The sequence below is a fragment of the Halovivax asiaticus JCM 14624 genome (assembly GCF_000337515.1).
Taxonomy (GTDB): Archaea; Halobacteriota; Halobacteria; order Halobacteriales; family Natrialbaceae; genus Halovivax; species Halovivax asiaticus.
Genome location: NZ_AOIQ01000009.1, coordinates 55,067 through 110,776, shown reverse-complemented (window position 1 = coordinate 110,776; position 55,710 = coordinate 55,067). Strand labels below are relative to the sequence as shown.

Genomic DNA, 55,710 nt, shown 5'->3' with positions numbered 1-55,710 from the left:
CGGTCGAGGAGCCGATCGCCCGACGTGGCGACCATGACCGGATCGACGACGACCGGGAACGACGCGTCAGCGGCCCGATCGGCGACGAGCGAGACGAGGTCGGCGCTGGCGAGCATTCCCGTCTTCGCGGCGCCGACATCGAAGTCGCCGACGACGGCGTCGATCTGGGCGGCGACCTCGGAACGTGGAAGGACGTGCGAGGAGTCCACGCCGCGCGTGTGCTGGGCCGTCACGGCCGTGATCGCCGACGTGCCGAAGACGTCGTGAGCCGCGAACGTCGACAGATCCGCCTGGATTCCCGCCCCGCCGCCGGAGTCGCTACCGGCGATGGTGAGGGCGACTGGCCGAGCGTCGGGTTGTGGCGGTCGCATACGGAGGGCTACCGGCTGGTGGTACAAATCCGTGGTGGATTCGGCCGCCGGCCAGGAGGCTCGCTATCGACGATAGCCGTGGTCCGCGTGAGCCGATGCACGTCCTGGCCGGTCTTGCATATCACGATGGTGGTTTTTGGCAACGTTCGGTGTAGGTCCGATCGATGTGTGACGACGAGAACCCGGACCGACTGACGCGTGACGAGGCGAACTGCCGGATCGAGCACGTCGGCCGCCGGGCGTTCCTGAGCGCTGGTGCTGTCGCATTTGCGACCCTCGATTGGGGTCGGGTCGGCGGCTCGATCCGTGGCCGAGCACAGGTGTCGTCGTCCGATTCCGGACCCGACGACGTGCTCGCCGGGTCGACGCGACGTGGTAGCCGAGACTACGAAGTTCAACGAGTCGTCGCCGACGAGTCGGGTACCATCCGATTTGCGGTGCCGAACGCCTGGGACGACGTCCTGGGAACACCGGTCGAAGGCGATCCATTCCTCGTCGCCTCGCCGGACCTGGATGGGTACGCTACCTCCTGGGAGGTCCCCGGCATCGAGGTCTCCGTCCGCAGCCAGTCCGTGGACAGACCAGGAGATGAACTGGACGAGCTGACACAGTACGGTGGGGCTTGCGAGGACGGTGGTCGACAGCACACGCGAGTGCCGGGATACGAGTTCCTGACGCAGGGATGGTTTCAGTGTGGGAGCGAGGGAACGACGTTCCTGACGATGGCCGGGAATCCGACGCCGAATGCGGCTGTCGACGCCCAGACTGGCCCAGACGCCGAGCCGGAAGTCCGGAGTGGGAACGCCGCGAATTCGACTCGTGGAATCGTCATCGGGGCGCAGGGAGTGAGCGAACGGGATCTCGGTGTAATCGCTGGGGCGATTCACTCCCTCGTGACTCACCGAGCGGACGACCGGACGACCATGGAAGCGCCTCGGGTGACGAAATCGTCGTCGAAAGGAGTGGACGGTCGATTAGCTCCAGGGGAGTCGATTGCAGCGGAGATTCCACCGGGGAGCCCGGGCCACCGCTATGTGATCGACGACGTGGCAGTCGGTGATCGGGTGCGCGTCGACGGCAGTCGAACTGGCGGGCAGGGTCTCCAGGGGTTCTACTTGTTCGAAGCAGGCGAGCGTGTCGGCTTTCCGACGGCGATCGACGCGGCGATGGTTAGCCCATACGGGATGAACGCTCTGACCGGCGAGGCCGGACCGTTCACCCTCACCGGGACGGTTCGGACTGCCGAATCGGAACTCGTCCTGATGAACATCCCAGGTCCGTTTCCGGAGGGAAATGGACCGTATGAACTTACAATCGAACGGATGGCTCGCTAAGCACCGGCGGCAGCGGGCCCGGTGACAGTCGCCACGCAGTTGGTACTGTTACCTTACTACCGGTAAATTAATACTTCAGTACTATCCATAAATTGTATGATCGAAACAACCTTTCTGTCTACCCAGTACGTCAGTTTGGGGAGTTTTGTCGGCCAACTCATCTTCGTTGTGAACGTCGTCATGGCGATGTGGACGTTCGTCGACGCGTTCAGTTGGGAGCAGGATGGCCGGCACCCGATGATGTGGACCGTCGTCGTCTTCCTCCTCTCGATCGCTGGACTCTTCCTCTATCTGATGCTCGGCAGGTCACCCTCCTTTCAGGCGGCTGACGGAAGACAGTCGAAAACCTGACCGAAATTGGCTCCGCGGGACGATCTGCGTCGGTACCGGGTATCGACCAATTCGTGGCCGCTCACTCACCAGCGACGGCCTGTTCCTCCGTTTCCTGTCGCCTCACACTCACGAGCGCACGGCTTCGACGGCGTCCATCGCGCGATCGACCTTCTCGACGTCGGCGTTGTAGCCCATGTGGCCGATGCGGAGGATGTCGTCCGCCAGCTCGCCGAGTCCGGTCGCCAGCACGACGTCTTCTTCCGCAGCGACACGCTGCTGTACGCGTTCGGCCTCGCCTGGAAGCGAGAAGGCGGTGACCGTGGGAGATGCCCGTTCGGCGTCGGGATACGGCTCGAGGCCGAGTTCGGCGCCACGTTCTCGGCAGCGCTCGGCGGCCGCCTCGTGGCGTGCGTAGACGGCCTCGACCCCCTCGTCGAGTACCAGGTCCACCGCCGCGTCGAGGCCGGCCACGTTCGCGTCGAGGTGCGTGTAGGGGAAGCCGTCGGAGACGTCGCGCCACGGGAGGAAGTTCGTGTACAGTGAGGTGGGCTCACGCGCCTCCATGCGTTCCCACGCACGATCGCTGATCGCGGCGGTCGTCAGCCCCGGCGGCGCGGAGAAGCACTTCTGGGACCCGCCGAGACAGATGTCGATCCGCTCGGTCGGAACGGGCGTTCCGCCGAGCGAGGAGACGGCGTCGACCACCGAGAGCACGTCGTACTCGTCGAGGCGGTCGAGGACCGGTTCGAGGTCGTTGAGCGTCCCGGTCGGCGTCTCGCAGTGGACCATCGTCGCCAGTTCGAACGGTTCGCCGGCCGCCGCGGCGTCCTCCAGCGTCGCTTCGACCGCGTCGAGGTCGTACCCGTCGTCGAACGGTCCGCCGACGAGCTCGGGGTCGCCGTCGTACGACCCGACGAAGTCGGCGAAGCCGTCTCCGTAGCGCCCGTTCGAGACGCAGAGGACGCGATCTCCCGGGTCGACCAGCGACGCGATCGCTGCCTCGAGCCCGAGGATCCCCTCGCCGCCGAGGACCACCACGTCGTGGTCAGTGTCGTACACGCGGGCCAGCTTGGCACAGAGGTCACGGTACCGGTCGCGAAACGCCGGATCGAGGTCCGGATTCGGCTGCGGCTCGGCCATCGCTTCCCTGACGGACGGCGGCACGGCGGTCGGCCCTGGCGTAAACAGCATACCTGGTTCTGGGTCGCGCTCCAAGTAGCCGGTTTCGGTCGCGCCAGCTGGTGGACTGGCCCTCGTTCCGGCTTCGGGTCCACCTGCTCGGGGTCGCGATCGAGCGTCCCACCGTGGCTGAGCACAATGCTCATATAGGTGGACGGAATTGTTTGGGCCGTGCGATCAGTCACTCACGGCCCGTCGACGCCTGTCGTGAGTGACAGCCTCGTCGATCGGTCGTCAGCGACGGCCCCCGAGGCGACCTCGTTCTTCAAATTTGGGAAATTTGGCAAAACATCCCTGTAGCGTGCTCTGGGCGGGCGTGGCGCCCCCGTCCCGGGTGCATCCGGATTCGACACGCAGCGACCGAATCCACGGGATGTGGATTCTCGATACCGACCTGCCGGGTCGGTAGCGTCCGCACGGTACTGAGGACGGTCCGCGGCCCGGCTCCACGGGGCAGGTTGCCCCGTCCCACACCGACCAGATGACACACGACATCGACTTCACCGGCGTCTACCCGGCGATGTGTACGCCGTTCGACGCCGCCGACCGCATCGACTTCGAAACGCTCCGCGCCGACGCTCGCCGCCTCGAAGCGGCCGGCGTCGCCGGCCTCGTTCCTGTCGGCTCGACGGGCGAGTCCGCGACGCTCACCCACGACGAACACGTCCGGGTAATCGAGGCTGTCGTCGACGCCGTCGACGTGCCCGTGATCGCCGGCAGCGGCTCGAACAGCACGCACGAAGCGCTCGCCCTCTCCGAACGCGCCGCCGACGCGGGCGCCGACGCGCTCTTGCTCATCTCGCCGTACTACAACAGGCCCGAACAGCGAGGACTCGCCGTGCACTACCGGACGATCGCAGACGCCGTGGACCTTCCGCAGATCGTCTACAACGTCCCGTCGCGGACCGGCCGGACGATCGAACCCGACACCGTCGTCGAGCTGGCGAGCCATTCGAATATTGCCGGTTACAAGGCCGCCGAGGGCGACCTGAACGCGATCGGCGAGATCGTGGAGCGTACCCGAGACGATGACTTCGCCGTCCTCTCCGGCGACGACGCGCTCACGCTACCGATCTGCTCGGTCGGGGGGACCGGCGCGATCAGCGTCGCCGCGAACGTCGAACCGGAGCGAACGGCCGCGATGGTCGACGCCGCGCTCGACGGCGACTACGAGCGCGCCCGCGCACTTCACCACGACCTCGGCCCGCTCTTTCGCGCGCTCTTTTGCGAAACGAACCCGATTCCGGTCACGGAGGCGCTGGCGATCCGCGAGGACGCGCCGCCGAACCTGCGTTCGCCGCTGACGCGTCTCTCTCCGGAAAACCGCCATCACCTGGAATCGGTGCTCGACGCGTACGATGCGTTCCCGGGCGACGAGCCACCTGCGGAGGTGAACGCGTCGTGACGGACCGCTCATCGTCGCTCGATTCGGCGGGGCCGCTTCGGCTCGGCGTCACCGGCGCGACCGGCCGCATGGGGCGGGTAGTCCTCGCCACGGCGGTCGAACGGCCGGATTGCGACGTTGTCTTCGCCGTCAATCGGTCGCCGGCGTCCGACGCCGTCGAGGGAGTCGAGATCGAGCCCGCCGTCGCGTTCGACGCGCTGATCGCCGACCGGGAGCCCCACGCGGTTGTCGATTTCACGGGGGCGGGGGCCGCCGTCGACTACGCCGTCACCTGCGCGGAGGAAGGAGTGCCGTTCGTCACGGGAACCACCGGTATGGACGAGACGCAGCTCGACCGACTCTGCGAAGCGAGCGAGTCGGTTCCGGTCCTGCACGCCTCGAACTTCTCGCGCGGCGTCGCCGTCCTCGACGAACTGCTCGCCGAGGCGGTTCGACGGCTCCCCGACTACGACATCGAACTCGTCGAGACGCACCACAGCGGGAAGCGCGATGCCCCAAGCGGTACCACCACCCGCTTGCTGGCGACGCTCGAATCGGCTCACCCCGGCGAGGATGAGATTCCTGACCGGGTCCACGGCCGGGAGGGAGACGCGCCACGCGAACCAGGCGAGATCGGCGTCCATTCCGTCCGTGCGGGCGCCATCGCCGGCGAGCACGAGATTCTGTTGGCCGGCAATCACGAGGAGATCCGGCTGTGCCACCGTGCGGGCGATCGCGGCGTCTTCGCCGCCGGTGCCCTTGACGCGGCCGCCTGGCTCGCCGGTCGCGACCCCGGCTGGTACGACTTTCGCGAGGTGATCGACGCATGACGGGGGCCCTCGAAGCCGACGTCGAGACTCTCTGGACGCGACACGAGATCGGGGACATCGACGCCGAGACGATCACCGAGGACGATCTGGCCGTTCTCGTCGACTTCCTCGATGCGCTGGAGACCGGCGAGGTCCGCGCGGCCGAGAAGGAGGGAGACGAGTGGCAGGTCATCGAGTGGGTCAAGCGCGGGATCTTACTAACTTTCGCCCTCCGCGAGACGCGCGCCCGCGAGTACGGCGACGTCACCTACAACGACGTCCTCTCGCTGGCCGATACCGACACGTACCGGGCACGCGGAACGCGAAACACGCCCGACGGAACTGTCGTCCGCCGGGGTGCATGTGTCGGCGCCGACTGTATCCTGATGAGCCCGTCGTTCGTGAACGTCGGCGCGCACGTCGGCGACGGGACCCTCGTCGACTCGTGCGACACGGTCGGCTCCTGCGCCCAGATCGGCCGCGAAGTCAAGCTCGGGGCGAACACCCTCGTCGGTGGCGTACTTGAACCGGTCGAGAACGCCCCGGTCGTGATCGAGGACGGCGTCTCCCTCGGCGCCGGCTGTCGCGTAACGTCGGGCTTCGTCGTCGGCGAAGGAGCTGTCGTCGGGGAGAACACGCTCCTGACGCCCCGAATCCCCGTCTACGATCTCGTCACTGACGAGATCGTGTACGGTCACTTGCCGCCCGAACGGCGTGCGTTCACCCGCTTCGTCGAGTCTTCGGTCGGCGAGCACGACCTCTTCGAAGACGGGGCCTACAAGCCGGCCGTCGTCGCGACGGCGCTCGAGGATCGCACGCTCGAAGCGACGGAACGCGAGGAGGTGCTCCGATCGTGAGCGACCGATCCGCCGACGGTGCCGGCGGCGCGGGGGACGGCGGTTCCTGGCCGCCCGTTCGACGCCTCGCCGACTGGGACGCGTCCCGTCTCCGCTCGCTCGCCGACGCGTTCGAAACGCCGCTGTACGTCCTCGATCTCGATCGCGCCCGGGCGAACTATCGCCGCCTCGCGGCCGCGTTTCCCGACGCCGAGATCGCCTACGCGGCGAAGGCGAACGGGCTCGTCGACCTCCTCCGCGTGCTCTGTGCCGACGGAGCGACGATCGAGTGCGCCTCGGCCGGCGAAGTGTATCGCGCCCGCGAGGCGGGTATCCCCGGCGATCTGATCCGCTACACCGCCGTGAACCCGCCTGAGCGCGACCTGGAGTACGTCGTGGACGCGTGGCGGGAGGACCCGACGCTCACGATCACGGCCGGCGCTTGGGACACCGTCCGTCGCCTCGCCGAGTTGGGCTACGGCGGTCGACTCTGCTTGCGGGTCACTCCCGGTGTCGGCGCGGGCCACCACGCGGCCGTCCGGACCGGCGGCGACGCGACGTTCGGGCTCCCGGCGGACAGACTCGTCGAGACCGCTCGCGACGCTGTCGATCGAGGCCTCGACCTCGTCGGCCTCCACGCCCACGTCGGCTCGGGCGTCCTCGACGCCGACCAGCGCGCGGCTCACCGACGGTTCGTCGCACGCGTCGCCGACCTCGTGACTGAAGTCTGCGATGCGACCGGCTCCCTCGACCTCGTTTCGGTGGGTGGCGGCTTCGGCGTCCCGTACCGTTCGGACGAGACGCCACTCGCACTCGACGCGCTCGCCAACGCGACCCGTGCTGCACTCGCCGACGTCGATGCGCGCCTCTCGATCGAGCCGGGTCGCTACCTCGTCGCCGACGCCGGCGTCCTCCTGACCGAAGCGAATACCGTCAAGGAGACCCCGACCACACGGGTCGTCGGCGTCGACGCGGGGATGACGACGCTCCTTCGGCCGGCCCTGTACGACGCGTCCCACGCGGTCCGCCCGCTCGCGCCGGACGCACCCGACCGCGAGACCATCTCGCAGACGGTGTCCGGGCCGGTCTGTGAGAGCGCGGACCTCATCTGTGCGGACCGATCGTTCCCGCGCGTCGAACGCGGCGAATTGCTCGCCGTCGGGAACGCCGGCGCCTACGGCTACGAGATGACGAGTACGTACAACGCCAGGCCGCGACCGGCGACGGTCGTCGTCGATGGGTCCGATGCTCGGCTCGCTCGTCGGCGTGAGTCGCTCTCCGATCTGGCGCGCCTGGAGGTCGCTACCGGGCGGGAGGTGGTCGAATGAGTACGATCGCCGTCGATCGCGAGACGATCGCCGCCTCGCGATACCACGGGACCGGCAACGACTTCCTGCTCGTGGACGCCGACGAGCCGGTTCCGAAGCGCCGCTCGTTCGCTCGGCGTGTCTGTGACCCCGACGAGGGGTTCGGCGTCGATGGCGTCCTCTTCCTCGCACTCGAACCCGAGTTCGCCCCGCCACGCGTCGTGATGACGCTCGTCCAGCCCGACGGGAGCGTCGCCCCGATGTGTGGCAACGGCGCCCGCTGTGCCGCCGCGTGGGCGATGGAACGAACCGGCGCGGATGCCGTCATGATCGACACGCAGGCGGGAACCAGGCCCGCGGAGCGTGTTTCCGCCGACGCCGACGGCCCAGCGCAGATCGCCGTCGAGATGAACCGTCCCGCATTCGACCCTGCTTCCGTCCCCGTCTCGGCGGACGCGCCGGTCGTCGACCGCCCAGTATCCGACGTCGTCGACCTCGACGCCGACTCCCGGGTCCGCTCGCTCGATGGCGACGGGCCGCTCCGGATCACCGCCGTCGATACCGGCGTCCCACACGTCGTCGCCTTCGTCGAGGACGTCGATTCCGTCGAACTCGACCGATTCGGTCCTGCGATCCGTCACGCCGAGGCGTTCCCGCGTGGGACGAACGTGACCCTCGCGAGCCCGACGTCGACCCTCGCGGCAGGGTCGTCCGATTCGTGCGTGTTCGACCAGCGGACGTACGAGCGCGGCGTCGAGGGCGAGACCGCCGCCTGCGGCACCGGCGCGGTTGCGATCGCCGCCGTGGCCTCCCGGCTCGCGTACGCACCCCGGTCCGGCGAGTGGGAACTGCATCCGCCAGGTGGGACGCTGCGTGTCCGCTTCGACGCCCACCACCGGGCGGTCCTGGAGGGGCCAGTCGTCCACGAGACGGATCACGAGTTGCCGGTGAGCGAGTGCGAATGCCGATGAACCGTGCCTCCCTGGACGGTAGCCGGACCGGCTTCGACCCGATCGAATTCCTCGAACGCGCCGTCTCGATCGAGACGCACGAGCGCGTCGACGAACTCCGCGAGGACGTTCGATCGATCCTCGGCGCACACGGCCACGACCCGACCGTCGACGCCACCGGCACCCTCGTCGTAACTCGGGGTTCGGGAGAACCAGCGGTTGGCAACACCGATCGCGCCGTTTCACACATTGTCCTGAATACGCACCTCGATACGGTCTCACCGCACGTCCCGCCGGAGTGGGGACCCGACGGCGACCGGCTCTCCGGCCGGGGTGCCTGCGACGCGGCCGGCGCGCTCGCCGCGATGCTCGCCACGTTCCTCACGACCGAACTCACTTCCGGCCGACTGACGCTGGCGCTGACGCCGGACGAGGAGGTGTACTCCACGGGCGCACGCTCCCTCGTCGAGCGAGCCGATTCGCCACTGCGCGACGCGGATGCGGTGATCGTCGGCGAACCCACCGGACTCGACGTCTGTCCGGCGGCCCCCGGCCGCTTCGAGGGGACGATCGAACTCGGTGGTGAACACGCGCACGCGGCCCGACCCGACACGGGGAACAATGCAGTCGACGCGCTCGCCGAGGTCCTCCTCGCGCTCCGCTCGTTCGACGACCGGGACGACGTCCCTGGCGACCATCCACAACTCGGTGCCCCCACGCTCACCCCGACGGTCGTTCAGGGTGGCGAGGCGACGAACCAGGTCCCGGCGAGTGCCCGACTCACAGTGGATCGTCGGCCGGTCCCGCCTGAAACGCCCGACTCGTTCGAGGCGACGCTGTTGGATCAGTTCGATGCGGCCGTCCCATCATCGATCGACGTCTCGTTCTCCTTCACTGATCGACCCACCCCGTTCTTCGACGCCTGGTCGACCGACCCCGATCATCCGCTCGTTCTAACGCTGTCTGCCGCGAGCGGCGGTGACGTTCGCGCGTTCGGCGCGGCGACGGAAGCCTCGTACTTCGCTGGCGTGGCGCCGACCGTCGTCTTCGGGCCCGGCTCGCTCGCCGATGCTGTGGGTCCCGTTGCACACGCCGACCGAGAGTACGTTTCGATCGATGAGATCCACGAGGCGGCTACGGCACTCATATCGGCGACGACGGCATTGCTGGCGACGTGATCACGCACTTTCGGACCGATCGGCGCCCGCCACGAATCACATCGCCCCGATCTTCGGGACGTCGCCGGTATCGATCGCCGATTCGACGACCAGCAACTGCCCATCGACAGTGATGGCGACGGATTCGTGGTCGGGGGCCGGTCTGAGCCGATGGGCGTCCAGATAGGTTTTGCCGGCCTCGGTGGTTGCGTCCGTCTCGTCCTCGAACAGGATCGCCTCGGTGGCGGTCGTCTCGGCGCCGTCGACTGCGTAGCCCTCGCTCTTTGCGACCGCGCCCTCGATGTCCATGAGCCGAATGGCAGGTGCCCCGTCGAGGATTTTGAGTACGTCAGCGTCCGGGAGCGCCGCGACGAGGCGGTCAAACGAGTCGTGTGCGTCCGCGTATCGGGTCGCGTCACTGGCAGCTGCGTCGATAGTTTGTTCGAGCGTCTCGACCGGCCAGTTCGCCGAGGTCTGGACCCAGGTCGTTCGATCGAAGGCGACGGCGTTGCCGTCACCCTCGTAGACGTCTAGCTCGCCGTACTCGCCGCGGTGGGTCAACTCGTCGCTCCGGACGAGTCGCTCAAAGTGTGTCGCATCGAACGCGCCTCGGGCGACGATCGTCGTCCCATCGTCCCACCCGTAGTCCGCGCTCACGATCACTCCGAGGCTGTCCCACGTGTCGCCAGCCTGTTGCTCGCCGGTGACGTAATACTCCATCTGGTCGGCCAGTTCTGTCAGTGCCGCCGGTAACTCCGCCCGGTGGGTGCCGAGTCGAGCTGGGGTGAACGCTTCGACGTCGTAGGAATCGACGCCGACGGCCTCAGGTGGGAGGAGCCAGTCGCTCACAACCTGTCCGCTTTGCCGACTGAGCTCGTAGCGCGTTTCACTCGGGTCCTCAGCGGTGTCCGATCCACTGGGCTCGCCCCCGTCGGTTCCATCGTCATCGGTCTCGTCTTCCGCGCCGCCGTCCCCCAGCATGCCGACGCACCCAGCGACCCCCATACACCCTACAGTTACCCCTGTCTGTAACAGCGTTCGACGATCCATTTTCGTGACCTCTTATTTCAATTTAGGGGCGATAACGATTACGACCGTCGACGCTCAGTTCTGGGTCCGCCGCTTGGTGTCTCGGTTCCCAGATCTGTCCCTCACTGTCTCGACATCGGTGTGATCTCCCTCCGCTCACGGAGACCTCGGCATGGGTACCAGCGCCCATGCCCGTGCCGTTCGCCGTCACGATCGTTGTACGAACCGAGGTGCGGTGTGCTATGCTCCGATTTCCAACCGACTCAAGTGGTTATCGATTACTACCCTTGGACGCCAGTACTTGGCGTATCGATGAGAAATTATATAACATATCAACAGCTATGACTTGTATGGGGATTCATAATTTTCGGCGTGACGTCTTGACTGGTGGAGCGATCGGATTGTCGGCGATATTGGCGGGGTCTGTGAGTGCGCACGGTGGCGGTAAAGACGGTCAGTCGCACGGGGCGACCGTTCAGCTCGACGATCAACGCTCGAGTGGTGGCTCGGTAATGATCGAGACGTTGCGTACGAAGAAGGCGAGTACCCTGTACCTCCTGACGGACGAGTTCGACGTTCTCGCAGAGTGGAAACTGTCCGCGAACGTGCGTCGTGGGTCGCATTCGATCGAACTGCGGCGCTCGCTTACCGCACGTCAGGAGATCACCGCACTCCTGATCGAGCGGCCTGGTACACTGGCTGCAGGAGACGTGGCAACCGTCTCGCTCGGCGATGCTGACTCCACACTCACGGTTCGCGACCAGTCGGGAACCGGGGCGTTGGTCGACATCTCACAGCTTCGAACGGACGTCGACGCGTCGTTGTTCGTCTTCGACGCCACCGGTCGGCAGATCGGTGGGAGTGGCGTCAGGTTCGTCGGTGGCACGGAAATCGACTCGCTGACCGTTCCGCTCGAATCGCCACTCGAAGGGAGTCAGTCCGTTCGTGTCGTTCTCTACGAGTCGAACGGCGGCCCGATCGCCGAGACGACGGCGTTCCTGCGGGTCGAGGACGCCGGCCCTGCGACGCTGACGGTCGAAGAACAGACGTCTGATGGCTCGTCGATCGACGTCTCACACCTGTGGACCGCGGTCGACTCGTCCCTGTTCGTCTTCGACGAGTCTGGCGATGTCGTCGGCGGAAGCGGCGTGACGTTCGACGCCGGTGACGAGGTGACGGACCGTTCCGTCGACCTCGACGAGTCGCTCGAATCGACGCAGGAAGTGACTGTGACGCTCTACGAATCGAATGGTGGACCGATCGCGACCGAGACGGCGACCGTCGAGGTCTCGGATGGTGGGTCGGCATCGATCACGTTCGACGACCAGACGTCGGACGGCACGACCGTCGAAATTGCCTCGTTGCGTACGCCGGTCGACTCGTCGCTGTTCGTCTTCGACGAGGCGGATACCGTGATCGGTGGGAGTGGCGTGACGTTCGACGCCGGTGACGAGGTGACGGACCGTTCCGTCGACCTCGACGAGTCGCTCGACTCGACGCAGGACGTGACTGTGACGCTTTACGAATCCAACGGTGGACCGATCGCCGAAGCCACGGCGTCCGTGACTGTCGAGTAAAGGGTTGTGGAAACGCGACTACAGAAGTTCGTCCGTCGGTCGCGTCACTTCGATCTCGCCGACGTCGCCGTCGAGTCGGTAGGTCGCGTTCTCCGGGTCGGCGTTCGAATCGGCAACGTAGGCTTCGAGGTGTGATTCGGTGGCTGCATCGGTACTCGTAAAGACGAGCGTCGTCGTGATCGTCGTTTCGTCCGCGTGAACGTCGAACGACTCGCCCGCGGCGACGACCGCGTCAGATCGGGTCCCCGCCAGCACGGGCGTGACTGAGCCCGTCGCGTGTTCGGCGAAGACGATCTCGCCCGCGGGTTGTGCTGCTTGCAGCGTCCGGAATCGTTCGCGTTCCTCGACGACCCGCGGCTCGTCGCCGGCGTCGGCGGCGATGATCTGTCGAAGGCCTTCCATGGGTTCTTCGGGAAAACTCGCAGCGACGAACGCCTCGGATCCGAGCCCCCAGGCAAAGCCGCCGTCCGTGTAGCACTCGTACCCGCCGACGGACGAGTCGTGTTCGAACCCGCCCGCTTCCAGGTCGGCAGCCGCCGTCTCGGCATCGAGATCGCCACGAATCGCCACCAACCCGCCGGAGTGGACGGTCTGTGTCTCGTTGGCGCCGAACCGGGTGCCGACGAGGTAGTCGATGTCCGCGGCCGATGGCAACTCGATCGGCTGGTCGGCGATCTGGCTGCCTGGCCCGAATCCCTGGGGAGTCTCACCCACCGTCGCCGCGAGCGCGGCGGGAGCCATGCCGGTGACGGTGACCGGATTCGCATCGAGCGCGTCCGGGACGGGAATCCACCGACCGAATTCGTCGAGACCGTAGCCGTCGGTTGGCCCATCGTCTGTTTCGTCCGTTCCATCGTCGTTCGATTCGTCGTCCAGACCGAGCGAACTGAGACAGCCAGCGAGGCCACCGAGACACGCGACTCCGCCGAGAGCGAGGACCGACCGTCGATTCATACCGTAATCTTGCCGGAACGAAGACGGTAATTCTTCCGACACCGTGCCCTGAAGAGGGAGTTCTCGGTGCCAGCGGCGTCGAGCCAGAGCTATCGACAGGCGTTATCGGTTCGTGCCACCGCCGGCCGGTTCGTCGACGCGGTTCGCGACGCGCGCAAGTACGTGCTCGTGCTGGGGGCCTCGCGATTCGACGCGCGTGCTCGCGTCGAGTTCGGGAACGGCGTCGACGACGGTGAGGTAGCTCATACAGCCGAGGCGATAGTCGCCCTCCGGGTCGATTCGCACGCCGTCGATCCGCACCGTGCCGTCCGTTCCCAATTCGATGCCGGCGGCGATCAGGCCACCGTGGGTCGCATCCAGCGGGTCCGTACATCGCTCGGCCACGGCCTGGAGCGTCTCGCCCGGGAGGCGATGCACGTCGAGTTTCGAGCCGAAAGGAACGATCCCGACGACGTCACCCCTGGTGACTCGACCCGGAAGGCCGTCACGGACGGACGCCGCCGCGACGAGGCCGACGTCGGCGTCGCCGCCGACGCGATACGCAGTCGCGACGAGTTCGGCCGCCTCGGTGTGGTCGAGTGGCTCCGGCAACCGACCCAGCCGGCGGGTTAGCCCCAGGTCGGCAGCCAGGTCTCGATAGGTCGACTCGACGGACTCGGAGCGCGGTGCCTCGTCGATCGAGTGCGTGACGGCCTCGATCGAACCGCCGTGGTCGGTGGGTGACTCACCGAGTTCGACGAACTGATAGACGCCGGCTTGGCCACCCTCCGTCCGACTGACGAGGGTCCCGTCGATCCGCTCGCGGACCGCGTCGTGATCGTGTCCACCGAGGACGGCGTCCGCGTCGGTTTCGGCGGCGATCCGTTCGTCGATCGGCCCCGCGTGCGAGAGGATGACCACCCAGTCGGCGCCCCGGTCGCGGAGCCGCTTCGCCTCGATCCGGACGGCGTCGACCGGATCCGTGATCGTCACGTCGAGCTCCAGCCCGCTCAGCTCGACGGTCTCCGGGTGGACGATGCCGATCAGCCCGATTCGGTGTCCGGCGGCGGAGACGACGGTACTCGATTCGAGGCCGTCCCATCGATCGGTCTCGTCGGACCGTGTGGTGTCCTCGAGCGACGTCGGTCCATCGACGTTCGCGGCGAGGTGCGTCGCTGCCGTCGATCGAGCCCACTCGGCGGCCTCGCTGGCCCCGTGGTCGAACTCGTGGTTACCGAGCGTGTCCACGTCGAGGGAAATCTGATCGTAAAACGGGCGGGCGATTGCGCGACTGTCGTCGCTCTCGAACGCGAGCGCCCCGAGTGCGCTCGTGTCACCAGATCCCACGACGAGGGTTCGGTCATCCCTGACCCGGTCGATCGCGCCGGCGAGCCGACCGACCCGCTCCGGATCGTCGTAAATCGTCTCGAGATCCGCGAGGTGGAGGAGTCTCGGTGCCGTCATCGACGTCCAGATTTCGACGGCTGTGACAAGTGACTACCGGTCAAACTGGACTGCGGCGGCGGTCGCCCGCGTGCCGGAACCCGAACCCTTAGGCCCACACCCGCGTCACGAACTCACACATGACAGCGTGGATCGCGGAGACGTACACGAGTGACGCCGGCTGGTCGTTACTGGAAGACCTAGTCGATATCGGCAATCGGATGGCGGGGAGCGAGGGTGAACGCGAGGGCGCCGAACTGACCCGGGACGCACTCGCGGCGGTGGGAGCACGAAACGCCCGACTCGAGGCGTTCGACATCCAGGGCTGGACGCGCGGATCGAGCAGCCTGACGGCGGATGGAACTGACCAGGACTGTATCGCCCTCCCGCGGAGTCCGTCCGGCTCGGTGACCACGGAGCTCGTCGACGTCGGCTACGGCCGTCCCGTGGACTTCGCGGACGCCGATCTCGACGGAAAGGTGGCGATGGCGCGAAGCGACGTCCCCGACTCCTTCGACCGGTACATCCACCGTCGGGAGAAGTACTATCACGCCGTCGAGGCGGGCGCCGACGCCTTCCTCTACCGGAATCACGTCGAGGGTTGCCTGCCGCCGACCGGGAGCGTCGGGACGCCCGAGGACCCGATCGGCGACGTTCCGGCGCTCGGGATCAGTTCGGAAGTCGGGTCGCGGCTCGCGCGGCGATTCGCCGGCGATGGGGACGGTACGGGCGAGCCAGTCACCGTCACCGTCGACGCCGACGTCCACGACGCGACGAGTCAGAACGTCCACGCGGAACTCGGGCCCGACACCGACGAGCGCGTCCTCGTGACGAGCCACGTCGACGCCCACGACATCGCCGAGGGGGCGATGGACAACGCCGCCGGCACCGCGATGGTCGTCGAGATCGCGAAGGCCCTGGCGACGCGCGAGGACGAACTCGACACCCGGGTGGAGTTCGTCGCCTTCGGCTCCGAGGAGATCGGCCTCGTCGGGTCGGCTGTCGACGCCGAGCGGCGAGACCACGACACCGTCAAAGCGATTCTCAACAGCGACGGCGTCACCAGGGGCCGGAATCTCGCGGTCTATCCGAACGGGTTCGACGAACTGGCCGACCTGGCCGAGGACGTCTGCGAGCAATTTTCCCACCCAGCTTCGGTCGATCCCACGCCCCAGCCCCACAGCGACCACTGGCCCTACGTCCAGTGGGGCGTCCCCGGCTACATGATGATGAGCGAGACGGGCGACAGCGGCCGCGGCTGGGGCCACACCTTCGCCGACACGTTCGAGAAACTCGACCGGCGAAACCACCGCGAACAGGCGATCGTCCTCACGGAACTCGCCGTCTCGCTCGCTGACGACGAATTCTCGGTGGCCCACCACGACCCCGATACCATCGCCGACGACCTGGAAGACGCGAACCTCGCCGAGGGAATGAAGATCATCGGCGACTGGCCGTACGACACCTGATCGGCCGTTCCTCAGTCTTTTCGTTCGCACTCCCCGTCACCGTCGCCACCACCGTGGCGGCTCGCGGCGAGGGGCTCGAATCGCCGCCAACACCCTAACAACTTTACCAGTCTCGGCCCGTATTCCGGGTATGGACTCCACGGAGTCGGTCCCCTGGGCGGACGTGATCGCCGTTCGCGGCGTCCCCGGCGAGGAACTCCAGCCCTTCGTTCAGCGCGACGCCCCCGATCTGGATGGTCGTTCGCCCGCCGAGGCGGTCAAAGTCGTCTACGACGACTGGAAAGAGACCCTCGGCGACGAACGAACGCTCGACGATCAGGGCGCGGCGTACCTGATCGCGTACCTGCTCGAACACCGCGGCGTGATCCACCTCGACGACACGGACGCGTTCGGCGGCTCACTGCTCGATCGAAAGCCGGACGACGAGCGCCTCCGCGAACTGTTCCACGACGAGGAACGGACCCTCTGGTGGATCGGGGTCGAGTGCGGCGTCCACCACTCGCTCGTCTCGCGCTGGCTCTACGAGGCGGACATCCCGCTGCTCGCGCGCAACCTCAACGACGAAACGGTCAGGAAACTGCCGAAGCGACCGCGTTGAATCGGCTCGGCGACTGGTCAGTCCCACGTCATCGAGATGTACACCAGCGCGATCATGCACACGATCGCGACGAGAAAGATGGCGATCGTCGCGATCTCGGGGTAGAGTTGATCGATCAACGCCGGGGTCGCGAACGCGCCGGCGATGGCGTCTCCGGTCATTACCGGGCCGTTCGCGTTCCGATGGCAAAGCGTTGCTGATTCGACGGTGGATCGAGTCTGGCGGTTACTCGTCGAGTTCGTCGACTAGCTCCGCCGCGACGCCGGTGTAGCCGGCCGGGGTCAGCGCCAGCAGCTCTTCGCGGACGCCTTCGTCGACGTCCAAGTCGGCGAAGAGGTCGCGGAAGTCCTCGATGGTGACGCGTTTCCCGCGAGTGAGTGCTTTGACCTGTTCGTAGGCGTCGTCGCGGCCCTCCCGGCGGAGGATGGTCTGGACGGCCTCGCCGATGACTTCGGGCGTGTTCGCGAGTTCGTCGTCCATCACCTGCTCGGTCGGGGTGACCTTCGCGAGGCCGTCTTCGACCTTGGTGTAGCCGATCAGGCAGTGAGCGAAGGCGGCCCCGATGTTGCGCTTGACCGTGGAGTCCGAGAGGTCGCGCTGGAGGCGGGAGGTGGTTACGTACTCACCGAGGAACTGGAGGTCCGCGTTGGCCTTCGAGAGGTTGCCCTCCGAGTTCTCGAAGTCGATCGGGTTCACCTTGTGGGGCATCGTCGAGGAGCCCGTCTCGCCCGCGGCGGCCTCCTGGCCGAGGTACCGGTCGGAGACGTAGAGCCAGTCGTCGAGATCGAGATCGAGGACGATCTGGTTCGCGCCACGGAACGCGTCGAACAGCGCCGCGAGGTCGTCGCAGGGGTTGACCTGGGTGGTCAGGGGTTCGAAGTCGAGGCCGAGATCCGTGACGAACGCTCGGGCAAAGGCGGGCCAGTCGACGTCCGGGTAGGCGGCGTGGTGAGCGGCGTAGGTGCCAGACGCCCCGCCGAGTTTCCCGCGCAGGCGATCGGTCGCGTCCGAAATGCGGTCGATGGCGGTGTCGAGCCGGCTCGCGTAGACAGCCATCTCCTTGCCGAAGGTGGTCGGCGTGGCGGGCTGGCCGTGGGTGCGAGCGAGCATCGGTCGGTCGCGGTACTCGCGGGCCTGGTCGGCGAGGGCCTCGCGAACGTCTTCGAGGGCGGGGAGCAGGACCTCGCGCACGGCGTCGCGCACGTTCAGCCGATGGGCGAGGTTGTTGACGTCCTCGCTGGTCAGGCCGAAGTGGATCCACGGAACGGCGTCGTGTTCGTCGGGGAGCCGGAGCCGGAGGAAGTACTCGACGGCCTTGACGTCGTGGTTGGTCGCCTCGAACGGGCCGTGCCCGGTCGTCTCGATTCGCTTGACGACGGCGGCGTCCTCGGCGTCGAACTCCTCGTAGGCCGCCCGGAGGGTAACTCGAGTTTCCTCGTCTATGGAAAGCGGCGTCGCCTCGAGATCGGCGAGCGCGAGGAGGTACTCGACCTCCACGCGAACGCGTGCCTGCATCAGGCCCGCCTCGCTCGCGTAGGGTCGGAGGGGCTCGGTTCGCCCGGCGTACCGCCCGTCGAGCGGCGAGACGGCATACAGCGAATCCACAGTTGTCATACCCGTGACTCGCCCGCGAACCCGAAAAAGCGTATCGTTTGGGCGACCAGTCGGGCCGACTGGCAGCAGCGACCGATCGGATCGCAGTCGGTGCTGGGCAGGCGCCCAGTGGTGACTCGTGTCAGTCCATCCGCCGAATCAGAACCCCTTTGATTCGGGTGGCCGGAGTATCGCACATGACGCGCATCGCCGGCATGGCGGGCAATCGGGGGCGAAACCTGTTGAACATCGCAGATCGGCAACCGGGCGGCGCCGAGGTCGCGGTTATCCTCACGAACGCCGAGGACGCGCCGGTGCTGGAAGCGGCAGCCGACCGCGGAATCCCGACCGAGGTCGTTCCGCAGGCGGACGGAATGGATCGACAGGAGCACGAGGAAGCAGTCCTCGACGCGCTCGCAAACTACGACGTCGACCTCGTCTGTCTCGACGGCTACATGCGCATCCTCTCGGAGACTTTCCTCGACGTGATGCCGACGACGCTGAACGTCCACCCCTCGCTGCTGCCGGCGTTCCCCGGCATGGACGCCTGGGGTGACGCGCTCGACGCCGGCGTCTCGGTGACGGGCTGTACCGTCCACGTTGTCACCGACGCGACGGACGACGACGGCGCGGTGATCGAGGAGGAGATCGACGCCGGCCCGATCGTGACGCAGGAGCCGGTGCCGATCTACGAGGGCGACGACGAGGCGACGCTCAAAGAGCGCGTCCTCTACGAGGGCGAGTTCCGGGCGTATCCGCGTGCCATCGAGTGGTTCGCCGAGGGAGCAGTCGATATCGACGTGGAGGCTGGCGAGGTGACCGTCGAAGCCGACGCGGCCACGGTCGCGGACGCGGACCACGACGGACTCCCCGCCCGCCGCCTCGTCTCGAACGACCAGCTCGATACCCTCCGTTACGGCGAGAACCCGCACCAGGACGCGGCCGTCTACGCCGACCGGACCTGCGAGGAGGCGAGCGTGGTCCACGCCGACCAGCTGAACGAGGGCGCGAAGGCGCTGTCGTACAACAACTACAACGACGCCGACGGTGCGCTGAACCTGATCAAGGAGTTCGACGAACCTGCCGCGGCGGTCATCAAGCACACCAACCCGGCCGGCTGCGCCACGGCCGATACCCTCGCCGAAGCCTACGAGAACGCCCTCTCGACGGACCCGATGAGCGCCTTCGGCGGGATCGTCGCGCTCAACCGCGAGTGCGACGCCGCCACCGCCGAACAGATCATCGACTCCTTCAAGGAAGTCGTCGTCGCGCCGGGCTACACCGACGATGCGCTCGACGTCCTCTTCGAGAAGGACAACCTGCGCGTCCTCGACGTCGGTGAATTCGATACCGGCGACGGTGTCCACTCCGACCACTTTACCGAAAAATCCCTCGTCGGCGGCCGCCTCGTTCAGGAGCGCGACCTCCAGTCGGTCACCGTCGACGACCTCGAGGTCGTCACCGAGCGCGAGCCGACCGACGACGAGTTGGAGACGATGGTCTTCGCCTGGCAGACCCTGAAACACGTCAAGTCCAACGGTATCCTCTTCGCCGACGGCACCGAGACGGTCGGCGTCGGGATGGGACAGGTCTCCCGTGTCGACGCCGTCCGCCTCGCCGCGATGAAGGCCGACGAACACGCCGAGGGCAAGGACGCTGAGGGCGCCGTGATGGCCTCGGACGCCTTCTTCCCGTTCCCGGACGGGATCGAGGAGGCCGCGAAGGCGGGCATCGAGGCTGTCGTGCAACCCGGCGGATCGGTCAACGACGACGACGTGATCGCGGCCGCCGACGAGCACGGGATGGCGATGGCCTTTACAGGGCAACGGTCGTTCAAGCACGATTAGCGCGGTTCGGAACGAGCGAAGCGAGTGAGAACCGCGGGAATGGCGAGCGGCGAAGCCGCGAGCAGCCCGATTCGGAGCGTGCGAGGCCGAACGAAGTGAGGCCTCGGAAGCGCGAACGGGGAACGCATGTGACCCGCGAGCAGCGAGGGTCGGAGGCCGAGACCCTCGGAGAAGCGAGCGGGGAGGGATGGCGAGGCCGAGTGATAGCGAGGCCCGGGTAGTGAACGGCGACCAACGGGAGCCGTGAACAGCGACCCGCGAGCCGCGCAGTTCCTCACCGCTCGAGTCCAGTGTCGAGATAGTCGAGCGCTAGGAGCCAGGCGTCGGCGGATGCCCGCGCGTTCGCCTCGATCGTTCCGCCGAGCCGGTGGTCTGCCGTGGGCTCCTCGCCGTCGAATCGGTACGGAGTCCGGATGGCGTGTCCGGCGTCGGCGTAGACGCGATTTTCGTACGGCCACGGGTGATCGTGTGAGTCGAGGCGCTCGATCGCGACGCCTGCGAGTTCGTCGGCGGGCCAGATGGCGTCCGCACCGCCAGTCACGAAGGGACGTCGATCACGTACACGACGAGCAGTTCGAGGCACGATTCTGCGCGATGTCGAGGGCCGTCTCGGGATTGGCGACGGGCACGAGCAGGCGGTCCGCGGTCATCGTCTCACCTGTCTGCTCAACCACACGCCCGTCGGCGGGCCAGTGGCCCAAAAATTTCTACGCGAATCTCATTGCTAATCAGTGAAAACGTCTTGGCAGGCCTGAGACAGTGTTCCGATTCTTGGGCGAGTTTCAGTTTTCAGCCTGTTCATATCTTGTGCTCGTTTCCAGGCGTTCTAAACCTTCTCTTAATTTTGAACTATTTGTGACAGGTAAACCCGGTATCCCGCTTCACTCCCCAAAACTAATTTTTGTAAATGCCATTACAAAATATCAATTTGGGAGGTTTTTTTGTAGTGGCTAAACGTGTGAACGAGCTATGTCAACCCGAATCGAACCAGGGGTGGTTGCAATCTGTGGAAGTTTGCGTGACAGTAGTCGGACACGGGTCGCGCTGAAGGAGGCGCTAGCAGCGTCCGAAGAAGCCGGTGCAACGACCGAACTTGTTGACCTTCGGAACTACGAGTTGCCGAGTCTGAACGCCGTGGATACTAACGTGCCGGACGCGAAAAATCTACGAGAGACCGTTGACCAGGCCGATAGCATCCTGCTCGGTACCCCAAATTACCACGGGTCCTATTCGGGAGCATTGAAAAACGCACTCGATTACTGCGGTCGAGGTGAGTTCGCGGGAACAACTGTCGGCCTACTAGAGGTCGCTGCTGGGGAGTTCCCCGGGTCAGCCCTCATTCACCTCCGGACGGTCAGCCGGACATTACGCGCGTGGGCGCTACCAACAGAGGTCGCAATTCCTGATTCATCCTCACTTGTGGACGAGAATCGAATCAAAGATTCGAGCATCGCCGAGCGGACGCACCGACTCGGGCGCGAACTCGCATTGTACGCTGGTGTAGCGGAATATCCGGAGAGGATCCCACGGACTGCCGTAGCAACTGACTGTACAACCAACCACTGACCCAAAACATATGAAAGCGATTCAGCTCCAAGAAACCGATGGTATCGAGGCACTGGCCTACGACGATGTCCCCCGTCCCGAACCAGAACGGGACGAACTCCTCATTCGGGTACACGCGGCTGGAATCAACCCCATCGACTGGCTCACATGCCGCGGGCAGCTCCCACACTTGCTCGACAGCGAGGTACCGTGGACTCCCGGCTGGGACGTGTCGGGCGTTGTCGAATCGGTTGGGAACAACGTAACCGAGTTTGCTCCTGGCGATGTCGTCTGCGGAATGGCACGTCTTCCCGGTTCCGGGGGTGCATTCGCCGAATTCATCACGGTGACGAGCGACGAAATCACGGCCAAGCCTGGGTCGCTCTCTCATCTCGAAGCTGCGGGCGTCCCCATGGCAGGACAGACTGCCTTCCACGCACTCTACGAGGAAGGGAACCTCGATTCCGGACAACACGTTCTCATCCACGCAGCGGCTGGTGGCGTCGGTCATATGGCCGTCCAGTTCGCGGCGAATACGGGAGCTTACGTAATCGGAACTGCCTCCGGCCGCAACGAGGCGTTCCTCCACGAACTGGGGGTCGACGAATTCATCAACTACCGAGAAGAACGATTCGAAGACGTACTGGACGACGTTGATCTCGTCCTCGATGCTGTTGGTGGTGATGTCCTCGAACGGTCGGTCGAGGTCGTCCAGCCCGGGGGCGTCGTCGTTACGCTCCCGGAGCCGCCCTTGGAGAAGGCGGTCGAACGATACCACGACGAGTACAATGTTGCCGTCCGCTTTTTCGACGTCATTATGGATTCGGATCCGGTGGCGCTTCGGCAGGTCGCCGCCCACGTCGAATCCGGAGTCGTTGCACCCCTGGTCAGTGATACGTATCCACTATTCGAGGTACAGAACGCGCTTGACAGGAACGCAGACGGTCACGTTCGTGGCAAGCTCGTGGTCGATATCACGGAGGGAACCGATGATTGACGACGGATTCCAGGTTGGTAGTATTGACCACGTCGAGCTGTCGGTACCCGACCGCTATGAGTTGGCAGACTGGCACAACGAGGCGCTGGGATTCGAGATCGTCGAGGAGTTCGAACACTGGGCAGACCTGGGTTCGTATCCACTGATGATGTCCAGCGACGACGGCAACACGATGCTCGCCCTGTTCAAAGGAGGTCCTTCGAACGGGAATGGCGGATTTCAACGCATAGCCTTCGAAACGTCAGGGGAGAACTTCCTGCGGTTCCGGGAGCGCTTGGCGGAGATTCCAAATATCGACGCGGGCGCCACGAAACGTGACTGACTTCGGAAGTGCGTATTCGGTATTCTTCCCGATCCGTTTGGTCACTCTTTCGAGGTCACCACCAAACTAGGGGGGAACACCCCTTTCCGATGTGTGAAATTGGCCGGCGTAAAGCCGAGAATCAAGGAACCGATCGAGTGGGGAAATATGAGTTCACCTACCCAAGTGACGTCTGCTACTTGTTAAGACCCGTTAGGAATTAAGCGATTATGCCTGGCGGTGACACATTCAGATTTATCTGTCTCGTATAGTAGTTAGGTATTTTGCAGGCGGGAACAGTATGTGTGTATGCCATGTGCCCGCCGCGCCGCCCTTTCTGCGAGTGCAGTCCCCCTGCTAGGTGGTTGTTCGGTACTATCAAGTGAAGATACTGCTGGTGAGTCACGACTTGCCAACATCCTCGTCACCAACAACCTAGAATCATCCCACACGTTCGCCTGTCGTATCGAGTGGGAGGGCGAACGGATTCTCGATCGTACGTACACAGTCCCTGCCGAACAACCTGATCAAACCAGGAAGCCCGGTGTGTCAGTAGAACGTGTCTGGCCGGACGAACCGGGCCAGTTTACTGTCTCCTGCAAGCTCAACGACGAAGCGTGGACCACGCTGAACCCGGCAGATCGCGACTACCCGGATTGTTACTCCCCCTATGGCTATATCATGTCTGCATCGACTGTCCGCTGGTTCGTTGGCCTCAACCAGGATTTCTGTCAAACCGCTCAGCGCGATTACGATAGCTGGTCGCGATGGAACGAGTCGAGGACCGAGTGAACGTGCCAACCCATAATCCGATTATGTCCTGTCCCCGCCGCGCTGCCCTCTCCGCGAGCACAATAGCGCTGCTAAGCGGTTGTTCTGTCCTGTCGAGCGACGACGAGACTGCCGACTCTCGGCTTGCGAATATTGGTATTGCTAACGGTGAAGGGGCTGCTCATACAGTTGCTATCCGCCTCGACTGGGAGGGCGAACGGATTCTCGATCGCACGTACGATATCCCGCCGGATCGACCTGACCAGGACAGGCAGCCCGGTGTGGCAGTAGAGCGTGTCTGGCCGGACGAACCGGCCCAATTCACCATTTCGGGGAAGCTAAACGACGAAGAGTGGATCACGCTCAATCCCGCAGACCGCGACTATCCGGACTGCTATACGGCCGAGGGAACGATCCGCTCAGCGTCCGTGATACGCTGGTTTACTGGCACTTCACCGTCGTTCTGTAAGAACGCCCAGAGCGATTACGAAAACTGGGCACGATGGAACGAGTCGAGGACCGAGTGAAACCGGCCCAGACAATATTCGCGTAGACGCTGTTCCTGCCGCGCTGCCCACTCCTCGCGTAGTCATACTGTGAAACCGTCGGTCCGCTCCATCGACCGTGGTTGTACTGAGTATTCCGCTTTCGCTCGTTCGCCGTCGACACTCTCGCGAAGGCTGCCTTCGAGGCCCCTTCGCATCGACTGGTGAGGACCCGGCGCTGAACCGTCGGCGATTCTGAGCAGGCGACCGGCCGGTGTGCCGTGACTTCGGGTCGGAGACGCGAAAGTGTACTTATCCGGGAGCGTGTATCTTGAGGCGACAACCGATGAATACGCTCCGAGACTTCGTCGACGCGGCGGCCGGTACTATCGATTCTCCCGATTGCTTGTCCTGGGTATCGACCACGCCGGGTGCCGGAGACGGCGTCTTTCTTGTCGACGAGGGTGATTCGGTTCGATTCTACACGCTGGAACGTGGGCACCGGTACTTCGACGTCGAAACGACGTCGGTCGACGCGGCGATCCGCTACCTGCTCGCGTCGACGCCGGGCGTGTTGACCGAGCACCTGCCGTCGTCGGCGTCGGCGGCGGAGGCGCGGGACCTGGTTTCCCATCGCGCGACGCTGGACAGCGCCAGGGTGGCGTGGGAACTCGGAGACGAGTCGTTGATCGTCCCCGATCCCCCTGGTCCGACGGCTCGCGACGCGATCGCGAACGCACTCGACATCGAGGTGGCGGCGATCACTCCCGTCGATGGCCCCGCCGAACAGGTCGTGTGTCGCTGTCCGGCCGACACCGAGCCGACGACGATGGCGGTGCAGTTGCGCGATGCGTTCGTCCTCCCAGTCGCCGTCCTCGTCGATGGAGACGAGACGCGACGGGTCACGGCGCCGGACGTTCGGTAGCCACGACGCTCGCTCGGCTGGTGCGCTCGACGGGTACTTCGATTCGACCTACGGAGAAGAAACCTGCTGCGATTGGTGCGCTGTGCGTGTTGCGTCAGTCGTCGCAGGGGATCGCGCGCGATGAGGGTGCGTCGGTCATCGAGAGGACTTCGTCGAAGAAGTCGAGGGTGTCTTCGGGGCCGGGGTTGGCTTCGGGGTGGTACTGGCGAGTGATGACGTCACAGTCGACGCCGGTGAGGCCTTCCGGCGTCTCGTCGTTGACGTTGCGCTGGGCGACTTCGAGGCGCGGGCCGGGGTCGTCGACCGTGTAGCCGTGGTTTTGCGTGGTCATGACGACGCGGCCCGACTCGAGGTCGATGACGGGCTGGTTGACGCCGCGGTGGCCGAACGCCATCTTCTCGGTCGTGCCGCCTAGGGCGAGGGAGACGATCTGCTGGCCGAGACAGATGCCGGCGACGGGGTACTCGTCGACGAGGTCCTGCACGAGCGAGACGGCTTCGCCGTAGTTTTCCGGATCGCCGGGACCGTTCGAGATGAACAGGATGTCGGGGTCGACGTCGCGAACGTCGGCCGGCGTCGCGTCGTGAGGGAGGACGTGGACGGTCGCGCCGCGCTCGACGAACGATTCGATCATCGAGAACTTGACGCCGCAGTCGACGAGGGCGATCGTCTCGCCGTCGTTCTCGGCGCCGTAGACCTCGGTCGACTCGACGCTGACCTGGGCGCCGATCTCGGTGTGATCGCTCATGCCCACGCAGCGATCGAGTTCGGCCAGGGCGTCCTCGGGTGTCGCGGCTTTCCCGACGGCGATCCCGCACTTCATTGCGCCGCCGTCGCGGATGTCGGTGACGACGTCACGGGTGTCGAGGTGGTCGACGGCCGGCACGCCTTCCGCGGCGAGCCAGTCGGCGACATCGTCGGTCAACTCGCGTGCGAGGACGGCCCGCGGGTGGACGCGCTCGGATTCGAGGCGCTCCTCGCGGACGCCGTAGTTCCCGATGAGCGGGTAGGAGAACGTCAGGATCTGTTCTTCGTACGATGGATCCGTCAGACTCTCCTCGTATCCCGTGTAGGCTGTCGTGAAAACCAGTTCCCCGCGAGCCGTACCCGGTGAACGTCCACGCCCCTCGATCACGTGGCCGCCCTCCAGTGCGACGTAGGCCGGTGGCATTACGAGATACGAACTCGTGCCACGGCTATAAATGTTGTCTTCGAAGCTGAATTACGATTTTCGTAATCATCAAGTGCGGCCCCGCCCTATCGTCGCATCTCAATGGACGACCTCGACCGAGAAATCCTCGCCGTCTTGCGACGAGACGCGCGGACGCCCTACACCGAGATCGCCGAGACGGTGGGGACCAGCGAAGGAACGGTCCGAAACCGCGTCGATCGGATGACCGAAGACGGCGTCATCGAGCGCTTCACCGTCGCCACGCGCACAGGAAACGTGAAAGCGATGCTCGAGATCGGTGTCGCCGTCGACGTCGACGCCCGCGAGACGACCGCACGGATGGCCGAGTGGGACGAGGTCGACTACGCCTGGCAGGTCTCCGGCGAGGACGACATCGTTCTCGTGGTCGACGCGGCCGACACGCGCGGCATCAATAGCCTCATCACGCGCGCACGGGAGCAAGACGAGGTCGTCGACACGAAGACCCGCCTGATTCTCGACGAACAGCGCGGCTGAGCACGCTGTTCTCGACTGGGGCAGGTACGTTTCCGCCCACTGGCGGTGATCGGTCGCTCACTGGGACCGATCCTCGCCGTTGGAGGACGATCCCGCGTCACCGTCTCCATCCGCCGACGCTGTTGTCGATTCGGTCGTCGGTTCTTCCGGCGGCGTCCCCACGCCTGGCGTCGGTCCGGTGTCGAGGCGCTCGAACGCACGGGTGACGCCTTTTCGCTCGTGGACGCGCCGATAGAGTCGCCGGACGAATCGGTCCAGTGGGCCGCGGTCGATCCGATACTCGACGCGGCCGTCCCGGATCGCCTCGACCACCGCGTCCGGGCTGAGTTCCGGGGCGTCGATCCGCGTGTACGCGCGACCGACTTCGAACGGATAGTGGGCGTCGCTCCCGCCGACGAGCGGGAGGTCCCACGTCTCGGCCAGTTTCTCGACCAGCGGGAGCGATCGCGGGTGCTTCCCGTTGACCTCGATGGCGTCGAAGGCCACGTCGTCGACCTCGCGGACGGTGCTGTTGCGAAACGGGTGGGCGACGATCGCGGCACAGTCGCGGTCGTGGGCCAGTTCCACCGCCTCGGCGGGCGTCAGTGCCCCAGGGGTGGTCTCCGACGGCGGATCCGGTCCCACGACGAGGACGTGGCCCCGATCGGTCGAGATCTCGATCCCCGGGATAGTCACGACCCGGCCCACCGAAAACGGCGTGTAGTAGTCGTGGTTGGTCGTCGCGAGCCCGTCGAGTCCCCGTCCGGCGGCACTGTAGGTGAGCAAGCGGTGACCGACGGGGTCGAATCGGTCGCCGAGCGCTCGGCGCCCGTGGAAGAATCGCGTGTGCGTATGGAGGTCGACGGCGTACACGTCAGGGTAGTATGCTGGCCAGGGACTTTTGCACTTTCTCCGCGTGTGAGACTCTCATGGCAGCTACCGGGTTCGATCGAGGGGTCGTCGTGGTGAATCCCGAAAGTGGAAGCGGCGATCACGTCGATTCCGTCGTCGAACGCGCCGGTGAGCGCGGACTGGAGATGCGACTGACCGAGCAAGCGGGCGACGCGCGCCGATTTGCCCGCGAGGAAGCCGCCGACGCGGACCTGCTCGTCGCCGCCGGGGGCGACGGGACGGTGAACGAGGTGGCGAACGGGATCGTGGAGGGGTCGGCACTGGATTCGACGACGCTCGCCGTCGTCCCGGCCGGAACCGGGAACAACTTCGCAGCGAACATCGGCGTCGAGGGGATCGCGGACGCGTTCGACGTCGTCGACGGTGGTCGTCGACGGGCCCTGGATCTCGGCCTCGCGAACGACCGCGTGTTCGTCAACTCCTGTGTGGGCGGCGTCACCGCCCAGGCGAGCACGGAGACGTCCTCGGAACAGAAGGCCTCGCTCGGCGTCCTCGCCTACGTCGTCAACACGCTCGAACAGGTCGCCTCGTTCGACGCCCCGCCGCTGTCAGTCGACGTTGGTGGCGGGGTCACCGACGGTCCCGACTGGCACGGCGAGGCGCTGTTCGTGTTCGTCGGCAACGCACGCCGGTTCTCGGGCACGCGGACGGCTCAGGCGAACGTCGAGGACGGCCTGTTCGAGGTGGTCGTCATCGAGCGGGCGCCGCCGTCCGAACTCGTCGGCGAGGCGGCACTGGGCCGTCTGTTCGATCGCGACGGCGAGTCGATCGTCCGCCATCGGACGCCCTCGGTCCGCATCGCCTGTGACGAACGACCGGTCGAATACAGTCTCGACGGCGAATTGCTCGCTGCCGAGCGCCTGGAACTGGACGCCGCATCCGATTCGTTTTCAGTCCTGGTTGGCGACGGCTACCGTCCCGATCCGGACGCGGACTGAGTCACATCAGTGATGCTATTATCCACTATTCACCCGTTTCTGTCACGGTGACTCCATCTCACGTCGTACCGAGTCGATACTGGTTTGGGCTCCCTTCGCCACGTTGGGTGTATGAGTACCGATCCTGACGCGGCCGAACCGCACCCGAATGCCGGCCAGGACGTTATCGCCGTCGACGAGAACGACACCGAGCAGGGACCGGTCAACCGACTCGAGGCGCACACCGGTGACGGTATCCGCCACCGAGCCTTCACCGCACTCGTCTTCGACGGGGACGGGAACATCCTGCTGGCCCAGCGCGCTCCCGAGAAGCGTCTCTGGGGGACCTACTGGGACGGCACCGTCGCCTCGCATCCCGTCGAAGGCCAGAGCCAGGAGGCCGCCACGCGAGAGCGCCTGGAGGAGGAACTGGGAATTACGCCCGAGCAGTACGACGACGTCGAACTCACCGACCGCTTCGAGTACAGGCGCCACTTCGAGAACGCGGGGCTCGAACACGAGGTCTGTGCCGTCCTGCAACTCACGCTCGACGACTGCGAACTCGATCCGGACGAGTCGGAGGTCGCGGGACTCATGTGGGTGCCCTACGACCGACTACAGGATCATCCGGAGTGGTATCGACAACTCCGACTCTGCCCCTGGTTCGAAATTGCGATGCAGCGCGACGACTGAGGCCAACTGGTGCGGGACGGTGGTGGTCTCGAAGGCCGACCGTACACCGCCGCGTTGAATTACTGTCCGTTTCTCCAGTGTGATCGACGCCGGTCGACGTGGTTGTCATTTACTCTCTCGATCCTGGTTAGGGGGACTGGTTGTCGGACGGATTCGCTGTTCCGAAGTGAGCCCTCACGTCGCCACTTCTGGGGGCGTGGTAACAAGCAACAAGGTTTATGAGGGCGACTTTCGTACGTACGACGTGTGAGCCGGTGTCCGGCTCCGTTCCCACATGAGTTCCAGTCCGAGCAAAGCGAAGACGTACGACGTTGATTTCACCAGGGAACAAGCGTGGATCGCCCACCACCGGGTCGTCACACAGGTCGACGAGTCGCTCGACGCGGGATCGCAACCGCCGGAATGGCTCGTCGACCTCTTCGAACGGCTCGAGACCGGTGCGGATTCGATTACAGGTCGACAGGCCGCGGAGCTCCAGCGACTCCTCGCTGACTACGTCGAGGACACCGAGACGCCGGCCGACGACGAACGGGTCGCGGCGGCGCTCATCGACGAGCTTCCGACTATTTATCCGTAGAGAGACGGTGCGACGCCCTCACGGGCGCGTCGTCGCCCACACGGCACCCGATGCGAGCAGCAGTGCCGGAAAGAGCGGCAGGAGGATGAGCGCGAATCGGTAGCCCTCGGCCCCGGGCGGAAACAGGTAGATGCCGGCAGGGGCGACGATGAAGGCCAGTGCGATGATTCCGACGAGTACCCAGCCACGCCAGTCGAACGTCCGGTCGATGGAGGTGGGATGAACACCGGTGAGTGTGTCGTCCGACTCCTCGGATGCGCCGTCGGTTCGATCACCATCCTCGTCGAACGCCGCCGGATCGTGAACGTACCCCTGGTCGTCGCTCATGTGCGATCGTTTCGCTCGATCGGATAAGTGCACTCCGTTTTCCGCCGGCGCGACGTGGCCGTTCGTCCCCGCGCGTGGGACGCCCTGGCGACTCTCTCAGTATTCACTGTCGGGGACGACGACGACCTTGCCGAACCCCTCGCGTTCTTCGAGCAGTTCGTGTGCGCGGGCGGTCTCGCTCATCGGGAGCACCTCGCGGATCGCCGGCTCGAAGGTGCCGTCCCAGACGAGTTCCATGACGTCGTCGACCTGCCCGGGCGTCGCCATCGTCGACCCGATGATCTGGAGCTGGTTCCAGAAGATCCGTGGAATGTCCGTCTCGGGATTCGGTCCACTCGTCCCGCCGCAGGTGACCAGCCGGCCGCCCTTCGCCAGGCTCTTGATCGAGTCGCGCCAGGTGGCCGCGCCGACGTGGTCGACGACGACGTCGACGCCGCGCTTGCCGGTCTCGGCGCGGATCCAGTCGGCGAAGTTTGCGTCCTCGTAGTTGCAGACGTGATCGGCGCCATAGTCACGAGCGGCCTCGAGTTTGGCCTCCGTCGAACCGGTCGCGTACACCTCGGCGCCGACGTAATCGGCGATCTGGACCGCCGCGTGGCCCACGCCGCCGCTCGCACCGAGGACCAGGATGGATTCCGAGGGTCCGAGGTCCGCCCGGTCGACGAGCATCCGCCAGGCCGTCTGGAAGACGAGACTCGTCGAGCCGGCGACGGTCCAGTCGACGCCGTCGGGGACGGGGATCAGGTTGTCCTCGGGGACCGCCGCCTTCTCCGCGTGGACGCCGGGGACGTGCTCGCCGAGGATGTGATAGGAGACACAGCGCGTCGGATCGCCGTCGCGACAGAACTCGCACTCGCCGCAACTGACGCCCGCCGTGACCGCCACCCGGTCGCCGACATCGAACCGTGTGACGTCGTCGCCGACGGCCTCGACGACGCCCGCGCCGTCGCTTCCCGGCACGTGTGGTAACTCGAGATCGATCGTCGGGAGGCCGCCCCGCGTCCACACGTCGAGGTGGTTGAGCGCGCCGGCCTTCACGTCGACGAGTACCTCGTCGTCGCCGACCGTCGGGTCGGGGTACTCGCCGTACTCGATAACATCCCGATCGCCGTGAGCGCTGAAGGTGACTGCGTCCATGTCTGCCCGATGGACGAGAATCGGGATAACGATTGGTATGTCGGGAGCGTCGACGGCGAATCGAATCGTTCCGACTCTTCGGTCCCGGCTATTCTGTCGGCGAACCGATCCCGGCTTCGGAGCGAATTGCGGTTGGTTTGCGACACAAAGTACAATCTTAAGGAAAGTATTTTGTACTCGCTGACTGCAGTGTACGCCGAGTGACAATGGGACGACGTACTCCCCGCGACCAGGGACCGTCCAGGGGGAAAGAAGCGACACAACGGCTCGAAAGCACCGATTCTCGGCCGATCGCGACCGACGGTGGCGTCGGGGCGCCGGACGCCGACTCCACGACTAGAACCGGTCCGTCCGCGCAGTCGAACGGAGCCCCAACGTCAGAGGTGAGGGTGTCGGCACCGACGCCCGACGCCGGGACGGCCGTCTGGGCGAGTCAGGTCCGCGCGTTCGCAGAACGCTGTCTACGCGAGCTCTCGACGGGCACGACCATGCTTCTGACACTCGTCGGCACGGCGGCCGGGATGCAGCTCTTCTACGGTTCGCTCTGGGAGGAGATGTCGGCCGCGATGATCGCGAGCGCCGCCATCGGAACGGGGATGTTCGGGGCCATCTACGTCTGTCTGTACGCCTTCGGATACCTGCTCGCCGGCGACCTGGAGGACCGACGATACGAAGCCTATCGGTCAATGCCGATCGCGGCCTCGGCCGACCTGACCGGTCGGATGGTCGCCGCCGGGGCCCTCGCCGCCGTCGCCTTCGCCCTGACACTCGTCGCCGGCGTCGTGACCGGGGGTACCTTCGCGCTCCGGAGCCTCGCGTCGATTCCCGTCGTGGTGCTCGCGTTCGTCGTCACCTGCCTCTTCTGGATGCTCGTCGCCCTCCCCGTCATCGCGACGGCGGCGAACGAGCGCCTCGCGGAGTACGGGGTGCCGATGATCGCCGTCCTCGGGTACATGCTCACCGGATTCAACGGTGCGAACGTCGCGATCTCGCCCCTGCAGGGAGAGGTGTTGAATTACCTGCCGAACACCCTCTCGACGCGCCTGTTGATCTACCACCTCGTCCCGACGGGTGAGTGGGCCGAAGCGGGGCTGGGACCGCCGGGGCCGCCTGTCGGGCCGGAGTACGTCCTCCTGCTGGTCGCGTACGCGATCGTCGTCCTCGTCGCGGGGACGGTCGTCACGAACCGCATCCTCTACGAACGAGGGTGGTGGCCGTGAGCTGCATCGAGGTGACGAACCTGTCGAAGTCCTTCGACGACGGGCCCGTTCTCTCGGGCGTCGATCTGACCGTCGATGAGGGCGAGGTGCTCGCCGTGATGGGCCCGAACGGCGTCGGCAAGTCGGTGCTGTTCACCTGCCTCGCCGGGAGCACGCACCCGTCGGGTGGCGACGTGACGGTCTTCGGGGCGGATCCGACAGACCGCTCCGACACGACCAGCTTCCTCTTGCAGGACGCGCTGTGTTCGGAGCGACTCACCGGCCGGGAGAACGTCCGCTACTTCGAGCGACTCCATCCGGCGTTCACCGACGACTGGCAACGCTACGCCGACCGACTCGGCCTGGACGCGCTCGACAAGCGCGTCGAGGACTACTCCGGCGGAATGACACGCAAGCTCGAACTCACGATCGCACTCGCCATCGACGTCCCGCTGTACCTCTTGGACGAGCCCACAGCGGCGCTCGACCTCTCCACGATCCAGGTGGTCCATCAACTCCTGCGGGAAAAACGCGACGCGGGGCGGACGATCGTGCTCTCGAGTCACCAGCCGATGGACGCCGACCTCGCCGACCGGATCGCGTTCGTCGCCGACGGACGCGTCGTCGCGACCGGCACGCCCGAGACGCTCTTCGACGACGTTCCGACGGTCGTCGAGACGCGCCTCTCGAACGCCGATGCGCTGAGCGAACTCGCCCTCGCCGACGAAGTGTATCCGGCCGACGGCGCGGTTCGTGCTTTCCTTCCGGATGCGGACGGTGAGACGGCACCTGCCGGCGTCGCATCGTCGCTGCCGTCGGCTGTCTCACTGGTCGATCGGCCGACGTACACCGATCTCTTTACGTATTACACGCGAGTGGTTCCGACGACGGCCCACGATCCATGACCGACTCGAACCACAACGCCGATCGATCGGAACCGTCGTCCGCGACCGACCCCGCGAGCGACGACGGACCTGATCCGGCGGCGCTTCACGAGGAACTTGATCAGATCAAACGGGCCGTCGGCCTCCACGAGTCCGCCCCCTACTGGTGGCGCTGGTGGCTTGTCGAGGGCGTCGGCGTCGCGCTCGGATTCACGCTGTTCAACGTGGGCTTCGTGTACGGCTTTTCGATTCCCGTCATCGTCGGACTGATCGCCGTCTTCGGTGGCCACCAGTACGTCCTCTCTCGCGTCCAGCGCTCCTACGAGGAACCCACGACCGGCGTGCCCGGCTGGGGACGCTGGCACGTCGGCGTCTACGCCGGCCTTCTGGCCTGGATCGTCGGATTCTGGCCGGTTCAAAGCAGCGTCGAGGGTATCGCCGAGACGCCGCTGATCTGGGTCGGTGCCGGCATCGTGATGGGCGTCGCCTTCGTTTATATGGGTCAGCTGCTGGGCGCCTACGACATCAGGGCGGCCGACCAGTACGCGTTCTACGTCGGCGGGTTCTGGCTGCTGGCCGTCTCGGCCGCACTGCCGTGGATCCCGGCCATAGAAGACTGGTCGTTCGCGACTCTCGGCCTCGCTTACGGCCTGTACTGCGTCGTCGCGTACGTCGTCCTCGCCCGTCGCTAACGATGGAACTCGACAAACTCGTCCACCAGCCGACCCGGTTGCAAATCTTCACCCACCTTTACGCGAACGGCGAGACGACGTTCTCCGCGCTGGCGTCCGCGCTCGACCTCACGGAGGGGAACCTCGCCAGCCACATCGAGCGGATGGAAGACGCCGACTGCGTGACCGTCGAGAAGACGTTCGTCGACCGCAAACCTCGGACGACGTACGAACTGACCGACCGTGGGGAAGCGCTGTTCGAATCTCACATCGAGTCGCTCGAGTCGCTCATCGACCAGATCGATTCCGACGACGGCTCGGCGTGATCTGACCCGCGACCAAGCCATAAAGGTTCCACCGGTCTAGTCGGGCGTATGGACGGCGACGAGGCCGGACCTGGGACAGATGGGTCCGTGTCGGAGTCTGACGGAACCGCATCGGGGGCCGATGGGGCCGGGCCGGGGACTGATGGGAACGAACCTGGGACCGACGGTCAGTCTCGGGTCGCGGACGCCGAAGCGGTGCTCGGCGTCGCCGTGGTTTCGATCGGCGTCGGTCTGACGGGCGAAGAGGCGACCGAGGAATCGGACGGGGAGACGGACTCGGAGCAGAACACGGAGACGGACGAGGACGTGAACGAGGTGACGGAGAAGGACGTAAACGAGGTGACGGACGAAGCGCCGACCGAAGCGACGGACGTGCTGGCTGCACTCGCGGCCTCGATCGACGGGATCGAGCACGAGATCGCAATACGGGAACGGGTCGCAGGGGACTTCGATACCGTGCAGGCGACGGTGTCGCGGCTGGCCGACCGCGACGACGTCGACGTCGTCCTCACGGCCGGTGGGATCGGCATCGAGCCCGACGACGCGACCGTCGGGGCCGTTGGCCAGTTGCTAGACGCCGAACTGTCCGCGTTCGAGACGCTGTTTACGACCCGAGTCGCCGAGCGCGTCGGGACGGACGTCCTGAGTGTGCGTCCGCTCGCCGGTGTCATCGCGGGTGTCCCGGTCTTCTGTCTCCCCGCCGACGTGGACACGGCGACGTTCGCCATGTCGGAACTCGTCGCTCCCCAGCTGCCACGTGTGGTCTCGCTCGCGAGTCCGCCGGCTGCGGGCTCCGACGACGATGCGGAACACACGTAGTCCCGGCCGGCGACCGTTTCAGACATGCCATCCGACACGACCGATTCGGCGACCGACGATGGTGACGAGGCCTCAGAGACGTCGGCTGACGTCGACGGGGACCGGGCGCCGGAGAAAGACGCCATTCGGGAGTGCGTCTGGGACGCCCTCGAGGCCGAGGGAGTGGCGCGCTTTCCGTTTCCGCCTCACGGCCGGATTCCGAACGTCGCCGGCGCGTCGGAGGCGGCGGCGCGGCTGGCCGACCAGCCGGAGTGGCGAGACGCGGCGACGATCAAGGCCAACCCCGACGCGCCGCAATTACCCGTCCGTAGGCGGGCCCTACGGGACGGAAAACGCCTCCTCGTGGCCGTCCCGCGGCTTCGATCCGACGCGCCGTTCCTCGAACTCGATCCGGCGGTAATCGACGACTACGACGCGGCGACGACCGTCTCGGGAATCTCCGAGTACGGAACCCCAGTGACGGTCGACTCGCTCCCCGGGATCGATCTCATCGTCTCCGGCAGCGTCGCCGTCACGACGGCTGGCGACCGGATCGGCAAGGGCGAGGGATACAGCGATCTCGAGTACGCCATCCTCGTCGAACACGACTGCGTCGACGCCGACACGCCCGTCGCGACCACCGTCCACGAGCGGCAACTGGTCGACGCGATCGACGCAGCTCCCCACGACGTCGGTCTCTCCCTGCTCGTCACCCCGGACCGGACCGTTCGACCGGAGACGGTCTCCCGTCCCGACGGCCTCGACTGGGATCGCCTCTCCGCCGATCGGATCGAGGAGATCCCCGTTCTCTCGCAACTACAGCCGTGACGGCCCGACTCAGAGGTGTCTCTGTACAACGCGGCAGGTTTTGATGAAAAACGAGTCCGGAGCCGGGAGGTGCTAGGCCCGGCCCGGACGACGTGGCACTGCTGAACGGTGCTGTGGTGGATGCTGGAAGCCACGGGTATCGAACGTAGATTCGTTGTCGGTGCCCGCTGCCTCCAATCACTTCGATGGTCGGTTCCCCCTTCAAGGCAACCGACCGTCCAGCGCGATTGCGGATACTCAACCGGGATTGAACTGGATTTAATTCGGTTAAATCGGCCCCCTCGCCGGGGAGAACGGTCGATTACTGCGATCGGTGCCGAACGGAGGCGGACCGGTCAGTCGTCGGTCGTCGTCAGTTCGTCGGCGACGATCGCGGCGTCCAGCAGCTGCGGATCGACGGCCAGATCGAGCTGACCGCTGACGAACTCGGGAAGCGAATCGCGTGTGTAGCTGACGATCCGAATCTCGTCGGTCAGGTCGCGAACGATGGGAACGGCGGTCGCGTCGGCGGCGTCCGTGAGGACGAACAGCGACGCCTCGTGCACGCCGGCCGACTCGAGCGCCGGTCGGGTCGCGACGTCGCTGATTCGTCGGACCGACTGCCCTTCGGCTTCCAGTGCGGTGGCAATGTCGTCCTCGTCGGGGCCGGAAACGATTGCGACCGGCGCCTCGCGGTCGGCGCTCATTCGTACTCGATCGTCGCCGGTGGTTTGTGCGTGACGTCGTAGACGACGCGGGCGACGTTCTCGTTCGCGCCGGTGATTCGTGACTGGATGCGCTGGAGGGTCTCCCAGTCGATCTCCTGGGCGCGGGCGGTCATGCCATCGCGAGACTCGACCGACCGAACCGAGACGACCCAGCCGTGGACGCGGTTGTCTCCCTTCACGCCGGTCGCCTTGCCGATGACGGCGGCGAGGGCCTGCCAGGGGTCGTACTCCTCGAGTTCGTCCTCGACGACGTGACAGGCTTCGCGGGCCACGTCGAGTTTCTCTTCGGTGACCTCGCCGATCACCCGGACGGCGAGTCCGGGTCCGGGGAACGGCATCCGCTCGGCGACGAGTTCGTCGAGATCGAGGTGGCGGGCCACCTCGCGAACCTCGTCCTTGTAGAGGTCGCGCACCGGTTCGACGATGCCGTCGAAGTCGACGACGTCCGGGAGGCCGCCGACGTTGTGGTGGGACTTGATCCCGCCCTCGCTCTCGATGCGGTCGGGGTAGATCGTCCCCTGGACGAGGTAGTCCGCGTCGGCCGATTTCGCCTCGCGCTCGAACTCGCGGATGAACTGTTCGCCGATCACGGCTCGCTTTGCCTCGGGATCGGTGACGCCGGACAGTTTCGAGAGGAAGCGGTCTTTGGCGTCGACGATCCGGAGGCTCTCCATGTAGTCGAAGGTCTCGCGGATCTGGTCGGTCTCGCCCTTGCGCATCAGGCCGGTGTCGACGTAAACGGGCGTAAGTTGCGCGCCCACGGCCTCGTAGGCGAGCGCCGCGGCGACCGAGGAGTCGACGCCGCCAGAGAGGGCGATGACGGCGTTCTCATCGCCGATCTCGTCGCCGATCTCGTCGATCGCCTCCGGAACGAAGGAGTCGACGTCGACCATCAGGCGGTCACCTCCGTGTCGGGAGTATCGGTACGGTCGTCGGTATCGTCGCCCGCCGATCCGGTCTCCCGGCTGTCGACGTCGGTCTCCTCGAGGATGGCCTCGACGAGGCCGACGAACGGCGGGCTCGGGTCGTCCGGTCGCGAACTGTACTCGGGGTGGAACTGCGTCCCGAAGAAGAACGGGTGATCGTCGAGTTCGAGGATCTCCATCCGGTTGCCGGCGGTGCCCGAGAAGATCATGGGTTCGTCGGCGAAGTCTTCGAAGTACTCGGGGTTGACCTCGTAGCGGTGGCGGTGGCGTTCGGAGCAGGAAGTGTCGCCGTAGAGGTCGTAGGCGAGGGTTTCGGGTTCGATAACCGTCGTGTGCTCGCCCAGGCGCATCGTGCCGCCCATGTTCTCGACTTCGTACTGCTCGGGCAGGATGTCGATGACCGGGTGCGGGGTCTCCTCGTTCATCTCGGCGGAGTGAGCGTCCTCGTAGCCTAGGACGTTGCGCGCGTACTCGACGACGGCCATCTGGAAGCCCAGACAGAGTCCGAGGAACGGGACGTCGTTCTCGCGGGCGTACCTGACGGCTTCGATCTTGCCCTCGGTGCCGCGCATGCCGAAGCCGCCGGGGACGATGACGCCGTCGGCCTGGCGCAGTCGCTCTCGGTGTTTGTCGGCCATCTCGTCGGCGTCGACCCAGTGGGTCTCGATGTCGACGCCGAGTTCGAAGCCGGCGTGTTTCAGCGACTCGTGGATCGACATGTAGGCGTCTTCGAGGTCGTACTTGCCGACGAGCGCGATGTCGATCGTGCCCGTCTTCTCGGTCGTGACGATGTCACGCCACTCGTTCGCGCGCTCGCCCTGTGGCAGGGCCTCGTCGTCGATCTCCAGGCGTTCGAGTACGTACTGGTCGAGTCCTTCCTCCTCGACGACGAGGGGGACGTGGTAGACGTCCTCGACGTCGGGGTTGGAGAAGACGGCCTCGGTGGGGATGTCACAGAACAGGGCGATCTTCTCCTTCACCGACGGCTGGAGCGCATCCTCGCTCCGGCCGACGATGATGTCGGGCTGGAGGCCGATCGAGCGGACCTCCTTGACGGAGTGCTGGGTCGGCTTGGTCTTTTGCTCGCCGTTTTTCGAGTAGGGGACGAGGGTGACGTGCGTAAAGAGGACGTTCTCCTCGGGTTCCTCGTGGGCGAACTGGCGCAGCGCCTCGAGGTAGGGCATCCCCTCGATGTCGCCGACCGTGCCGCCGACCTCGACGAGACAGACGTCGGTGCCTTCGGCAGCTTCGCGGATGCGGCGCTTGATGTCGTTCGTGATGTGGGGGATGATCTGGACCGTCTTGCCCAGGTAGTCGCCCGCGCGTTCCTTCTCGATGACGTGCTGGTAGGTCTTCCCCGTCGTGACGTTGTGGTCCGAGGTCATCTGCGTCCCGAGGAACCGCTCGTAGTTCCCCAGATCGAGGTCGACCTCGCCCCCGTCCTCCAGGACGTACACTTCCCCGTGCTGGAAGGGGTTCATCGTCCCCGCGTCGACGTTCAGATACGGGTCGATCTTCACGGCGGTGACGTCGAATCCGGCGTTCTTGAGCAGGCGGCCGGTGCTCGCGGCCGTGATACCCTTCCCAAGTCCGGACATCACGCCGCCCGTGACGAAAATGAACTTCCGGCCCAGCGTGGGATCGTACTCGGTTTCCGATTCCGTCGGCATACCGACTCTGCGCGGGTCCGGGTGAAAACGATTTCGGGACCACGTCGCGCGTGACAGGCGGTGACTCTCAACCCTGCTCGTGCGGATCGGTTGCCCGGGTCGACGCGCCCTCTCCGACGCGTCGACCCGGCGCTCCACCGGCTCGTCGAACGACAGCCCCACCGCTTCGTGCGATTCGCCGTGGCGAAGGAAACAGTCGTCCGTCAGTGCTCCACGTACCGTTCGACCCACTCCTGGCGATGCTCGAGTTCACGTTTTCCTTTCGGTGTCAACGCGTAGTAGTTCGTCCGTCGGTCTAACTGGCCCTTCTCGACGAGGTCCTCTTCGACGAGGGCGTCCAGGTTCGGGTACAGTCGGCCGTGAGTGACTGGCTGTTCGACGTAGTCGTTGATGTCGTCCAGGATGTCCTGCCCGGACGGTCGGTCCATCCCCGTAATGACGTACAGGAGGTCTCGCTGGAAGCCGGTGAGCTGATCCATGGTTCCCTCTGAGAGTGACTGTATCGGAATCTGGGGCTTTGTTATGTGACTGGTACGTCCTGATAACGGGTCCGAACCGACCACGTCGCCGGGTTTCCCGTTCTCGGCGGCCGTCGGCGTCGTTCGATGGCAAATCGGCCGTCGGTCGCGACCGACCGTCCCCGCCGGACGCGGCGCTTTTGTGGGGGCCTATCGTACCGCCTGCCATGCCCGAGCCGCCGCGTCGGTGGGAAACCCGCGACGAATCGGTAGCGTACTCCTGTCCCGGCTTCGACGTGATTACGCAGACCGTTCGCCTGCCAGACGGCACCGAAACCGACTTCGACTACCTCTCGGAGCCGCCCAGTGTGGCGATTTTGCCGTTCACTCCGGACGGCGCCGTCGTGACGACCCAGGAGTGGCGTCAGGCCGTCGAGCGGTGGGTCACCGGCGTGCCGGTCGGCGGCGTCGAATCGAGCGACGCCGATCTGTCGGCTGCCGCCCGCCGCGAACTCGCCGAGGAGACCGGGTACGAGGCCGAGACGATCGACCCGCTCTGTACCGTCGAACCGGCGAACGGCCTCGCCGACAGCCTCCTGCACCTGTTCGTCGCCCGGGGCTGTCGCCCGACTGTCGATCAGTCCCTCGACCGCGACGAGACGATCCGCGCCCGTGAGCGCCCGTACGACGACCTCAAACGGGCCGTCATCGACGGCGAGATCCGCGACGGGCGCCCGGTTCTCGCCGTTTCGTACTACGAACTGGCGGGGCCTGCGGACTGACGCCCATCCCGGGGCCGGTTTCCCGGCCGCCGGAACGCAACGTTTACCGACGCGGCCACGAAGCCCAACGCGATGGGTGAGCGCTTCGAACTCCAGACTGCGGACGCCGCCGGCCGGATCGGCGAACTCACGGTACCCCGGGCCGGGGTCACGGTCGAGACGCCGACGCTGCTGCCGGTGATCAACCCGCACCTGGACACGATCGCGCCGCGTCGGCTCGCCGACGAGTTCGGCGCCGAGGCGCTCATCACGAACGCCTACATCTTCCACGGCTCCGAGGACTATCGCGAGCGCGCGATAGACGAGGGGCTCCACGACCTGCTCGACTTCCCGGGGGCGATCATGACCGACTCCGGCTCGTTCCAGCTGGCGGAGTACGGCAAGATCGACGTCACCACCGAGGAGATCCTGCAGTTCCAGTTCGACATCGGCTCGGACATCGCGACGCCGGTCGACATCCCGACCGAGCCCGGCGTCTCCCGCGAGACGGCCGAAGCCGAACTCGAAACCACGCAGGAGCGTCTCGAACTCGCGGCCTCGATCGACACCGGCGACATGCTCGTCTCCGCCCCGGTTCAGGGGTCGACCCACTCCGACCTCCGGGAGCGGGCGGGCGCACACGCCGCCGAAACCGGCCTCGACGTCTTCCCGATCGGCGCGGTCGTCCCGTTGCTGAACGAGTACCGCTACGCCGACGTCGTCGACGCGGTCGCGGCGGCGAAACGCGGCCTCGGCCCCGCCGCGCCGGTTCACCTCTTCGGCGCCGGCCATCCGATGATGTTCGCCCTCGCCGCGGCGCTCGGCTGTGACCTGTTCGACTCGGCGGCCTACGCGATCTACGCGCGAGACGACCGCTACCTCACCGTCCGCGGCACTCGCCACCTCGACGATCTCGATCACCTGCCCTGTTCCTGTCCGATCTGCGTCGATCACGGCGCCGCGGGCCTGCGCGATCTGCCCGACGACCGCCGCGAGACGGCGCTCGCGGCGCACAACCTCCACGTCAGTTTCGCCGAGATTAGACGCATCAAGGCGGCGATCCGCGAGGGGTCGCTGCTCGAACTCGTCGACGAGCGCGCCCGCAGCCACCCGGCCATGCTCGACGGCTACCGCGCCCTGTTAGCCCACGCCGATCAGCTCGAACGCGAGGACCCGTCCTCGAAGGGCACGTTCTTCGTCACCTCCGCCGAGAGCGCTCGCCGCCCCGAGGTCGTTCGCCACCACGACCGGCTCGACCGGCTGTCGGTCCCGGACGCGCTGTTCCTGACGGAGGGACCCGATCCGCCGTCGGACGAGTACGACGACGTCTGGCGCGTCGTCCCGCCGTTCGGCCCGGTGCCGAGCGCGCTCTCGCGGACCTATCCGCTCACCGCGGAGGTGCCGACGCGACCCGATCGCGCGGCGCTCGAAGCGGCAGCGAGGGGCGTCTCTCGACTGGTCGACGCCCACCCCGAGACGTCGTTCGGCCTCGCCCACCGTGGCTGGCCGCCGGCGATCATCGAATCGCTGCCCGACGAACTGGCTCTGTTCGACGGCGAGTCGTAGTCCGCTCAACGGGGCTGTTGCACAACCCGCTGGTGGTACGCGTCGTGTGTCCGTCCGAAGTGGAAACACCGAAGAGGGAGCGCTCGATTTCTCGGAACGATGGACGAAGGGGTCGCAACGGTTCGCGAGGTCGTCGGGGCCGGCATCGAGGCCGCGCTCGAGCAACCGATGATAGCCGGTGGCGTAATCGGCGCGGTCGTACTGGTGATCGTCGGGTTCGTGGCCATCCGCCGCCTTCGGCGCTGGTGGCGCGTCCGACGCGACGTTCGCCGCTCCCGAACGAGTCACGAGCGCGCGCAGAATCGCGAGCCACCGGTGTCGGTCGGTGAGGAGTACACCGTCGGCGTCCAGGAGTTCTCCCACCACCACTCCGGCGAGCGCCACGCGGTCGCGAAGGTCGAGGGGTTCGTCGTGTTCGTTACGGACGTCCCGTCGGACGTCGATCCGGCGGACACGATTCGCATCTCGATTCTCTCGTTCAATCGCGGGAAGACCTCAGCGACGGCGAGATTTCTCGGGCGGGCCTGAACCGGCCACGTTCTGGTGTGGAACCCCGTAATTTTTGATGGTCCGGTTGGTTGGTGGCTCCATGAACCGAGGATTAGTCGTCGTCGCCAACACCGATCGGCACCGAGCACTGCTTGAAACGGCGGGCGAGTTCGCCAGCGGTTCGGATGCGGAACTCGTCTTACTCTCGACACTGACCGAAACGGAGTACGAGGACGACCGAAACGCGTTAAAGAGCTTAGAGGAGATCGAGGGGGCGACCTACGGGATCGACGCGACCGAGGAGCGACTAGAGCGGGCCGCCCAGAAGATCGTCAACGACACGATCGTCGACATGGACGTCGATTACCAGATCGCCCCCCGTGTGATCGGCGACGGTTCGCTGGCCGACGAGATCCTGCAGGTCGCCGAGGAACTCGCGTGCGATCACATCTTCATCGTTGGCCAAAAGCGCTCGCCGACGGGTAAGGCTCTCTTCGGGAACGTCGCGCAGGCCGTCATCCTCGGTTTCGACGGCCAGGTCACGGTCGACCTCGAGTAACGCTGTATCGGCCGGTCGCAACACGTCGGTAGTCGGTAGCGAACGGGTGGCTGTACGTATTCGCCGATCTGCGGCCCGGCGGGGGTCGCGGGCGGCCCGTCGGGTCTCCCCGTTTCGATACGCTCTTTCGCCTCCCGTACACAGTAGTTGTATGACCGAGTACTTCGAGATCCACGAGCGCGACGGCGCGGCACGCCTCGGCGAACTTCGCCTGGCCGAGTCGCGCGCGACGCCGGCGCTCGTGGGCGACCGCCTCACGGATGCTGGCTCCGAGTGGCGCGCCGACCGCGACCTCCCCGACGGGGACGCGTCGAAACTCACCGTCCTTCCCCACCGTGCGTTTCCGGGCGGGACGGCGGCCGAGGTTCGCGACTCGTTCGCGACTTCCCACCCCGACGTCGACTATCCGAGCGCAGCCGTAATCTCGAGCGAGTCGCCCGTCGACTACGGAGCCGACGCGTACGTCGTCTCCGACGCCCAGTCGATCCGGGGCCACGGCGCCGCGTTCGCCGCGGCCGTCGTCGCCGTCCGCGAGGCGGTCGCGACGGACGCGGCCGTGATCTGCTCCGGTGTCGCCACGCCGCGCAACGTCGCCGTGCTCGCGTACGCCGGTGTCGATGGCGTCGACGCAGCACGCGCGACCGCGGAGGGCACTCGCGGACGCTACCTGACGACCGAGGGCGACTACCTCCTCGACGAACTCGACGAATTGCCCTGTGCCTGTCCGGCCTGCCAGGGGCCGCGAGACGCGTTCACGCGTGCGGACTGTGCCAAACACAATCGGAACGCCCTCGCCGCGGAACTCGCGACCGTCCGCCAGCGCATCCGATCGGGCCGGCTGCGGGACTACATCGAGGGGCAAGCACGCCACGACCAGTGGCTCACGGCCGCGATGCGCGAACTCGACGACCAGTGGACCTACGTCGAGGAGCGCGCACCGATCCTCCGGGAGGCCGACATCGCAGCCACGACGAGCGATACGCTCCGACGCGCCGAGATCCAGCGTTACGCCGACCGGGTGACGAGCCGATACCGGAATCGGTTCAAGAATCCGCTCGTTCTCGTCCCCTGCTCGGCCAGAAAGCCATACAGCGAATCACAGAGCCACGGCCAGTTCCACGACGCCATCCAGTGGCGCGCCCATCTCGTCTCGATGACGAGTCCGATCGGCGTCGTCCCGCAGGAACTCGAGACGACCTATCCGGCCCAGCACTACGACACCGTCGTGACCGGCCGCTGGAGCGCCGAGGAGATCGACTTCGTCGCCAGCGTCCTCCGTCGCTATCTGGAACGCAACGAGTACTCGAAGATCGTCGCCCACGTCCCCGACGAGGGCTATCGCGACGTCGTCGAGCGCGTCGAGACCGAACTCGACCTCGACGATCGCGTCACCTACACCGTCCCCGAGGGCGGCCACCCGACCGACGACGAATCGCTCTCGAACCTGTCTGGCGCCCTCGACGGCGAACTCAAGTACTCGAAACGCGAGCGCGAGCACAACACCGTTCGCGCCATCGCCGACTACCTGCTCGGCGATGGGGCCGGCGACGCCCTCTTCGCGGACGTCGATCTGCGGACGACGAGCCGCTATCCTAAGATCCAGGTGCGCGACGGCGAGGAGACCCAACTCGCGACGATGGTTCCCCAGTACGGGACGCTCTCGTTCACCCTCGAGGGCGCGCGACTGTGGGCCGACAGCGACGCGCCGACCAAGCGGGTCGAGATCGACGGCTTCGTTCCGCACGGCAGCGTCCTCGCGCCGGGCATCGTCGACGCCGACGAGGAGATTCGCGTCGGCGACGAGGTGATCGTCGAGGGACCGAAGGCGTTCGCCGTCGGTCGCGCGGAGATGTTCGGCCGCGAGATGACTGAGAGCACCCGCGGCGAGGCCGTGGCGGTCCGTCACGTCGAGGAACGGTAGCAACCTCTTTTCAGTACAGCAACGCCGGATCGTTTTCCGTGAGATATAGCGTTCGCGCCGCGATGTTGACACCGTGGTCGGCCACACGTTCGAGATCGCGTATCGTCAGTAACACGCTCGAGACGTCGTCGATCGCCGCTTCGACCTCCCAGGGATCGACGGCACCCGCTTCCTGCTCGATGAGGTCGCGGACGACGCGCTCGCTGGCTCGGTGACAGCGCGAATCGATCTCGTCATCGCGTTCGGCGATCCGGTGGCACGCGTCCGCGTCGCCGGTCTCGTACGCTGCGAGCGCGTCCTCGACCAGGTCGTGCGCCGCGGCGCCGATCTCGAACAGGGTGACGTCCGCGATCGCTTCGCCGTCCGTTCCGATCGCGTAGCCGGCCAGGTTCGTCGCCAGGTCGCCGATCCGCTCGATGTCGGTGAGGATCTTGAACGAGGCGACGACGAAGCGGAGATCGCTCGCGACCGGCTGCTGCAGTGCGATCAGATCGATGCACGCCGCTTCGAGCTCGAGGTAGCGATCGTTGATCTCGGCGTCGCCCTCGATGACGCCGTTCGCGGCGGCCGTCTCGTCGTGCTCGAGCGCGTGCAAGCTCCGGTCGAGTTGTGCGAGGACGTCGTCGCCGAGCGCTGCGACGTCCGTTCGGAGCTCCTCGAGGGCGGCCTGGTATTCGTGTCGTGCCATGATCTACCCGAACTTCCCCGTGATGTACTCCTCGACGCGTTGGCTCTGTGGGTTCTCGAACACCTGTTCGGTGGCGCCGTACTCCACGAGCTCGCCGCCGGTCAGGAACACCGCCGTCTGGTCGGAGATTCGCGCGGCCTGTTGCATGTTGTGCGTGACGATGACGACGGTGTAGTCCTCGGCGAGCTCGTCGATGAGCTCCTCGATCTTCGCGGTGGCGATCGGGTCGAGCGCGGACGCGGGTTCGTCCATGAGGATGATCTCCGGGTCGACCGCGAGACAGCGAGCGATACACAGGCGCTGTTGCTGGCCGCCCGAGAGCCCAAGGGCGTTGTCGTCGAGCCGATCCGCGACCTCGTCCCAGAGGGCGGCGTCTCGGAGACATCGCTCGACCAGTTCGTCCTCCGAGTCCGTGTCGTCGCGACCGAGCAGTTTCGGAAGCAGCCCGCGTTCGATATCACCGTGTTTTCGCGGGGCGTAGGCGACGTTGTCGCGGATCGACTTCGGGAACGGATTCGGCTGCTGGAACACCATCCCGATGCGTTTGCGCAGTTCGACGAGGTCGACCTCGTCGGCGTAGATGTCCTGCCCGTCGTACGACACCGTTCCCTCGACGCGTGCGGCCCTGATCCGGTCGTTCATTCGGTTGAGACACCGGAGAAACGTCGACTTGCCACAGCCCGACGGCCCGATGAGTGCGGTCACACTCTCCCGTGGAATGTCGATCGAGATGTCTCGCAACGCGTGATCGTCGCCGTACCAGACGTTCAGATCGTCGACCGAGAGGATCGCCTCACCCTCGAACGTGTGTTCGCGCCAGGTTTCGCGCGGCCGTTCGGCGCTTTCCCCGGCGGTCGTTTCGCGGCCGTCGTCGCCGACCGGTTCGGGGGTGGTGCCTTCGACGCGCCCGGTTCTCCCGTCGCCGATAGATTCGCCGCTCTGTGCATCCGCCTCGCCCGCTGTCGCGGGTGTCGTGCGTGATTCGGTCATTGGTACAGTTTCCTCCTGAAGTATCGGCGGGTGAGGATCCCCATCGCGAAGAACGCGAGGACGACCCCGAGGAGGACGAGCGTCGTCCCCCAGCCGAAAGACTCCTCGGCATCGACGCCGGCGGTGATGATCGCGTACAGTTGGTACGGGAGGGCGCTCGCTCGCTCTAACAGCGCGGGGTTGGTGACGTGAACGAACGGCGGCTGGGACCCCAGTTCGACCGTGAAGCTAGAGAGGATCCCCGGCGAAGAAGTCGGAGACACCGGTCCGTTGAGGACGAGCAAGAGTGGCGCCGTCTCGCCGGCGATTCGGCCGACACCGAGGATGATCCCGGTGGTGACCCCCGGTATCGCGGCGGGAATCACCACGCTTCTGATCGTCTGCCACTTCGAGACGCCGAGGGCGGCGCTCGCGTCCCGGTACTCGTCGGGGACGCTCTTCATCGCCTCCCGGCTCGTGATGAGGACCAGCGGGAGCAGCATGAAGCCGAGGACGAACTGCGCCGCGAATATCGAGGGGCCGCCGCCGAATCGCGGGACCAGGAACGCGAGCCCGAACAGGCCGAAGACGATGCTCGGCGTGCTCCAGAGGCCGTTCGTCGCGACGTCCACCGCGCTGGTGAAGACGCTGTTCTCGGCGTACTCGGTGAGGTAGACGGCGGCGCCGACGGCCAGAGGGACCGCGAAGACGACCGCCCCGAGGACGATCCAGACCGTCCCGAACAGCGCCGGCATCACTCCTTTCTGAATCCCGAGCCCCTTCGACGGGTTCATCACGAACGGCCAGTCGATCGCCCCGCCGGCGACGACGCCGGTCGGTCCCCAGTCGATGGGGAGGCCGGTGACGACGACGTGGAGACACGCGACCGTGAACGCGACGAGTGCCACGGTCGTCGATCGCGAGAGCGGCGGCGTCCACGCGGGTACGTCGACCGTCTCCGAGAGTGATGCCGCGACTCTCGGGAGCGCTAGCCCGGCGGCGAGGAGGCAGCCCAGCGCTGCCATCAGCGAGACGATCGCGACGCCGCCGACGGTGAACGGGAGTCCCACGAGCACTTCGGCGAAGCCGACCAGACACAGGGCGCCCGTCCCGATCCGGAGAGCCTTGGCGACGCGCTCGCCAGCGGCCGTCGCCGGATGCCACGACGTGTCCGTCACTCGAAGCGCGGCGAGCAACGCCGCGCCGGCGAGGAGTCCGGGGAGCGAACCGACGGTCGCGGTCGGCTCGATCGTGACCGCCCCGCTGGCGAGCGTGCTGCCGGTCACGATCGCGTAGCCGAGCCAGCTTCCGACGAGCCCGAGCGCGATCGCCGCGGCCAGGTTGACGAACGCGACGATCCGATCGGTGCCGTGCGCCGTTCGTGGTCGGACCCGCCCGAACGTGATGAGGAGGACGAGTCCGGTCGAAAGGAGCAGTCCCACCGTGCCGGCGCCGACGGTGAGGTTTTCGAGAACGGCCGCGTATCCTCGTTCGAACACGAAGGCGACGAGGTAGACGAGGACGGAGAGGACGAGCACGACGACGAGCGAGATCAGCATGAACGCGCCGTTCTGCCTGCCGCGCGCGCCGAACCCCTGGTGGGCCGCGGCGCCGGCCCATCCCGAGAGCAAACTCGCGACCATCGCGAGTAACGGAATCACGACCGTCCCCGGGATGCTGGCGTCGAACGCCGCGGGCGTCCAGGCCCACGCGGGCGTGATCGTCCCCGAGAGAACGACGAGGCCGACGAAACACACGAACGCGGCCGTGGGGACCGTGATTCCCACGTCCTCGCGCGCGGCGACCGTCGCGATGCCGGCGAGCGCACCCGCCGGCACGGCGACGAGCCAGCCGATTCCTTCGAGCCCGAACGTGTTTCCGGCGATCAGCCCGACGGTGACCAGCCAGAGGCCGGCCTGAGCGAATCCGACGACGAGTCCGGTGGTGCGATCGGGCGACGTCCGTGCGCTTCCCCACCGAGAACGGACGCCCAGCGCACCGGTCGCGACGCCCAGCGCGAGTACGCCGCCGCCGATGCCGGTGGCCGTCGAGATGCCTCCGAGACGCCCATCGGCCGGAATCCAGTCGAAGAGCGCTCCGGCGCCGACGATGAAGATCACCAGTGCCCCGACCACGACGGCCGCGGCGACGCGTTCGTCGGCCGCGTCGCCTTCGTGGACGATTCCGGACGCGTGTCCGGAGCTCATGGGCTTCCCTCCAGTTTTCGGTGCATCCGTCGTTCGATCAGCTGGGAGACGATCCCCAGCCCCGTGACGATCACGAGCAGGAAGACGCCGGCGGCGAACAGCATATTCCAGAACAGCGATCCGGGCGTCGCGGACCCGTAACTGTCGGCGATCAACGTGGTGAGCGTCTCCGTGCTGTCGAACACGTTGTATGCCGTGGGTTCGGGCAGTCGGCGACTGTGCGAGATCATGACGGTTGCGGCCATCGTCTCCCCGATCGCCCGGCCGACGCCGAGCAACACCGCGGCCGAGATTCCGGAGAACGCCGTCGGGATCGAGACACCGGTCATCGTCTGCCAGTCCGTGACGCCCATCGCGATCGAACCGTCCTTCATCGAATCTGGGACGGTCGAGAGTGCGTCTTCCGCCACGGAGACGACCGTCGGCAGCGCCATGAACCCGATGACGACGCCGATGACGACCAGCGCACCGGAATTGATCGAGAGGAGGTCGCCGACGTAGGGGTTGATGACGGTAAAGCCGATGAACCCGTACACGATCGACGGGATCCCGGCCAGCAGCTCGACGGCCGGTTTGACGATCTCGCGGAGCCACGGCGGCGCAACGTCGCTGATGAACAACGCCCCGGCGACGCCGAACGGCGCGGCGATGAGGATGGCGACGACGGTCGTCAGGGCGGTCCCCCAGATCATGGGGACGAGCGAGAACTGTCCCTGGGCGACGCTCCACTCGTTCGAACCGCCTGGCCACACGAGTCCGAGGCCCGCGTGACGAAACGCCGGGAGCGCCTCCCGGACCAGGAAAACGACGATCAGTGCGAGTGTCACCAGCGTCGTCACCGTCATCGCGAGCGTCACGAGCCGGGCCGTCAGCGCCTGCCGGGTGACCCACCCGACGCCCACCGCGACGAGGAACCCGTAGAGGAGGGTCAACGTCCAGGTCGACTGCCAGAGGAAGCCGGCGAACGCGCCGGTGATCAGGAGGAGCTGTGCCGTTCCGAGGAGTAACGCGATTCGATCGGCGTCCCGCACCGTCCGGATCAGCGCGTTCGTCCGGCGCGAAACGGCCGGTATTGCTCGTGAGAGTCGTGTGTGTCTGTTACTCATTATGGATCTCGTCGTACAGCGACCCCGACTCGGCCGCCTGAAGATGGAGGGGTCGGCGAGTCAGGTGAGTACGCCTGCCGGCCAGTCATGTGCTTACGCCTGATCGGCGAGTTTCGCTCGCTCTTCCTCGCGGCGTTCCGGTGGAAGTTTGAAGTAGTTGTTCGGCTCGACGAAGTTCTGCTGTCCGAAGTCCGAGAGAATCATGTTGAGGAATGCGCTCTCGCGCTTGTCGGTCCCGTCGTAGGTGTAACAGTGGAGGTCACGGCTGAGTGGGTACTCCTTCGCGCCGAGGTTCGTGCCGTACTCGTAGAGCGTCCCGTCGAGCTCGAGGCCGATGGGCGGCGTGGCGCCGTCGGGTTCGACGAACGCGAGCGCGATGTAGGCGATGGCGTTGTCGTTTTGCTCGACGAGGGTCGCGACCTGCTGGTTCTGTCCCTTCCGGGTGTCGGGGTCGATGGGTGCGTCGGGGTCGCCGTAGAGGTTCTGCCGGAACGCCGTGTCGGTGCCCGAGTCCTCCGACCGACCGACCGCGTAGATATCCTTGTCGGGGCCGCCGAGCTCGCTCCAGTTGGTTATCTCCTTCTTGTAGATCGCCCGGAGTTCGTCCCCGGTGACCTGCGTCACGCCGGCGTCGCGAATCTCTCGACTCACGACGATCGGCTGGCCGTCGACGCCGACGACGTGATCGACGATCTTGTCCAGTTCCTCGTGGTCGGACCCGAGGATCGATTCGGCCGTCGAACTGGCGTCGCCGATGTCGGTCCGTTCGTTGATGACCGCCTCGACGCCCGTGCCGGAGTGGCTGAGCGCCACCTGCGTCGGAAACGGCGGGACGCTGCGCTCTTCGGTGGCCTCGAAGCCGTACAACCCCGCCCAGTAGTCGGCGAGATTTTCGTCCGTCTCGATACCGTACTGGCCCGGTCCCCAGTACTCCTGGTCGTCGGCCGGTGGATTCCCGTTCCATAACGAGTCCGCGTCGTTGGTAATCGGATAGACGGTCGAGGAGCCGTCGACGGTCAGGTCCGCTGGCCCCGAGTCGGAGTCGTCGCCCAGGACCTCACTCAAACAGCCCGCCAGTGCGACGGTCCCAACAGTTGCCGATGCACCCACGAAGTTACGCCGCGATACCAGCCCGTTCAGACGCTCTGAGTCGTGTGCCATCACCGAATACCGGAGCGCACGTTTGTAAAGCGGTTTATAATAGTGGTACGGTCGTCTCTGAGTACTACCGCGGACTCTGATCGATCAGTGACGTCCGGTCCGATACTGTGATCTATATATTCTCTATCGGTGCCGTCGGTTGGGGAGCCCTCGCGACGATCGATCACCGTCTCCTCGACTCGGTCTCTATCGATCCGTCCGGTCGGAACCCGACCGAGTGGAACACATTGCTCCCGCTCGATCCATACCACCATATAGGACAACTAGCACCGTTTTTCTCGGCGTCCGAAGCATATCGGGTGTCCGCCTCACCATGACGAATCTCGACCCCTCCCCGTCTGACCGCCACCTGCGCGGCGCCGTGCGACGTCCACAGCTGGTACGCTCGATTGCCCTCGAGCATCGGATCGTTCGGTACGAGTCGTCGCCGGATCGGTGTACGATCTTTCCACCGGCGTGTGAGCCCGCCGAGCAACTGACGACCTGGCTCTCGGCGGACCAGTCCGCGTTCGTCGACCTCGAGTCGGCCAGGTGAGTCGCTGTCTTCGGTACTGGCCCGGGATTCGGTTCGTCCTGTCTGCCGTTCGCTGCCGATTCTTGTTGGTGCTTTCTCGCGGCTGGTTCCTGCTGCACTTGCCTCGCTGACGGTCGATTCGGTATCTATATGAACACCTGCTCAGATGATCATTCGTATGGCCCAGCCCGACCGATTGCACCGACTCGTCGCGGACGAACTCGGTGAGTGTTGCGACGCGGACGTGACCGCCCGGCTGGAGACGCTCGAATCACTCGCTGCGGACGTTCCGGACGATCCGGCGTCCGACCTCGCGGCGCTCTCGACGCTCGGCGACGACACTCGCTACCGCCTCGTCCGGCTGCTCGTCGCTGCTGCGGACGAGCTGTGCGTCTGCGAACTGTCGCCGCTGGTCGACGTCAGCGACAGCGCGATCAGTCACGCCCTCTCGGATCTGACCGACGCGGGGCTCGTCACGCGACGGAAGGAAGGCACCTGGCGGTACTATCGCCCGACCGAGCGGGCCGACCGACTCGTCGCCGCGCTCGATGCGACGCGAGGTAACATCGATGACTGACCGGCCGGACGCCGTCCCCCTCGCGGACGTCGATGCGCCCGTTACGATCGCGTTCGTCTGCGTCCAGAACGCCGGCCGAAGCCAACTGGCGACCGCTTTCGCCGAACGCGAACGCGATCGACGCGGCCTGGACGCCGTCAAGATCGTCACCGGCGGCACGGACCCCGCCGACGCGATCCACCCGGTCGTCGCCGACGCGATGGTCGAGGTCGGACTCGACCCCGTGGACCGCGAGCCTCGGGCGATCACGCCCGACGAGTTGGCCACTTGCGACGTGGTCTGTACGATGGGCTGTTCGGTCGACGGCATCTGTCCAGCCACCTGGCGCGGTGACGCCCGAGACTGGAACCTCGCCGATCCCCACGGTGCGGACCCGGAGACCGTCAGCGGGATCCGAGACGCCGTCGACTCACGAGTTCGCGCCCTGTTCGACGAACTGGAGGCCGGTCTCGATGACTGACGAATCGACCGCTGACAGCACTGGATCGGATCAGGCTGCCCAGCACGATCGGGGACCCGACCCGGCCGTCCAGCACGACCACGGCCCGGACTGTGGCTGTCCGGACTGCGGCGACCCCCGGACCATGGATTTTCTCGATAAGTACCTCACCGCCTGGATCGTCGCCGCGATGGTGGTCGGCGTGGGACTCGGCTCCGTCGCACCCGGTGTGGTCGACCCCATTCAGGACCTCCACCTCGTCGAGATCGGGTTGATCGCGATGATGTACCCGCCGCTCGCGAATGTCGACTACGCGCGCCTCCCGCGCGTGTTCAGCCAGTGGCGAATCCTCTCGCTTTCCCTCGTGCAGAACTGGCTCATCGGGCCGACGCTGATGTTCGCCCTCGCCGTCGTCTTCTTCGGCGGCGTCGTCCCCTGGTTCCCCGCCCGCCCCGAGTACTTCCTCGGCCTGCTCTTCATCGGGATGGCGCGCTGTATCGCGATGGTACTCGTCTGGAACGACCTCGCCGACGGCTCGAGCGAGTACGCCGCCGGCCTCGTCGCGTTCAACAGCGTCTTCCAGATCCTCACCTACGGCGTCTACGTCTGGTTCTTCGCCCTCTTCCTGCCGGGTCAGCTCGGCCTCGACGCGATGGCCACCGGCATCGAGACGTTCGACATTGGTCCGTGGGACGTCTTCGGAGCGATCGCCGTCTTCCTCGGGGTTCCCTTTGCAGCAGGCATCGGCTCGCGGTACGTCGGAACCCGCGCGAAGGGCGAGCGGTGGTACGACGAGACGTTCGCGCCGTCGATCAGCCCCCTCACGCTCGTTGCACTCCTGTTCACTATCGTCGTGATGTTCGCTACGCAGGGCGATCGGATCGTCGCCCAGCCGACGGACGTCCTGTGGATCGCCGTCCCGCTGACGATCTACTTCGTCGTCATGTTCCTCGTCAGCTTCGGGATGGGCCACGCGATCGGCGCGGACTACTCGACGACGACCGCGATCGGCTTCACCGCGGCATCGAACAACTTCGAACTCGCGATCGCCGTCGCGGTCGCCATCTTCACCGTCAGTTCCGGCGTCGCCTTCGCGACCGTGGTCGGCCCGCTGATCGAGGTTCCCGTCTTACTCGCGCTCGTCCACGTCGCGATCTACTTTCAACGGCGGTTCGACTGGACCGGCCACGAGACCGGTCGGCTGGATCGTGCGCCATCGGCCGACGGCTCCCCGGCCGATACCGGCGGTGATGAGTGAGTTGCCGTCGCTATCGCTTGCCGTGGCGCACCAGACTCCCGCTCGTGGATCGAAGACGTGACCGAGTACCGGAACCCCCACTATCACGCTCCGAAGGCCGACAGCGAGACCGGTTCGCTCTCCGCGAGGTAGCCCCGGATCCGGCCGCGGTCCCAGCCGAGCGGCGAGACGACGCTTTCGGCCGCCCGGATCAGGAGGGTGGTGTAATACTCGACGTCGTAGTCCGGACCTGAGCCGGTCTCGAGTTCGCCGCCGAGTTCGAGTCCCAATCGGACGCGCTCGCTCGTCCGACGCGCTCCGTCGTCGACCACGACGTACTCGACCGACTGGCCGGGCTGGCGGGGCACGCCGACCGTCTCGTGGCGCTCCAGCGCGGCGACCGTGTGCGTCGCCTGTGTGTACGCCTCGAGCGACTTCGAGACGCGCTTCGTCGTCACGAGATCGGCCGGGTCCACGGCGCCGCGTTCGAGCGCGGAGACGTGGCGACGCAGTCGATCGCAGACGGCCGTCGGGTCACTCTCGGCGTCTAAGACGTCCACGTACTCACGCTGGCAGTCGGCCACGAACGCCGGCGTCGAGCGCTGGCGAAGCTCGATTCCACGGAACTTGTACTCGCCGGACGCGCGCTTGCCGAAGTAGCGGGTGAGCGCACCCGGCGCCGTGGATGGCCTCCGCTCGACCCCGGCGGCGTCGCTTACCGTCCGCCCGCCCGTTTTGCGCGTCTCGTCACCACCGGCAGAGTCGCGCAAGGGGACGAAACACACCCACTCGTAGGTCCCGTCGTGTTCGAGCGGGATGCCGACGTCGTCACTCACGTCGGCGATCACGTCCGCAAGAGGTTCCGGATCGTCGACGGCCGGCGTCACCCAGAGACTGTCGACGATGCCGTGGACGATCCGCCAGCCCCCGGTCTCCAGGCGCTGCTTGGCCGAGAGGGCGATCTCCCGCGCGTACGCGTTGATCGCCTCGTGACACTCGATGCGGCCGAACTTGGCGTTGCGATAGCCCTGATAGCCGAAACACGAGACGAGAACCCACTTGATCGCGCCCGACCGGCCGCGCAGTCGCCGACGCTCGCATGCCTCGAGGTCGTCTTCGGCTAGCTGTCGCTTGATATCGGCACGGTCTATCAGCAGATCTGACAGGACGTCGGGGAGGAATCCTGGGTCCTGGCAGACGTGGGAGTCGAATCCGGGAACTGCATCAAGCGGCTGCCGGTCGCCGTCCGGCCCGCAGCACGCACAATTGACGGTGTCCGGACTCACGTTTCGCTCGCAGATGATCCGGGGGTACAGCGACGCGAAGTCGATCTCGTGGACGTTCTCGTGGAGGCCCACCTCCGGAGAAAAGGTAAAGCCCCCGCGATCGGCCGCGTGCAGCGTCCGGACGTCTTTGAACGCTTCGGGCTCCCACTTGTTCCAGGGGGCGGGGACGTCTCGCGCCCGCGCCAGTCGAATCTGTCGCGAGGTGAGGAGCGTTCCGATACTCCCCCACGCGGCCTCCTGGAGCGGTCGACCGCTCGCTTCGACCATGTACAGCAGTCCCGGGAGCCCCGACTGGTGCCAGAGAAAGCTGTTCGATTCGTCGACGATCGCTCGGCCGGGAACGCGGTATCGGGCCGGCGAG

General features: G+C 66.1%; 57 protein-coding genes (2 of these 57 only partly in view). 35 read left to right on the top strand and 22 right to left on the bottom strand.

Translation table 11 applies throughout. The annotated features are described in order from the left end of the window. Positions 1 to 371 carry the start of a bifunctional hydroxymethylpyrimidine kinase/phosphomethylpyrimidine kinase gene (gene thiD / locus C479_RS05370; protein ID WP_007698992.1) on the bottom strand. 511 nt of this gene lie to the left of the window's left edge, so the window shows 371 of its 882 coding nt (coding positions 1-371); it begins with the start codon at positions 369 to 371; the stop codon falls past the left edge of the window. A 164-nt stretch (positions 372 to 535) separates the two neighbouring features. Between thiD and C479_RS05365 the strand changes: the two genes are divergently transcribed. Further along, a complete protein-coding gene (locus C479_RS05365; RefSeq protein ID WP_007698991.1) occupies positions 536 to 1,705 on the top strand; it encodes a hypothetical protein in 1,170 nt (389 codons plus the stop codon). Between the two features lie 96 nt (positions 1,706 to 1,801). After that, a complete protein-coding gene (locus C479_RS05360; protein ID WP_007698989.1) occupies positions 1,802 to 2,056 on the top strand; it encodes a PLDc N-terminal domain-containing protein in 255 nt (84 codons plus the stop codon). A gap of 108 nt (positions 2,057 to 2,164) precedes the next feature. On the opposite strand, the gene C479_RS05355 is transcribed toward C479_RS05360, so the two are convergent. Then, positions 2,165 to 3,229, bottom strand: a complete 1,065-nt coding sequence (locus C479_RS05355; RefSeq protein WP_049907093.1) for a pyridoxal-phosphate-dependent aminotransferase family protein — start codon at positions 3,227 to 3,229, stop codon at positions 2,165 to 2,167. Between the two features lie 469 nt (positions 3,230 to 3,698). On the opposite strand from C479_RS05355, the gene dapA reads away from it, so the two are divergent. The 6 genes from dapA to C479_RS05325 are packed head-to-tail and all read left to right on the top strand — an operon-like array spanning position 3,699 to position 9,681. Further along, on the top strand, positions 3,699 to 4,622 hold the full coding sequence (dapA, locus tag C479_RS05350; RefSeq protein WP_007698984.1) for a 4-hydroxy-tetrahydrodipicolinate synthase: 924 nt from the start codon (positions 3,699 to 3,701) through the stop codon (positions 4,620 to 4,622). Continuing rightward, the gene (dapB, locus tag C479_RS05345) at positions 4,619 to 5,431 is read left to right on the top strand and encodes a 4-hydroxy-tetrahydrodipicolinate reductase (RefSeq protein WP_007698982.1); all 813 of its coding nucleotides are present in this window, start codon (positions 4,619 to 4,621) and stop codon (positions 5,429 to 5,431) included. The genes dapA and dapB overlap by 4 nt, the downstream gene beginning before the upstream one ends. Further along, entirely contained in the window at positions 5,428 to 6,267 is an 840-nt protein-coding gene (locus tag C479_RS05340; protein ID WP_007698980.1) for a 2,3,4,5-tetrahydropyridine-2,6-dicarboxylate N-succinyltransferase, read from the top strand. Before dapB ends, C479_RS05340 begins: the two co-directional genes overlap by 4 nt. Then, entirely contained in the window at positions 6,264 to 7,574 is a 1,311-nt protein-coding gene (lysA, locus tag C479_RS05335; RefSeq protein WP_007698977.1) for a diaminopimelate decarboxylase, read from the top strand. Before C479_RS05340 ends, lysA begins: the two co-directional genes overlap by 4 nt. Next, positions 7,571 to 8,524 (top strand): diaminopimelate epimerase, encoded by a 954-nt coding sequence (gene dapF / locus C479_RS05330; protein ID WP_007698973.1) that lies wholly within the window; start codon positions 7,571 to 7,573, stop codon positions 8,522 to 8,524. The genes lysA and dapF overlap by 4 nt, the downstream gene beginning before the upstream one ends. Further along, complete coding sequence (locus tag C479_RS05325) at positions 8,515 to 9,681, top strand: M20/M25/M40 family metallo-hydrolase (RefSeq protein WP_007698971.1); 1,167 nt, start codon at positions 8,515 to 8,517, stop codon at positions 9,679 to 9,681. The genes dapF and C479_RS05325 overlap by 10 nt, the downstream gene beginning before the upstream one ends. A 36-nt stretch (positions 9,682 to 9,717) precedes the next feature. Here C479_RS05325 and C479_RS05320 read toward each other — a convergent pair whose 3' ends face one another. After that, complete coding sequence (locus C479_RS05320) at positions 9,718 to 10,665, bottom strand: hypothetical protein (protein WP_049907092.1); 948 nt, start codon at positions 10,663 to 10,665, stop codon at positions 9,718 to 9,720. A gap of 536 nt (positions 10,666 to 11,201) precedes the next feature. Here C479_RS05320 and C479_RS05315 point away from each other — a divergent pair. Further along, positions 11,202 to 12,266: a hypothetical protein gene (locus tag C479_RS05315; protein WP_241430162.1), complete on the top strand. Its 1,065-nt coding sequence runs from the start codon at positions 11,202 to 11,204 to the stop codon at positions 12,264 to 12,266. 18 nt (positions 12,267 to 12,284) lie between these two features. Here the strand turns inward: C479_RS05315 and C479_RS05310 are convergent, their stop codons facing one another. After that, positions 12,285 to 13,220, bottom strand: a complete 936-nt coding sequence (locus C479_RS05310; RefSeq protein WP_007698963.1) for a hypothetical protein — start codon at positions 13,218 to 13,220, stop codon at positions 12,285 to 12,287. Positions 13,221 to 13,322: 102 nt separating this feature from the next. Continuing rightward, complete coding sequence (locus tag C479_RS05305) at positions 13,323 to 14,663, bottom strand: bifunctional metallophosphatase/5'-nucleotidase (RefSeq protein WP_007698961.1); 1,341 nt, start codon at positions 14,661 to 14,663, stop codon at positions 13,323 to 13,325. A gap of 119 nt (positions 14,664 to 14,782) precedes the next feature. Here C479_RS05305 and C479_RS05300 point away from each other — a divergent pair, with 119 nt between their 5' ends. Together C479_RS05300 and C479_RS05295 are read left to right on the top strand one after the other, a co-directional pair. Further along, positions 14,783 to 16,111 carry a M28 family peptidase gene (locus tag C479_RS05300; protein WP_007698960.1) on the top strand — a complete coding sequence of 443 codons (1,329 nt, stop codon included), beginning with the start codon at positions 14,783 to 14,785 and terminating at the stop codon, positions 16,109 to 16,111. 130 nt (positions 16,112 to 16,241) lie between these two features. Next, the gene (locus C479_RS05295) at positions 16,242 to 16,709 is read left to right on the top strand and encodes a hypothetical protein (RefSeq protein ID WP_007698958.1); all 468 of its coding nucleotides are present in this window, start codon (positions 16,242 to 16,244) and stop codon (positions 16,707 to 16,709) included. Positions 16,710 to 16,726: 17 nt separating this feature from the next. Here C479_RS05295 and C479_RS16365 read toward each other — a convergent pair whose 3' ends face one another. Both C479_RS16365 and purB read right to left on the bottom strand, forming a co-directional pair. Next, positions 16,727 to 16,870: a hypothetical protein gene (locus C479_RS16365; protein ID WP_015299957.1), complete on the bottom strand. Its 144-nt coding sequence runs from the start codon at positions 16,868 to 16,870 to the stop codon at positions 16,727 to 16,729. Positions 16,871 to 16,934: 64 nt separating this feature from the next. Then, the gene (purB, locus tag C479_RS05290) at positions 16,935 to 18,323 is read right to left on the bottom strand and encodes an adenylosuccinate lyase (RefSeq protein WP_007698956.1); all 1,389 of its coding nucleotides are present in this window, start codon (positions 18,321 to 18,323) and stop codon (positions 16,935 to 16,937) included. A 176-nt stretch (positions 18,324 to 18,499) separates the two neighbouring features. Here purB and purH point away from each other — a divergent pair, with 176 nt between their 5' ends. Continuing rightward, positions 18,500 to 20,149, top strand: a complete 1,650-nt coding sequence (gene purH / locus C479_RS05285) for a bifunctional phosphoribosylaminoimidazolecarboxamide formyltransferase/IMP cyclohydrolase (protein WP_007698952.1) — start codon at positions 18,500 to 18,502, stop codon at positions 20,147 to 20,149. 274 nt (positions 20,150 to 20,423) lie between these two features. Here the strand turns inward: purH and C479_RS05280 are convergent, their stop codons facing one another. After that, positions 20,424 to 20,690: an acyl-CoA thioester hydrolase/BAAT C-terminal domain-containing protein gene (locus C479_RS05280; RefSeq protein ID WP_007698949.1), complete on the bottom strand. Its 267-nt coding sequence runs from the start codon at positions 20,688 to 20,690 to the stop codon at positions 20,424 to 20,426. 428 nt (positions 20,691 to 21,118) lie between these two features. Between C479_RS05280 and C479_RS15780 the strand changes: the two genes are divergently transcribed. The 4 genes from C479_RS15780 to C479_RS05260 all read left to right on the top strand — a co-directional run bounded on the left by C479_RS15780 (position 21,119) and on the right by C479_RS05260 (position 25,173). After that, positions 21,119 to 21,715: an NADPH-dependent FMN reductase gene (locus tag C479_RS15780; protein ID WP_007698947.1), complete on the top strand. Its 597-nt coding sequence runs from the start codon at positions 21,119 to 21,121 to the stop codon at positions 21,713 to 21,715. A gap of 10 nt (positions 21,716 to 21,725) precedes the next feature. Then, a complete protein-coding gene (locus C479_RS05275) occupies positions 21,726 to 22,691 on the top strand; it encodes an NADP-dependent oxidoreductase (RefSeq protein ID WP_007698945.1) in 966 nt (321 codons plus the stop codon). After that, positions 22,684 to 23,013, top strand: coding sequence for a VOC family protein (locus tag C479_RS05270; protein WP_007698941.1), 330 nt, complete (start codon positions 22,684 to 22,686; stop codon positions 23,011 to 23,013). The genes C479_RS05275 and C479_RS05270 overlap by 8 nt, the downstream gene beginning before the upstream one ends. 1,581 nt (positions 23,014 to 24,594) lie before the next feature. Next, positions 24,595 to 25,173 carry a hypothetical protein gene (locus tag C479_RS05260; RefSeq protein WP_007698938.1) on the top strand — a complete coding sequence of 193 codons (579 nt, stop codon included), beginning with the start codon at positions 24,595 to 24,597 and terminating at the stop codon, positions 25,171 to 25,173. A gap of 94 nt (positions 25,174 to 25,267) precedes the next feature. On the opposite strand, the gene carA is transcribed toward C479_RS05260, so the two are convergent. Continuing rightward, complete coding sequence (gene carA, locus C479_RS05255; protein ID WP_007698936.1) at positions 25,268 to 26,344, bottom strand: glutamine-hydrolyzing carbamoyl-phosphate synthase small subunit; 1,077 nt, start codon at positions 26,342 to 26,344, stop codon at positions 25,268 to 25,270. 102 nt (positions 26,345 to 26,446) lie between these two features. Between carA and C479_RS05250 the strand changes: the two genes are divergently transcribed. After that, a complete protein-coding gene (locus C479_RS05250; protein WP_007698935.1) occupies positions 26,447 to 26,860 on the top strand; it encodes an Lrp/AsnC family transcriptional regulator in 414 nt (137 codons plus the stop codon). Positions 26,861 to 26,917: 57 nt separating this feature from the next. Here C479_RS05250 and C479_RS05245 read toward each other — a convergent pair whose 3' ends face one another. Continuing rightward, positions 26,918 to 27,712: a PHP domain-containing protein gene (locus C479_RS05245; RefSeq protein ID WP_007698933.1), complete on the bottom strand. Its 795-nt coding sequence runs from the start codon at positions 27,710 to 27,712 to the stop codon at positions 26,918 to 26,920. 56 nt (positions 27,713 to 27,768) lie between these two features. Between C479_RS05245 and C479_RS05240 the strand changes: the two genes are divergently transcribed. From C479_RS05240 to C479_RS05230, 3 genes are all read left to right on the top strand, one after another. Further along, on the top strand, positions 27,769 to 28,689 hold the full coding sequence (locus tag C479_RS05240) for a diacylglycerol/lipid kinase family protein (protein ID WP_007698928.1): 921 nt from the start codon (positions 27,769 to 27,771) through the stop codon (positions 28,687 to 28,689). Positions 28,690 to 28,800: 111 nt separating this feature from the next. Continuing rightward, complete coding sequence (locus C479_RS05235) at positions 28,801 to 29,361, top strand: NUDIX hydrolase (RefSeq protein ID WP_007698925.1); 561 nt, start codon at positions 28,801 to 28,803, stop codon at positions 29,359 to 29,361. A gap of 274 nt (positions 29,362 to 29,635) precedes the next feature. Continuing rightward, positions 29,636 to 29,938 carry a DUF7853 family protein gene (locus tag C479_RS05230; protein WP_007698922.1) on the top strand — a complete coding sequence of 101 codons (303 nt, stop codon included), beginning with the start codon at positions 29,636 to 29,638 and terminating at the stop codon, positions 29,936 to 29,938. A gap of 18 nt (positions 29,939 to 29,956) precedes the next feature. On the opposite strand, the gene C479_RS05225 is transcribed toward C479_RS05230, so the two are convergent. Both C479_RS05225 and C479_RS05220 read right to left on the bottom strand, forming a co-directional pair. Further along, positions 29,957 to 30,265 (bottom strand): hypothetical protein, encoded by a 309-nt coding sequence (locus tag C479_RS05225; RefSeq protein WP_007698919.1) that lies wholly within the window; start codon positions 30,263 to 30,265, stop codon positions 29,957 to 29,959. Positions 30,266 to 30,361: 96 nt separating this feature from the next. Next, positions 30,362 to 31,402, bottom strand: coding sequence for a zinc-binding dehydrogenase (locus C479_RS05220; RefSeq protein WP_007698916.1), 1,041 nt, complete (start codon positions 31,400 to 31,402; stop codon positions 30,362 to 30,364). A gap of 389 nt (positions 31,403 to 31,791) precedes the next feature. Between C479_RS05220 and C479_RS05215 the strand changes: the two genes are divergently transcribed. The 6 genes from C479_RS05215 to C479_RS05190 are packed head-to-tail and all read left to right on the top strand — an operon-like array spanning position 31,792 to position 36,108. Then, positions 31,792 to 32,622 carry a hypothetical protein gene (locus C479_RS05215; RefSeq protein WP_007698914.1) on the top strand — a complete coding sequence of 277 codons (831 nt, stop codon included), beginning with the start codon at positions 31,792 to 31,794 and terminating at the stop codon, positions 32,620 to 32,622. Further along, entirely contained in the window at positions 32,619 to 33,506 is an 888-nt protein-coding gene (locus tag C479_RS05210) for an ABC transporter ATP-binding protein (protein ID WP_241430161.1), read from the top strand. Before C479_RS05215 ends, C479_RS05210 begins: the two co-directional genes overlap by 4 nt. Continuing rightward, entirely contained in the window at positions 33,503 to 34,177 is a 675-nt protein-coding gene (locus C479_RS05205; RefSeq protein WP_007698912.1) for a hypothetical protein, read from the top strand. Before C479_RS05210 ends, C479_RS05205 begins: the two co-directional genes overlap by 4 nt. A 2-nt stretch (positions 34,178 to 34,179) precedes the next feature. Further along, positions 34,180 to 34,482, top strand: coding sequence for a transcriptional regulator (locus C479_RS05200; RefSeq protein WP_007698911.1), 303 nt, complete (start codon positions 34,180 to 34,182; stop codon positions 34,480 to 34,482). A 48-nt stretch (positions 34,483 to 34,530) separates the two neighbouring features. Continuing rightward, positions 34,531 to 35,301 carry a molybdopterin-binding protein gene (locus tag C479_RS05195; protein WP_007698910.1) on the top strand — a complete coding sequence of 257 codons (771 nt, stop codon included), beginning with the start codon at positions 34,531 to 34,533 and terminating at the stop codon, positions 35,299 to 35,301. A 24-nt stretch (positions 35,302 to 35,325) separates the two neighbouring features. Next, entirely contained in the window at positions 35,326 to 36,108 is a 783-nt protein-coding gene (locus C479_RS05190; RefSeq protein WP_007698909.1) for a 5-formyltetrahydrofolate cyclo-ligase, read from the top strand. A 335-nt stretch (positions 36,109 to 36,443) separates the two neighbouring features. Here C479_RS05190 and C479_RS05185 read toward each other — a convergent pair whose 3' ends face one another. The 4 genes from C479_RS05185 to C479_RS05170 form a co-directional block, all read right to left on the bottom strand. Then, entirely contained in the window at positions 36,444 to 36,794 is a 351-nt protein-coding gene (locus C479_RS05185) for a DUF7126 family protein (protein ID WP_007698908.1), read from the bottom strand. Then, entirely contained in the window at positions 36,791 to 37,708 is a 918-nt protein-coding gene (gene guaA, locus C479_RS05180; RefSeq protein ID WP_007698907.1) for a glutamine-hydrolyzing GMP synthase, read from the bottom strand. The genes C479_RS05185 and guaA overlap by 4 nt, the downstream gene beginning before the upstream one ends. Beyond that, on the bottom strand, positions 37,708 to 39,411 hold the full coding sequence (pyrG, locus tag C479_RS05175; RefSeq protein ID WP_007698906.1) for a glutamine hydrolyzing CTP synthase: 1,704 nt from the start codon (positions 39,409 to 39,411) through the stop codon (positions 37,708 to 37,710). Before pyrG ends, guaA begins: the two co-directional genes overlap by 1 nt. A 203-nt stretch (positions 39,412 to 39,614) precedes the next feature. Beyond that, positions 39,615 to 39,890 carry a PadR family transcriptional regulator gene (locus C479_RS05170; protein WP_007698902.1) on the bottom strand — a complete coding sequence of 92 codons (276 nt, stop codon included), beginning with the start codon at positions 39,888 to 39,890 and terminating at the stop codon, positions 39,615 to 39,617. Positions 39,891 to 40,096: 206 nt separating this feature from the next. On the opposite strand from C479_RS05170, the gene C479_RS05165 reads away from it, so the two are divergent. The 5 genes from C479_RS05165 to arcS all read left to right on the top strand — a co-directional run bounded on the left by C479_RS05165 (position 40,097) and on the right by arcS (position 45,165). Beyond that, complete coding sequence (locus C479_RS05165) at positions 40,097 to 40,651, top strand: NUDIX hydrolase (protein ID WP_007698898.1); 555 nt, start codon at positions 40,097 to 40,099, stop codon at positions 40,649 to 40,651. A gap of 72 nt (positions 40,652 to 40,723) precedes the next feature. Beyond that, on the top strand, positions 40,724 to 42,196 hold the full coding sequence (gene tgtA / locus C479_RS05160; RefSeq protein WP_007698895.1) for a tRNA guanosine(15) transglycosylase TgtA: 1,473 nt from the start codon (positions 40,724 to 40,726) through the stop codon (positions 42,194 to 42,196). Positions 42,197 to 42,295: 99 nt separating this feature from the next. Then, positions 42,296 to 42,724 carry a hypothetical protein gene (locus tag C479_RS05155; protein ID WP_007698892.1) on the top strand — a complete coding sequence of 143 codons (429 nt, stop codon included), beginning with the start codon at positions 42,296 to 42,298 and terminating at the stop codon, positions 42,722 to 42,724. A 61-nt stretch (positions 42,725 to 42,785) separates the two neighbouring features. Next, a complete protein-coding gene (locus C479_RS05150) occupies positions 42,786 to 43,244 on the top strand; it encodes a universal stress protein (RefSeq protein ID WP_007698889.1) in 459 nt (152 codons plus the stop codon). Between the two features lie 151 nt (positions 43,245 to 43,395). After that, positions 43,396 to 45,165: an archaeosine synthase subunit alpha gene (gene arcS, locus C479_RS05145; protein WP_007698886.1), complete on the top strand. Its 1,770-nt coding sequence runs from the start codon at positions 43,396 to 43,398 to the stop codon at positions 45,163 to 45,165. Positions 45,166 to 45,175: 10 nt separating this feature from the next. On the opposite strand, the gene phoU is transcribed toward arcS, so the two are convergent. From phoU to C479_RS05120, 5 genes are all read right to left on the bottom strand, one after another. Continuing rightward, the gene (phoU, locus tag C479_RS05140) at positions 45,176 to 45,853 is read right to left on the bottom strand and encodes a phosphate signaling complex protein PhoU (RefSeq protein WP_007698882.1); all 678 of its coding nucleotides are present in this window, start codon (positions 45,851 to 45,853) and stop codon (positions 45,176 to 45,178) included. Between the two features lie 3 nt (positions 45,854 to 45,856). Then, entirely contained in the window at positions 45,857 to 46,843 is a 987-nt protein-coding gene (gene pstB, locus C479_RS05135) for a phosphate ABC transporter ATP-binding protein PstB (protein WP_007698881.1), read from the bottom strand. Next, positions 46,840 to 49,029 (bottom strand): phosphate ABC transporter permease PstA, encoded by a 2,190-nt coding sequence (pstA, locus tag C479_RS17110; RefSeq protein ID WP_007698880.1) that lies wholly within the window; start codon positions 49,027 to 49,029, stop codon positions 46,840 to 46,842. The genes pstB and pstA overlap by 4 nt, the downstream gene beginning before the upstream one ends. Continuing rightward, positions 49,026 to 50,135, bottom strand: coding sequence for a phosphate ABC transporter permease subunit PstC (gene pstC / locus C479_RS05125; protein ID WP_007698879.1), 1,110 nt, complete (start codon positions 50,133 to 50,135; stop codon positions 49,026 to 49,028). Before pstC ends, pstA begins: the two co-directional genes overlap by 4 nt. A 93-nt stretch (positions 50,136 to 50,228) precedes the next feature. Beyond that, complete coding sequence (locus C479_RS05120; protein ID WP_007698878.1) at positions 50,229 to 51,296, bottom strand: PstS family phosphate ABC transporter substrate-binding protein; 1,068 nt, start codon at positions 51,294 to 51,296, stop codon at positions 50,229 to 50,231. A 313-nt stretch (positions 51,297 to 51,609) separates the two neighbouring features. Between C479_RS05120 and C479_RS16360 the strand changes: the two genes are divergently transcribed. The 4 genes from C479_RS16360 (at position 51,610) to arsB (ending at position 54,084) form a co-directional block, all read left to right on the top strand. Then, on the top strand, positions 51,610 to 51,831 hold the full coding sequence (locus C479_RS16360; protein ID WP_007698877.1) for a DUF7511 domain-containing protein: 222 nt from the start codon (positions 51,610 to 51,612) through the stop codon (positions 51,829 to 51,831). A gap of 157 nt (positions 51,832 to 51,988) precedes the next feature. Further along, on the top strand, positions 51,989 to 52,387 hold the full coding sequence (locus C479_RS05110; RefSeq protein ID WP_049907105.1) for an ArsR/SmtB family transcription factor: 399 nt from the start codon (positions 51,989 to 51,991) through the stop codon (positions 52,385 to 52,387). Further along, positions 52,380 to 52,847 carry an arsenate-mycothiol transferase ArsC gene (locus C479_RS05105; protein WP_007698874.1) on the top strand — a complete coding sequence of 156 codons (468 nt, stop codon included), beginning with the start codon at positions 52,380 to 52,382 and terminating at the stop codon, positions 52,845 to 52,847. The genes C479_RS05110 and C479_RS05105 overlap by 8 nt, the downstream gene beginning before the upstream one ends. Further along, positions 52,840 to 54,084, top strand: a complete 1,245-nt coding sequence (arsB, locus tag C479_RS05100) for an ACR3 family arsenite efflux transporter (protein ID WP_007698872.1) — start codon at positions 52,840 to 52,842, stop codon at positions 54,082 to 54,084. Before C479_RS05105 ends, arsB begins: the two co-directional genes overlap by 8 nt. An 83-nt stretch (positions 54,085 to 54,167) precedes the next feature. Here the strand turns inward: arsB and C479_RS05095 are convergent, their stop codons facing one another. Beyond that, positions 54,168 to 55,710: the 3' portion of a DNA polymerase domain-containing protein gene (locus tag C479_RS05095; RefSeq protein ID WP_007698869.1), read on the bottom strand. 860 nt of this gene lie beyond the right edge of the window; 1,543 of the gene's 2,403 nt are visible here — the last part of the coding sequence; its start codon lies off the right edge, out of view — the gene reads right to left on this strand; its stop codon occupies positions 54,168 to 54,170.

Excerpts from the sequence above, each read along its gene's own strand:
- C479_RS05165 (WP_007698898.1), top strand. The coding sequence starts at position 40,097 with ATGCCCGAGCCGCCGCGTCGGTGGGAAACCCGCGACGAATCGGTAGCG.
- dapF (WP_007698973.1), top strand. The coding sequence starts at position 7,571 with ATGAGTACGATCGCCGTCGATCGCGAGACGATCGCCGCCTCGCGATAC.
- C479_RS15780 (WP_007698947.1), top strand. The coding sequence starts at position 21,119 with ATGTCAACCCGAATCGAACCAGGGGTGGTTGCAATCTGTGGAAGTTTG.
- pstA (WP_007698880.1), bottom strand. The coding sequence starts at position 49,029 with ATGAGCTCCGGACACGCGTCCGGAATCGTCCACGAAGGCGACGCGGCC.
- C479_RS05360 (WP_007698989.1), top strand. The coding sequence starts at position 1,802 with ATGATCGAAACAACCTTTCTGTCTACCCAGTACGTCAGTTTGGGGAGT.
- phoU (WP_007698882.1), bottom strand. The coding sequence starts at position 45,853 with ATGGCACGACACGAATACCAGGCCGCCCTCGAGGAGCTCCGAACGGAC.
- C479_RS05190 (WP_007698909.1), top strand. The coding sequence starts at position 35,326 with ATGCCATCCGACACGACCGATTCGGCGACCGACGATGGTGACGAGGCC.
- C479_RS16365 (WP_015299957.1), bottom strand. The coding sequence starts at position 16,870 with ATGACCGGAGACGCCATCGCCGGCGCGTTCGCGACCCCGGCGTTGATC.
- C479_RS05150 (WP_007698889.1), top strand. The coding sequence starts at position 42,786 with ATGAACCGAGGATTAGTCGTCGTCGCCAACACCGATCGGCACCGAGCA.
- tgtA (WP_007698895.1), top strand. The coding sequence starts at position 40,724 with ATGGGTGAGCGCTTCGAACTCCAGACTGCGGACGCCGCCGGCCGGATC.
- C479_RS05105 (WP_007698874.1), top strand. The coding sequence starts at position 52,380 with ATGACTGACCGGCCGGACGCCGTCCCCCTCGCGGACGTCGATGCGCCC.
- C479_RS05235 (WP_007698925.1), top strand. The coding sequence starts at position 28,801 with ATGAGTACCGATCCTGACGCGGCCGAACCGCACCCGAATGCCGGCCAG.
- carA (WP_007698936.1), bottom strand. The coding sequence starts at position 26,344 with ATGCCACCGGCCTACGTCGCACTGGAGGGCGGCCACGTGATCGAGGGG.
- C479_RS05355 (WP_049907093.1), bottom strand. The coding sequence starts at position 3,229 with ATGCTGTTTACGCCAGGGCCGACCGCCGTGCCGCCGTCCGTCAGGGAA.
- C479_RS05205 (WP_007698912.1), top strand. The coding sequence starts at position 33,503 with ATGACCGACTCGAACCACAACGCCGATCGATCGGAACCGTCGTCCGCG.
- C479_RS16360 (WP_007698877.1), top strand. The coding sequence starts at position 51,610 with ATGACGAATCTCGACCCCTCCCCGTCTGACCGCCACCTGCGCGGCGCC.
- C479_RS05310 (WP_007698963.1), bottom strand. The coding sequence starts at position 13,220 with ATGAATCGACGGTCGGTCCTCGCTCTCGGCGGAGTCGCGTGTCTCGGT.
- C479_RS05195 (WP_007698910.1), top strand. The coding sequence starts at position 34,531 with ATGGACGGCGACGAGGCCGGACCTGGGACAGATGGGTCCGTGTCGGAG.
- C479_RS05250 (WP_007698935.1), top strand. The coding sequence starts at position 26,447 with ATGGACGACCTCGACCGAGAAATCCTCGCCGTCTTGCGACGAGACGCG.
- C479_RS05365 (WP_007698991.1), top strand. The coding sequence starts at position 536 with ATGTGTGACGACGAGAACCCGGACCGACTGACGCGTGACGAGGCGAAC.
- C479_RS05110 (WP_049907105.1), top strand. The coding sequence starts at position 51,989 with ATGGCCCAGCCCGACCGATTGCACCGACTCGTCGCGGACGAACTCGGT.
- pstC (WP_007698879.1), bottom strand. The coding sequence starts at position 50,135 with ATGAGTAACAGACACACACGACTCTCACGAGCAATACCGGCCGTTTCG.
- arcS (WP_007698886.1), top strand. The coding sequence starts at position 43,396 with ATGACCGAGTACTTCGAGATCCACGAGCGCGACGGCGCGGCACGCCTC.
- C479_RS05320 (WP_049907092.1), bottom strand. The coding sequence starts at position 10,665 with ATGGGGGTCGCTGGGTGCGTCGGCATGCTGGGGGACGGCGGCGCGGAA.
- C479_RS05305 (WP_007698961.1), bottom strand. The coding sequence starts at position 14,663 with ATGACGGCACCGAGACTCCTCCACCTCGCGGATCTCGAGACGATTTAC.
- C479_RS05260 (WP_007698938.1), top strand. The coding sequence starts at position 24,595 with ATGAATACGCTCCGAGACTTCGTCGACGCGGCGGCCGGTACTATCGAT.
- C479_RS05225 (WP_007698919.1), bottom strand. The coding sequence starts at position 30,265 with ATGAGCGACGACCAGGGGTACGTTCACGATCCGGCGGCGTTCGACGAG.
- C479_RS05155 (WP_007698892.1), top strand. The coding sequence starts at position 42,296 with ATGGACGAAGGGGTCGCAACGGTTCGCGAGGTCGTCGGGGCCGGCATC.
- pstB (WP_007698881.1), bottom strand. The coding sequence starts at position 46,843 with ATGACCGAATCACGCACGACACCCGCGACAGCGGGCGAGGCGGATGCA.
- C479_RS05200 (WP_007698911.1), top strand. The coding sequence starts at position 34,180 with ATGGAACTCGACAAACTCGTCCACCAGCCGACCCGGTTGCAAATCTTC.
- C479_RS05295 (WP_007698958.1), top strand. The coding sequence starts at position 16,242 with ATGGACTCCACGGAGTCGGTCCCCTGGGCGGACGTGATCGCCGTTCGC.
- C479_RS05240 (WP_007698928.1), top strand. The coding sequence starts at position 27,769 with ATGGCAGCTACCGGGTTCGATCGAGGGGTCGTCGTGGTGAATCCCGAA.
- C479_RS05270 (WP_007698941.1), top strand. The coding sequence starts at position 22,684 with ATGATTGACGACGGATTCCAGGTTGGTAGTATTGACCACGTCGAGCTG.
- purH (WP_007698952.1), top strand. The coding sequence starts at position 18,500 with ATGACGCGCATCGCCGGCATGGCGGGCAATCGGGGGCGAAACCTGTTG.
- C479_RS05120 (WP_007698878.1), bottom strand. The coding sequence starts at position 51,296 with ATGGCACACGACTCAGAGCGTCTGAACGGGCTGGTATCGCGGCGTAAC.
- C479_RS05300 (WP_007698960.1), top strand. The coding sequence starts at position 14,783 with ATGACAGCGTGGATCGCGGAGACGTACACGAGTGACGCCGGCTGGTCG.
- C479_RS05220 (WP_007698916.1), bottom strand. The coding sequence starts at position 31,402 with ATGGACGCAGTCACCTTCAGCGCTCACGGCGATCGGGATGTTATCGAG.
- C479_RS05315 (WP_241430162.1), top strand. The coding sequence starts at position 11,202 with ATGATCGAGACGTTGCGTACGAAGAAGGCGAGTACCCTGTACCTCCTG.
- C479_RS05185 (WP_007698908.1), bottom strand. The coding sequence starts at position 36,794 with ATGAGCGCCGACCGCGAGGCGCCGGTCGCAATCGTTTCCGGCCCCGAC.
- C479_RS05230 (WP_007698922.1), top strand. The coding sequence starts at position 29,636 with ATGAGTTCCAGTCCGAGCAAAGCGAAGACGTACGACGTTGATTTCACC.
- purB (WP_007698956.1), bottom strand. The coding sequence starts at position 18,323 with ATGACAACTGTGGATTCGCTGTATGCCGTCTCGCCGCTCGACGGGCGG.
- C479_RS05340 (WP_007698980.1), top strand. The coding sequence starts at position 5,428 with ATGACGGGGGCCCTCGAAGCCGACGTCGAGACTCTCTGGACGCGACAC.
- C479_RS05275 (WP_007698945.1), top strand. The coding sequence starts at position 21,726 with ATGAAAGCGATTCAGCTCCAAGAAACCGATGGTATCGAGGCACTGGCC.
- C479_RS05325 (WP_007698971.1), top strand. The coding sequence starts at position 8,515 with ATGCCGATGAACCGTGCCTCCCTGGACGGTAGCCGGACCGGCTTCGAC.
- C479_RS05170 (WP_007698902.1), bottom strand. The coding sequence starts at position 39,890 with ATGGATCAGCTCACCGGCTTCCAGCGAGACCTCCTGTACGTCATTACG.
- guaA (WP_007698907.1), bottom strand. The coding sequence starts at position 37,708 with ATGGTCGACGTCGACTCCTTCGTTCCGGAGGCGATCGACGAGATCGGC.
- pyrG (WP_007698906.1), bottom strand. The coding sequence starts at position 39,411 with ATGCCGACGGAATCGGAAACCGAGTACGATCCCACGCTGGGCCGGAAG.
- arsB (WP_007698872.1), top strand. The coding sequence starts at position 52,840 with ATGACTGACGAATCGACCGCTGACAGCACTGGATCGGATCAGGCTGCC.
- dapA (WP_007698984.1), top strand. The coding sequence starts at position 3,699 with ATGACACACGACATCGACTTCACCGGCGTCTACCCGGCGATGTGTACG.